Annotated in this window: 47 protein-coding genes; 21 read left to right on the top strand and 26 right to left on the bottom strand. The window is 70.5% G+C overall.

Going from position 1 to position 57671, the window contains the following annotated elements; genetic code table 11:
- Positions 1 to 225 precede the first annotated feature (225 nt).
- Both AB0B96_RS36580 and AB0B96_RS36575 read right to left on the bottom strand, forming a co-directional pair.
- Entirely contained in the window at positions 226 to 405 is a 180-nt protein-coding gene (locus AB0B96_RS36580) for a zf-HC2 domain-containing protein (RefSeq protein WP_362906301.1), read from the bottom strand.
- A gap of 23 nt (positions 406 to 428) precedes the next feature.
- The gene (locus AB0B96_RS36575; protein WP_362906299.1) at positions 429 to 974 is read right to left on the bottom strand and encodes a sigma-70 family RNA polymerase sigma factor; all 546 of its coding nucleotides are present in this window, start codon (positions 972 to 974) and stop codon (positions 429 to 431) included.
- 153 nt (positions 975 to 1127) lie between these two features.
- Between AB0B96_RS36575 and AB0B96_RS36570 the strand changes: the two genes are divergently transcribed.
- The 6 genes from AB0B96_RS36570 to AB0B96_RS36545 all read left to right on the top strand — a co-directional run bounded on the left by AB0B96_RS36570 (position 1128) and on the right by AB0B96_RS36545 (position 7516).
- Positions 1128 to 1259, top strand: a complete 132-nt coding sequence (locus tag AB0B96_RS36570; RefSeq protein ID WP_350946524.1) for a hypothetical protein — start codon at positions 1128 to 1130, stop codon at positions 1257 to 1259.
- A 15-nt stretch (positions 1260 to 1274) separates the two neighbouring features.
- Positions 1275 to 1946, top strand: a complete 672-nt coding sequence (locus AB0B96_RS36565; RefSeq protein WP_350946523.1) for a DUF4142 domain-containing protein — start codon at positions 1275 to 1277, stop codon at positions 1944 to 1946.
- Positions 1947 to 1951: 5 nt separating this feature from the next.
- Complete coding sequence (locus tag AB0B96_RS36560; protein ID WP_362906316.1) at positions 1952 to 3457, top strand: DUF1996 domain-containing protein; 1506 nt, start codon at positions 1952 to 1954, stop codon at positions 3455 to 3457.
- Between the two features lie 144 nt (positions 3458 to 3601).
- Positions 3602 to 4465: a hypothetical protein gene (locus tag AB0B96_RS36555; protein ID WP_362906296.1), complete on the top strand. Its 864-nt coding sequence runs from the start codon at positions 3602 to 3604 to the stop codon at positions 4463 to 4465.
- Positions 4462 to 5919, top strand: coding sequence for an NADH-ubiquinone oxidoreductase-F iron-sulfur binding region domain-containing protein (locus AB0B96_RS36550; protein WP_362906295.1), 1458 nt, complete (start codon positions 4462 to 4464; stop codon positions 5917 to 5919). Before AB0B96_RS36555 ends, AB0B96_RS36550 begins: the two co-directional genes overlap by 4 nt.
- Positions 5920 to 5995: 76 nt before the next feature.
- Positions 5996 to 7516 (top strand): FAD-binding oxidoreductase, encoded by a 1521-nt coding sequence (locus AB0B96_RS36545; RefSeq protein WP_362906293.1) that lies wholly within the window; start codon positions 5996 to 5998, stop codon positions 7514 to 7516.
- Positions 7517 to 7843: 327 nt separating this feature from the next.
- Here the strand turns inward: AB0B96_RS36545 and AB0B96_RS36540 are convergent, their stop codons facing one another.
- From AB0B96_RS36540 to AB0B96_RS36515, 6 genes are all read right to left on the bottom strand, one after another.
- Complete coding sequence (locus tag AB0B96_RS36540; RefSeq protein WP_362906291.1) at positions 7844 to 9823, bottom strand: acetoacetate--CoA ligase; 1980 nt, start codon at positions 9821 to 9823, stop codon at positions 7844 to 7846.
- 259 nt (positions 9824 to 10082) lie between these two features.
- Complete coding sequence (locus AB0B96_RS36535; protein WP_362906314.1) at positions 10083 to 10817, bottom strand: haloacid dehalogenase-like hydrolase; 735 nt, start codon at positions 10815 to 10817, stop codon at positions 10083 to 10085.
- A gap of 166 nt (positions 10818 to 10983) precedes the next feature.
- A complete protein-coding gene (locus AB0B96_RS36530) occupies positions 10984 to 11613 on the bottom strand; it encodes an HAD hydrolase-like protein (protein ID WP_362906289.1) in 630 nt (209 codons plus the stop codon).
- Positions 11614 to 11972: 359 nt separating this feature from the next.
- Complete coding sequence (locus tag AB0B96_RS36525) at positions 11973 to 12479, bottom strand: hypothetical protein (protein ID WP_362906312.1); 507 nt, start codon at positions 12477 to 12479, stop codon at positions 11973 to 11975.
- 193 nt (positions 12480 to 12672) lie between these two features.
- A complete protein-coding gene (locus tag AB0B96_RS36520) occupies positions 12673 to 13317 on the bottom strand; it encodes an HAD family phosphatase (protein ID WP_362906287.1) in 645 nt (214 codons plus the stop codon).
- 713 nt (positions 13318 to 14030) lie between these two features.
- Positions 14031 to 15107 carry a hypothetical protein gene (locus tag AB0B96_RS36515; RefSeq protein WP_362906285.1) on the bottom strand — a complete coding sequence of 359 codons (1077 nt, stop codon included), beginning with the start codon at positions 15105 to 15107 and terminating at the stop codon, positions 14031 to 14033.
- Positions 15108 to 15189: 82 nt separating this feature from the next.
- On the opposite strand from AB0B96_RS36515, the gene AB0B96_RS36510 reads away from it, so the two are divergent.
- A complete protein-coding gene (locus tag AB0B96_RS36510) occupies positions 15190 to 19830 on the top strand; it encodes an HAD-IC family P-type ATPase (protein ID WP_362906283.1) in 4641 nt (1546 codons plus the stop codon).
- A 66-nt stretch (positions 19831 to 19896) separates the two neighbouring features.
- The gene (locus tag AB0B96_RS36505) at positions 19897 to 20022 is read left to right on the top strand and encodes a hypothetical protein (protein WP_350946514.1); all 126 of its coding nucleotides are present in this window, start codon (positions 19897 to 19899) and stop codon (positions 20020 to 20022) included.
- 35 nt (positions 20023 to 20057) lie between these two features.
- On the opposite strand, the gene AB0B96_RS36500 is transcribed toward AB0B96_RS36505, so the two are convergent.
- The 7 genes from AB0B96_RS36500 to AB0B96_RS36470 all read right to left on the bottom strand — a co-directional run bounded on the left by AB0B96_RS36500 (position 20058) and on the right by AB0B96_RS36470 (position 26249).
- On the bottom strand, positions 20058 to 21452 hold the full coding sequence (locus tag AB0B96_RS36500; protein ID WP_362906281.1) for a glycoside hydrolase family 3 protein: 1395 nt from the start codon (positions 21450 to 21452) through the stop codon (positions 20058 to 20060).
- A gap of 115 nt (positions 21453 to 21567) precedes the next feature.
- Positions 21568 to 23259 carry a phosphoenolpyruvate--protein phosphotransferase gene (ptsP, locus tag AB0B96_RS36495; RefSeq protein WP_362906279.1) on the bottom strand — a complete coding sequence of 564 codons (1692 nt, stop codon included), beginning with the start codon at positions 23257 to 23259 and terminating at the stop codon, positions 21568 to 21570.
- Positions 23256 to 23513: an HPr family phosphocarrier protein gene (locus AB0B96_RS36490; protein ID WP_350946511.1), complete on the bottom strand. Its 258-nt coding sequence runs from the start codon at positions 23511 to 23513 to the stop codon at positions 23256 to 23258. Before AB0B96_RS36490 ends, ptsP begins: the two co-directional genes overlap by 4 nt.
- A 28-nt stretch (positions 23514 to 23541) precedes the next feature.
- A complete protein-coding gene (locus AB0B96_RS36485; RefSeq protein WP_350946510.1) occupies positions 23542 to 24189 on the bottom strand; it encodes an HAD family phosphatase in 648 nt (215 codons plus the stop codon).
- Between the two features lie 93 nt (positions 24190 to 24282).
- On the bottom strand, positions 24283 to 24738 hold the full coding sequence (locus AB0B96_RS36480; RefSeq protein ID WP_362906277.1) for a PTS glucose transporter subunit IIA: 456 nt from the start codon (positions 24736 to 24738) through the stop codon (positions 24283 to 24285).
- Positions 24739 to 24914: 176 nt separating this feature from the next.
- The gene (locus AB0B96_RS36475; RefSeq protein WP_350946508.1) at positions 24915 to 25151 is read right to left on the bottom strand and encodes a glucose PTS transporter subunit EIIB; all 237 of its coding nucleotides are present in this window, start codon (positions 25149 to 25151) and stop codon (positions 24915 to 24917) included.
- Positions 25152 to 25214: 63 nt separating this feature from the next.
- The gene (locus AB0B96_RS36470) at positions 25215 to 26249 is read right to left on the bottom strand and encodes an SIS domain-containing protein (protein WP_362906275.1); all 1035 of its coding nucleotides are present in this window, start codon (positions 26247 to 26249) and stop codon (positions 25215 to 25217) included.
- Between the two features lie 159 nt (positions 26250 to 26408).
- On the opposite strand from AB0B96_RS36470, the gene AB0B96_RS36465 reads away from it, so the two are divergent.
- The 3 genes from AB0B96_RS36465 (at position 26409) to AB0B96_RS36455 (ending at position 29664) form a co-directional block, all read left to right on the top strand.
- Complete coding sequence (locus AB0B96_RS36465; protein WP_362906273.1) at positions 26409 to 27149, top strand: GntR family transcriptional regulator; 741 nt, start codon at positions 26409 to 26411, stop codon at positions 27147 to 27149.
- A 216-nt stretch (positions 27150 to 27365) separates the two neighbouring features.
- The gene (locus tag AB0B96_RS36460) at positions 27366 to 28859 is read left to right on the top strand and encodes a PTS transporter subunit EIIC (protein ID WP_362906271.1); all 1494 of its coding nucleotides are present in this window, start codon (positions 27366 to 27368) and stop codon (positions 28857 to 28859) included.
- Positions 28860 to 29082: 223 nt separating this feature from the next.
- Positions 29083 to 29664: an Rv3235 family protein gene (locus AB0B96_RS36455; protein WP_362906269.1), complete on the top strand. Its 582-nt coding sequence runs from the start codon at positions 29083 to 29085 to the stop codon at positions 29662 to 29664.
- Between the two features lie 247 nt (positions 29665 to 29911).
- Here the strand turns inward: AB0B96_RS36455 and secA are convergent, their stop codons facing one another.
- A complete protein-coding gene (gene secA, locus AB0B96_RS36450; protein ID WP_350946503.1) occupies positions 29912 to 32725 on the bottom strand; it encodes a preprotein translocase subunit SecA in 2814 nt (937 codons plus the stop codon).
- A gap of 263 nt (positions 32726 to 32988) precedes the next feature.
- Here secA and AB0B96_RS36445 point away from each other — a divergent pair, with 263 nt between their 5' ends.
- Together AB0B96_RS36445 and AB0B96_RS36440 are read left to right on the top strand one after the other, a co-directional pair.
- Positions 32989 to 33303: an HGxxPAAW family protein gene (locus tag AB0B96_RS36445; RefSeq protein WP_362906266.1), complete on the top strand. Its 315-nt coding sequence runs from the start codon at positions 32989 to 32991 to the stop codon at positions 33301 to 33303.
- Between the two features lie 183 nt (positions 33304 to 33486).
- Positions 33487 to 34680, top strand: a complete 1194-nt coding sequence (locus AB0B96_RS36440) for a crosslink repair DNA glycosylase YcaQ family protein (RefSeq protein ID WP_362906264.1) — start codon at positions 33487 to 33489, stop codon at positions 34678 to 34680.
- 87 nt (positions 34681 to 34767) lie between these two features.
- Here the strand turns inward: AB0B96_RS36440 and AB0B96_RS36435 are convergent, their stop codons facing one another.
- The 6 genes from AB0B96_RS36435 to mtrA form a co-directional block, all read right to left on the bottom strand.
- Complete coding sequence (locus tag AB0B96_RS36435; RefSeq protein WP_350946500.1) at positions 34768 to 35472, bottom strand: response regulator transcription factor; 705 nt, start codon at positions 35470 to 35472, stop codon at positions 34768 to 34770.
- Positions 35473 to 35566: 94 nt separating this feature from the next.
- Positions 35567 to 36232, bottom strand: coding sequence for a ribosome-associated translation inhibitor RaiA (gene raiA, locus AB0B96_RS36430; protein ID WP_350946499.1), 666 nt, complete (start codon positions 36230 to 36232; stop codon positions 35567 to 35569).
- Positions 36233 to 36769: 537 nt separating this feature from the next.
- Positions 36770 to 37474: a phosphoribosyltransferase family protein gene (locus tag AB0B96_RS36425; RefSeq protein WP_362906261.1), complete on the bottom strand. Its 705-nt coding sequence runs from the start codon at positions 37472 to 37474 to the stop codon at positions 36770 to 36772.
- 99 nt (positions 37475 to 37573) lie between these two features.
- The gene (locus AB0B96_RS36420; RefSeq protein WP_362906259.1) at positions 37574 to 39451 is read right to left on the bottom strand and encodes an LpqB family beta-propeller domain-containing protein; all 1878 of its coding nucleotides are present in this window, start codon (positions 39449 to 39451) and stop codon (positions 37574 to 37576) included.
- Positions 39452 to 39491: 40 nt separating this feature from the next.
- The gene (gene mtrB / locus AB0B96_RS36415; protein ID WP_362906257.1) at positions 39492 to 41213 is read right to left on the bottom strand and encodes an MtrAB system histidine kinase MtrB; all 1722 of its coding nucleotides are present in this window, start codon (positions 41211 to 41213) and stop codon (positions 39492 to 39494) included.
- A gap of 25 nt (positions 41214 to 41238) precedes the next feature.
- A complete protein-coding gene (mtrA, locus tag AB0B96_RS36410; protein ID WP_030907316.1) occupies positions 41239 to 41916 on the bottom strand; it encodes an MtrAB system response regulator MtrA in 678 nt (225 codons plus the stop codon).
- A 342-nt stretch (positions 41917 to 42258) separates the two neighbouring features.
- Here mtrA and AB0B96_RS36405 point away from each other — a divergent pair, with 342 nt between their 5' ends.
- The 5 genes from AB0B96_RS36405 (at position 42259) to AB0B96_RS36385 (ending at position 47858) form a co-directional block, all read left to right on the top strand.
- A complete protein-coding gene (locus AB0B96_RS36405) occupies positions 42259 to 43566 on the top strand; it encodes a hypothetical protein (protein WP_362906255.1) in 1308 nt (435 codons plus the stop codon).
- Positions 43551 to 44192 (top strand): DUF4129 domain-containing protein, encoded by a 642-nt coding sequence (locus tag AB0B96_RS36400; protein ID WP_350946494.1) that lies wholly within the window; start codon positions 43551 to 43553, stop codon positions 44190 to 44192. The genes AB0B96_RS36405 and AB0B96_RS36400 overlap by 16 nt, the downstream gene beginning before the upstream one ends.
- A complete protein-coding gene (locus AB0B96_RS36395) occupies positions 44189 to 45457 on the top strand; it encodes a DUF4350 domain-containing protein (protein WP_362906253.1) in 1269 nt (422 codons plus the stop codon). The genes AB0B96_RS36400 and AB0B96_RS36395 overlap by 4 nt, the downstream gene beginning before the upstream one ends.
- A 110-nt stretch (positions 45458 to 45567) precedes the next feature.
- Positions 45568 to 46491 (top strand): MoxR family ATPase, encoded by a 924-nt coding sequence (locus tag AB0B96_RS36390; protein WP_350946616.1) that lies wholly within the window; start codon positions 45568 to 45570, stop codon positions 46489 to 46491.
- Positions 46492 to 46493: 2 nt separating this feature from the next.
- Positions 46494 to 47858 carry a DUF58 domain-containing protein gene (locus tag AB0B96_RS36385; RefSeq protein WP_362906251.1) on the top strand — a complete coding sequence of 455 codons (1365 nt, stop codon included), beginning with the start codon at positions 46494 to 46496 and terminating at the stop codon, positions 47856 to 47858.
- Between the two features lie 172 nt (positions 47859 to 48030).
- Here the strand turns inward: AB0B96_RS36385 and AB0B96_RS36380 are convergent, their stop codons facing one another.
- The gene (locus AB0B96_RS36380) at positions 48031 to 49026 is read right to left on the bottom strand and encodes a stage II sporulation protein M (RefSeq protein WP_350946491.1); all 996 of its coding nucleotides are present in this window, start codon (positions 49024 to 49026) and stop codon (positions 48031 to 48033) included.
- A gap of 37 nt (positions 49027 to 49063) precedes the next feature.
- On the opposite strand from AB0B96_RS36380, the gene AB0B96_RS36375 reads away from it, so the two are divergent.
- Entirely contained in the window at positions 49064 to 50059 is a 996-nt protein-coding gene (locus AB0B96_RS36375; protein WP_362906249.1) for an RDD family protein, read from the top strand.
- 172 nt (positions 50060 to 50231) lie between these two features.
- On the opposite strand, the gene AB0B96_RS36370 is transcribed toward AB0B96_RS36375, so the two are convergent.
- Together AB0B96_RS36370 and AB0B96_RS36365 are read right to left on the bottom strand one after the other, a co-directional pair.
- Entirely contained in the window at positions 50232 to 51563 is a 1332-nt protein-coding gene (locus AB0B96_RS36370; RefSeq protein WP_362906309.1) for a hypothetical protein, read from the bottom strand.
- A 289-nt stretch (positions 51564 to 51852) separates the two neighbouring features.
- The gene (locus AB0B96_RS36365; protein ID WP_362906247.1) at positions 51853 to 53268 is read right to left on the bottom strand and encodes a hypothetical protein; all 1416 of its coding nucleotides are present in this window, start codon (positions 53266 to 53268) and stop codon (positions 51853 to 51855) included.
- A 396-nt stretch (positions 53269 to 53664) separates the two neighbouring features.
- Here AB0B96_RS36365 and AB0B96_RS36360 point away from each other — a divergent pair, with 396 nt between their 5' ends.
- Complete coding sequence (locus tag AB0B96_RS36360; RefSeq protein WP_362906245.1) at positions 53665 to 54327, top strand: DUF305 domain-containing protein; 663 nt, start codon at positions 53665 to 53667, stop codon at positions 54325 to 54327.
- A gap of 467 nt (positions 54328 to 54794) precedes the next feature.
- Here the strand turns inward: AB0B96_RS36360 and AB0B96_RS36355 are convergent, their stop codons facing one another.
- On the bottom strand, positions 54795 to 55436 hold the full coding sequence (locus AB0B96_RS36355) for a DUF305 domain-containing protein (protein WP_362906243.1): 642 nt from the start codon (positions 55434 to 55436) through the stop codon (positions 54795 to 54797).
- A gap of 305 nt (positions 55437 to 55741) precedes the next feature.
- On the opposite strand from AB0B96_RS36355, the gene AB0B96_RS36350 reads away from it, so the two are divergent.
- Complete coding sequence (locus AB0B96_RS36350) at positions 55742 to 57529, top strand: hypothetical protein (RefSeq protein ID WP_362906241.1); 1788 nt, start codon at positions 55742 to 55744, stop codon at positions 57527 to 57529.
- Positions 57530 to 57671: the final 142 nt, after the last annotated feature.

The following is a 57671-nucleotide window of genomic DNA, read 5'->3' as shown; positions in this document are numbered from 1 at the left end:
GGCGGTGGGGCAATCATTCCACAGGGTCGCCTCGGAACGGCTACGGCGCAGCCGGGCGAGTCTGGCCTCGCCCCGGACGCCTCGCCCGGCGATCGGGGTCGACCGACCCGCGCTCCGCCCATCGGGCATGGCCCGCGGCACGACACCTCCAGTGGCCGTCTGTCCCGATCCTCGTTGACCGGGACGTACCACCGTTCCTGATATCACCCCAAAAGCAGCTAAACGTCAATGTGGCGTGCGGTCATCGTCCAGGGAATTGGAGCGGTCCCGCTTCACCGCATCGAGAAGTCCGGGAACCTCGGTGAGTTCCCGGAGCTCGACCTGGCACTCCTCGCAGGTCATGAGATGGCGTTGGAACGTCTCGTGATCCTCTTCGTCGAGCACCCCGAGCGCGTACGCCGCCACGTCATGATGCGGGGAGGGCAACATCAGCTCGCGACACCTCTCTCCTTCAAGACCTTTCGGAGAGCCCGGATCCCGTAGTAGAGCCGGGACTTGACCGTACCCGGCGGTATCCCGAGGATTTCCGCCGCCTCGTTAATCGTACGGTCCCGCAGGTAAGTGTGCTCGATGACTTCGCGGTGTTCTGGGGACAGTTCTCGCAGCGCCTCGGCGACGACCATCGCCTCCAGCGCGCGATCGGCCCCGTCGGGAACGGGCACGGCGTTCGCGTCGGCGGGTTCGACCTCCTGTGGTCGGGTGCCTCGTCTACGGCGCCCGTCGATGACGATACGACGGGCGACGGTCAGGAGCCAGGCCCACAGAAGACCGGGCTCTCGTTGCAACCTTCCTGCGTTACGCCAGGCACGGACGAGCGTCTCCTGGACGACGTCCTCTGCCCACTGCAGATCGTTACCGGTGGCCTTACGCACATGGCGGAGCAGGGGTACACCGAACTCCCGGTACAGATCTTCTACCAGGAGGACATCGGTGTCCGCGCTCTCGAACCGACTGTCGAGTTGACGCACGGGCACATCTTTACACCTTCGTTATCCGTCCCGTCTGCATCTCTGGCAACTCCAGTCATTTCTAACTATCTCATCACTTCTGCTGAACCACCCCGGGCAGCGCCGCGTACCTCCCACCAAGTGCGCCCGCATCGGCGGGCCCCGGGGAAAGGAAACGACATGGCGGTGCGGCACATCCCGTGGCCGGTCGGAACTGTCCTCCTCCTCACGCACCCGGCCCCTCACGGGCCGGGCGGCACGTTCGTCACCGCGCCGGGCGCCGAGAAGGCCCCGGTGGCGGCCGGTATCTGAGAGCGGGGCCGGGCCATGTTCAGATCACTGTTCCGCCGCTTCAAGAACGGCGAACCCCTGCTGTTCGGGGTCTTCATCGCGGTCGCCGCCGTGGCGGTCGTCCTGATCACCCCTCCCGGCGGCGGTGCACTCGCCGATCAGAGCTGGGTCCAGACCCCTCAGGGCCCTCTGGGTCCGGCCGATCGCGACCTGCTGGTCAAGGTCCGCCTGGCCGGGCTCTGGGAGATTCCCAGCGGCCAGCAGGCCCAGCAGCGGGCGGCGAGCAAGCGGGTGAAGGAGGTCGGCATGCATCTGATGACCGACCACCTCAAGCTCGACGAGGAGGTCCGCGCCCTCGCGGCCAAACTGAACGTGCCGCTGCCCGACCAGGCCAACGCCGACCAGCAGTCCTGGATGGCGCAGCTGACGGCGGTGAAGGCGGGCGCCGAGTACGACCTCCTGTTCGCCCGGCTGCTGCGGCAGGCCCACGGAAAGGTCTTCGGGGTGGTCGCCGGCGTACGAGCCGGCACCCGCAACGACCTGGTCAGGACATTCGCCCAGCGGGCGGTCGAGGTGGTCATGAAGCACATGACCCTGCTGGAGAGCACCGGGCTGGTCGACTACTCGGACCTGCCCGAGCCTCCGATGCCCGCACCGCCGCCGCCCGCCTCCGCTCTCGACACACCTGTGAGGAGAGAAATCGCTTGAAGATCATGAAACGCTCGATGGCCTCCCTGTCGGCGCTGGTACTGGCCGCCGGCACGCTCACCACCGTCACGTTCACGGTGGCGGTCACGACCCCCGCCTACGGTGATCACTGCGACCCCGCCGAGCAACAGAACCAGAACCAGCAGAACCAGCGAAGTCAGCAGGACCAGGGGCAGCAGAACCAGAACCAGAACCAACAGGATCAGGGCCAGAACCAGAACCAGCCCGCGCAGGACGCTCCTCCGCAGGACCAGCCGGCCCAGGACCAACTTCCACAGGACGCTCCACCCCAGGACCAGCCCGCTCAGAACCAGCCCGCTCAAGACCAGCCGGCCCAGAACCAGCCCGCTCAGGATCAGCTCCCTCAGGACCAGCCCGCCGACGCGCCTCCCGCGGGTGGAAGCCTCATCCCGGCCTCCCCCACCGACCCCGCCACCCCCGACGAGTTCGCCGACCAGGAGGCACAGACCCTGGGCGGCGACGGTAACGACGGCAGCGACGCCAATGCCCGCCGCCGGCCGAACCAGGCGCCCACGCAGAACCCCGCCCAGCCCCCCGTCGACACTCCGCCGACCGACGCCCCGCCCGCGAACCCGGCACCCGATGAGACCTCCGCTCCCCCGCCCGGCGGCGAGGAGGCCGAGTGCGCCGACCTCGGGCCGTTCCCCGAGGACTTCATCGACATCCGGCGAGTCCCGCGCAACTTCCAGGACGTCCGGACCCGGCGCGGCGGCTCCGGCGGCGTCTTCACCTCCCGGTGCGGCACGAACAGGAACGGCCACCACAACTCCGACAACTTCATCGTGGCCCCCGGCGTGTCCAACGGCGCCCACCACATCCACGACTACGTCGGCAACCTGTCGACCGACGCCTTCTCCACGGACCAGTCACTGGCCGCCGCGGGCACCACGTGCGCGTTCAACGACCGCTCGACCTACTTCTGGCCGGTCCTTCGCGACCGTACGAGCGACGCCAACGCGAACGACCCGGACGGCAACGTCGGCACCATCATGCGGGCCCGCCAGGTGAGCCTGCAGTTCCGCGGGAACCCGGTCTCCAGGGTGAGCCCGATGCCGCGCTTCATCAGGATGCTCACCGGCGACGCCAAGGCCGCCACCAACGGCGGCGCGAACGCCCTCGCCAAGTGGACCTGCACCGGGTTCACCAACCGGATCACCACCAAGTACCCGCTCTGCCCGCGCGGCAGCCTGCTCGTCCGGATCCTGGACTTCCCCAGCTGCTGGGACGGCCAGAACAACGACAGCGCCAACCACCGCACGCACGTGGTGTTCCCCGACGCGAACGGCGCCTGCCCGTCCGGCACCAGGGCGATCCCGCAGCTGCGGATGAGCCTGTTCTACGCCACACCGCGCACCGCGTCCTTCGCGCTGGACGCCTTCCCCGAGCAACGGCACAACCCCGTCACCGACCACGCCGACTTCGCCAACGTGATGCCCGACCGGCTGATGAGGTTCGCGGTCGACTGCATCAACAGGAACCGTCGCTGCTGACGGAACCCCTCCCGGGACCGCCGCTCCCCGTCTCCGCGCCTCTTCCACACCCCGCGGAGACGGGGGGCGGCATCTCGCGATATCAGAGTCCATCCCCCTCGGACGCAGCCGTCGTCCGAGCCGCTTCGCAGACAGGAGCAACAGGTGGGTAACAGACGGACTCCGAGGCACACCCGGTCCGAGGCCGGGATCAGCCTCGACCAGAGGCCCGCCAGGATCGGCCTCGGTGTCACGATCACGGTCTCCGTGGTCGGCCTCCTGATGCTCGGGCGTACGGCGCCCGGCATGGAGGTGGCCGCCGCCGTCCGCGGCGTCTTCTCGTTCTTCTCCGGCGTGATCGCCCTCGTGTCGCTCACCGTGACCGTGGCGCTCGGCCTGCTCTCCGCCGACCGGATCGTGCTGCCCGTCCTGGGCAGGATCCGGTCGCAGCTCGCCCACCGGGCCACCGCCATGGCCGGCATGGGCTTCCTCGCCATCCACGTCACGATGAAGATCATCGAAAGCAGGACATCTCTTCCCTCCGTCGTGATCCCGCTCTCGGCGAGCGGCCAGGGCCTGTACGTCGGCTTCGGCGCCATCGCCTCCGACCTGATGATCCTCGTCTTCCTCACCGGGGTGGCCCGTGCCAGGTTCGCGGAGAACAGCAGGCCGTGGCTCTGGCGCATGCTGCACGGCTCCGCCTACCTGGCGTGGCCGATGGCGGTCCTGCACGGGCTGACCGCGGGCCGCGCGCCCGCCGAGTGGGTGACCTGGAGCTACGTGGTCTGCCTGGTCGCGGTGGGAGCCGCCCTGCTGATCCGGGTGATCTCCGAACTGCAGCCCAAGCCGATCTTCGTACCCGAGGAGGCACCGGTGGCGGTGCCCGCCGCGGTGCCGGCCGCAGCGCCGGTCGGGATGGAGACGACCTCGCCCACCAGCCTCACCCCGCCCACGAGCATCGTCGGCCGCATCCCGCGCATCGTCCGTGAGGAGCAGCCGGAGCTTCGCCGTATCGGAGATGTCGGATGATTCCCTACCGTGTCCCACCCGTTCGCCGGCTGGGGCCGGCCAGGCTGACCGCCGGACTCGACGACTGCCGCAGGATGGACCTCGCGGAACACCGCGACATGCACGGCACCGCGCCGAGCATGTCCGGTGAGGAGCTCGCGGCGCTCGCCGACGAGGTGGACATGCGCGGGCGCGGCGGGGCCGCGTTCCCCTTCGCCCGCAAGGTCCGCGCGGTTATGGACAAGAAGGCCGACAAGATCGTCCTGGTCAACGCGGCCGAGGGCGAGCCCGCGAGCAGCAAGGACACGATGCTGCTCACCAGGACCCCCCACCTGGTCATCGAGGGCGCGCTCCTCGCGGCGGACGCGATCGGCGCCAAGCAGGTCGTGATCGCGACCGTCGAGGGCGGCATGGGCCAGTCGTCCGTGGCCGCCGCGGTCGAGGAGCGGGGCATCAGTGACCGGGTCCGGGTGGTCGGCATCGTCGAGAGGTTCATCTCCGGCGAGGGCGGCGCCCTGGTCCGTTCGGTGAACGGCCAGGTCGGCGAGCCGCCCGGCCGCAAGGTGCGGGCCGTGGAGAGCGGCGTGAACGGGCTGCCCACCCTGCTGTCCAACGCCGAGACGTACGCCCAGCTCGCGGTCCTCGCCACCCTGGGCGCGGAACGGTACGCCGACGTCGGCACGGCACGCGAGCCGGGGACGGTCCTGCTCACCGTGGGCGGCTCGGCCAAGGCCCCCGCCGTGGTCGAGGTCGCGACCGGCACCCCGCTGTACGCGGTCCTGGACGCCTGCCAGGCCTCGACCGGCGACGGGGTGCTGGTCGGCGGCTACCACGGCGCGTGGCTGCACGCGGACGCCGCGGCCGTGGCGACCGTCTCCCGTCAGGGCATCGCGGAGGCGGGCGGCCAACTCGGCGCCGGGATCATCGTGCCGCTCGGCGGGGAGACCTGCCCGCTGGGCGAGACGGTCAGGGTCGCGAGATACCTCGCCGCCCAGTCGTCGGGGCAGTGCGGCCCCTGCCGCCTCGGCCTCCCGGACGTCGCGCAGTCGATGGCCGAGCTCGTGAACGGCTCCGCCTCCGCCCTGGACGAGTTGCGGAGCAGGTCCGCGAGCGTGAAGGGCAGGGGAGCGTGCTTCCACCCCGACGGAACGTCCAGGTTCGTACTGTCGGCGCTGGACGCCTTCCCCGAGGACATCGAGGAGCACCTGCTGCGCGGCGGCTGCGGGCGCCCGGTGCACGGTGTGCTCCCCCTGCCCCCGCAGGAGAACGAGCCGGAGGTGAAGCTCACCGTGGACTGGACCCGCTGCCAGGGCCACAGCCTGTGCGCGCAACTCGCCCCCGACCTCGTCCGCCTCGACGAGCACGGCTACCCGGTGTTCAGCCGCGACACCGTACCCGCCCAGTTCCGGCGGATGGCCCGCAGGGCCGTCGAGATGTGCCCGGCCCTCGCACTGCGCGTGGTTCAGGGGACGTGATGCGAACGTGATCAACCTGAAGGGCGGTGTGGCCGTCCTTATCAGGCAGGTGACACCGATTCTCGGGAGTAAGAACATGCCGACCCCCCCGGACAGGCGGGCATTCCTTCGAACCGGCGGCCTCGCCGCCCTCACGCTGGGCGCTCAGGGCTTATCCCCCCTGGGCGCCGTCGGCATGAACGGCGCCCAGGCCGACACCACCGCCAGGGGCGCCGCGGGCGCGCCACGGCCCGCCGACTGGCGGGCGCTCGCCGAAGGGCTGGACGGCAAGCTCATCCGGCCCGGCGACGCCGCGTACCCCGGCGCCAGGAAGCTGTTCAACCCCACCTTCGACGCGATCCGGCCCGCGGGGGTGGCCCTCTGCGCCAACCCCTCCGACGTCGCCGAGTGCGTCGGCTTCGCGCGCCGGTTGAAACTGCCGCTCGCCGTACGCTCCGGCGGCCACTCCTACGCGGGCTGGTCCACCGGGAACGGTCTCGTCCTCGACGTGTCCCGGATGAACAAGGTCGCCCACTCCTCGGGGCGCGCGACCGTCGGGGCGGGTGCCAAGCTGATCGACCTCTACGACAAGCTGGCCGCGAGCGGGGTCAGCGTCCCCGCGGGCACCTGCGCGACGGTCGGGGTGAGCGGGCTGACCCTGGGCGGCGGCATCGGCGTGGTCTCCAGGAAGTACGGGCTGACCTGCGACGTGATGGAGTCGGTCCAGATCGTCACGGCCGACGGACGGCTGCTGACCTGCGACGCGAACCACAACGCCGACCTGTACTGGGCCTCGCGGGGCGGCGGCGGGGGCAACCTCGGCGTGGCGGTCTCCTTCGAGTTCCGCACCCACCCGACCCGCGAGGTCACGGTGTTCTTCCTGCACTGGCCGTGGTCGAAGGCGGTGAAGGCCCTGCGCGCCTGGCAGGCGTGGGCTCCCTCGGCTCCCGACGCCATGTGGTCGGGGATGCACCTGAGCCGCAACGGCGGGACGGACGTGGAGGTCGTCGGGCTCTACCTCGGCGGCAAGGCCGGCTGCGAACGGCTGCTCGACCGGCTCGCCGGCGCGGCCGGGTCGCCGTCGTCGAGTTCCGTCACCCAGACCTCCTACCGCCAGGCGATGCTCATCATGGCGGGCTGCGCCTCGCGTTCGGTCGCCGAGTGCCGCCTGCCCGCCACCCTGCCCGGACAGGCCCGGGGCGGGCGGCTGTCCAGGGGCAACTTCACCGCCAAGTCGCACATGGCCTACCGCCCGCTCTCCGAGGCCGGGGCCAAGGCCCTCGTCGCCCAGGTCGCCCGCCCCGGCGAGCACACCGTGCTGCTGGACGCCCTCGGCGGCGCCGTCGCCAGGGTCCGCCCCGACGCCACGGCCTTCCCGCACCGGACCGCCCTCTACAGCGTGCAGTACTACGCCCACCGTCTCGGCGCGAGGGTCTGGACCAGGACCGCACGCGCGGCGATGCGGCCCCACTTCGGCGACCACGCGTACGTCAACTACGTCGACCCTGAGCTCGGCGGCTGGCGCGCCGCCTACTACGGGGGCAACGCCACCAGGCTCGCCCAGGTCAAGGCCGCCCGTGACCCGGGCCGCCTGTTCCGCCTTCCCCAGGGGATCTGACCCCCGAAGGCCGCGTGACACCGCTCCCGAGGGGCGGCCGCCGTCGTGCGACGCCGCTCCCCGGGAAGCGGTGCCGCGCGACACCGCTTCCCGGGGGCCAGAGCGGCTTCCTGGGAGCCAGAGCGGCGTGACACCGCTCCTCGGGAGGCCAGAGCGGCGTGACGCCACTCCCGGGGGACGGCCGGTGCCGGGTGACACCGCTCCCGGGAGGCCGGTGCCGGGAGGCCGCTCCCGGGAGGCCGGTGCCGCGTGGCACCGGTCCCCGAACGGTCGACGCCGCGTGGCTCCGGGGGCGGTCGGCGCCGCGTGCCCGCGATTCCTGGGAGGTCAGTGCCGGGTGATGTCGGCTCCCGGTACGAAGTGGGACAGGACCTCGGGGTTGGCCATCGCGTCGAGGTTGGCGGCCTGCTCCGGCGCCGCGCCGAGGAGGATCTTACGGATGGGGACCTCCAGCTTCTTACCGCTGAGGGTACGGGGGATGCCGGGAACCTCGATGATCTCGTTCGGCACGTGGCGCGGTGAGAGACCTTCCCTCAGCTCCCTGCGCAGGCGCCCGACCAGATCGTCGTCCAGGGGTGCCCCCTCGGCCATGGTGACGTACAGCAGCAGGCGACCCTCCTGACCGAGCTGGCCGGTGTCGATCACCAGGCTGTCGGTGATCTCCTCGAAGCGCTCCACCACGCGGTAGAACTCGCTGGTGCCCATCCGGACACCGCCCCGGTTCAGGGTCGAGTCGGAGCGGCCGTAGATCACGCAGCCGCCATCGGGAAGGATCTTGATCCAGTCGCCGTGCCGCCAGACGCCCGGATACTCGGAGAAGTAGCTGTCGCGGTAGCGGGACCCGTCGGGGTCGTTCCAGAACATCACCGGCATCGACGGCATCGGCAGGGTCAGCACCAGCTCGCCCACCTCGCCGACCACCGACGCGCCCGACGGGTCGAAGGACTCGACCCTCGCCCCCAGGCAGCGGCACGGGATCACCCCCGCGCGGACCGGGAGCAGCGGTACGGCGCCCACGAAACCGGTGCACACGTCGGTGCCGCCGGAGAACGAGCCGAGCTGGACCTCCGGCATCACGTCGTGCGCCCAGGCGAACCCCTCGGGCGGCAGCGGCGAGCCGGTGGAGCCGAGGCCACGCAGCCGGTCGAGACCGGACGGCTCCAGGCCGGCCTTCATGGACGCGATCACGTACGGAGCCCCCGTACCGAAGTAGGTGACCCCCTCCTCCGCGGCGAGCCGCCAGAGCGCGCCGGTCTCCGGGTAGGTCGCCGCCCCGTCGTAGAGCACCACCGCCGAACCGACCAGCAGGCCGCCGACGAGGTAGTTCCACATCATCCAGCCGGTCGTGGTGTACCAGAAGAAGACGTCGCCCTCGCCCAGGTCCTGGTGGAAGGAGAGCGCCTTGAGGTGCTCGAGCACCACGCCGCCGTGACCGTGCACGATCGGCTTGGGCAACCCGGTGGTGCCCGAGGAGTAGACGATCCAGAGCGGATGCCCGAACGGCACCGGCTCGAAGTCGAGCGGTCCCGCGACGGCGCGTACCTCCGCCCAGCTCACCGTACGGACGCCGTCACCGGTCACGGCCGCCTGCTGTGCCGTACCGGAGGTGTCGGCGCCGAGCGCGTCCTGGGCCGGGACGCGCACCCGCGCCACCAGGGTCGGCAGCTTGGCGGCGATGTCCTGGACGACCGCGCTCCGGTCGAAGCGCCTGCCGTTGTAGTCGTAGCCGTCCACCGCGATGAGCACCTTCGGCTCGATCTGGGTGAAACGGTCGATCACGCTGGGCGCGCCGAAGTCGGGCGAGCAGGAGGACCAGACGGCGCCCAGGGAGACGGTCGCGAGGAAGGCGATCAGCGCCTCGGGGACGTTCGGCAGGTAGGCCGCCACCCGGTCACCGCGCCCGACACCCAGCGCGGCGAGCCCCGTACGGACCCGCGCCACCTCCTCGGCGAGTTCTCCCAGGGTGAGCGCCCGGCGTCCGCCCGCCTCGTCGCGGGAGACCACCGCGAGCCGCCCGGGGTCGGACGCGGCCCCGCGCAGCGCGTTCGCCGCGTAGTTCAGCGTCGACCCGGCGAACCACTCGGTGCCGGGCATCTCCCCCGACATGACGGGCCCGTCGCCGCGCTCCCCCACCACCCCGAAGTAGTCCCAGATCGACGTCCAGAACTCCTCAGGCGCGTCGACCGACCACCGCCACAGGGACTCGTAGTCACCGGACCGGCCCAGCCATTCCGCGTAGCGGGTGACCTTGGCGTTTCTCACGATCTCCGGGGACGGCTCCCAGAGCGGCGCACCTTCCTCAACCATGACTCCATCCTCTCGGTGCCCCACCCGAATGTCATCCCCCGGGACCACACACCCTCCGGCCCCCCGGTGTGGGACACCCACGTACGGACCTTCCGAAGGGAACGAGCGGCATCGGGCCGGGGACATGGATCGCCGCCGGGCATGTGGGGCCGACCGGTGACAAAGGGCAGCTCCGGACAGCTCCGGACAGCGACGGACAGCGACGGACTCCGTGTGATTCGCCCTCGTACGGCCGTTGGCCGCCGCCGGGAGCCGGAGGTCAGCGGTCCGCGGGGAAGTGGCCGGCACGCCGGGCCGGAGAGGTGAGACCGGCGACGGCGGCGACGACCTCGGAGGGGTTGGAGAGGTCGGGCAGGACCACGTCGGCTCCCGCCTCGTGCAGTTCGGCCGGGAGGGAACGCCCCGAGGCGACCCCGATCATCGCGGCCCCGGCGATCCTGGCGGCCTGGACATCCCTGGCCGAGTCGCCGACCAGCACCGTGTTACGCCCGTCGAAGGTCGCCCCGTACTTCCGCTTGGCCCGTCCCTGCGCGACCTGCAGGAGGGTCGCCTTGGGATATACCTCCTCACCGTAACCGCCGATCTCGAAGTCGATGTGCCTGTCGAGGCCGAACGCGGTCAGCTTGTGCGCCGCGTTGCTCTTGATCGTGCCGGTGAGCACCGACTGGACCACGCCGTCGAGCCTCGCCACGGCCTTCAGCGCGTCGCGGGCGCCCGACATCATCCTGCCCTCCTTGGCCAGGCGCCTGCGCCGGGCTCCGAAGGAGTCGGCGAGCGCGTCGAGGAACCGGGGGAGGTGGTCGTCCTCGGCGACGATCCCGTTGATGGCGAGCATCTCGAACACGATCTCCGAGTCGGGACGCCCGTTGGCCTGGGTCAGTTTGACCAGGGGCCTTCCGGTGACGGCGCGGAACGCCTCCGCGTATGCCTCACGGGTGACGATCGACACGTCGACCAGCGTGAGGTCGATGTTCCAGAGAACGAGGCGGTTGATCGGGGGCCTCCCGGAATGGGGGTGGATGCCCAGGGTAAGGCCCCGGACGTGCGGTGACCGCCTTCGATACCGAAAGGATCCGTTCGCCGGTTCTCGTGAGGTCGTGTCAGCGCCCTCAGCGTCCGTGTCGGTGCCCTCGGTGCCCGTGTCGGCGCCCTCACTGCCCTCAGGCGTGGTCGAGCGCGTTCTCCAGGGTGTCGACGACCGGGACGCCGAAGGCCATCAGATCGGCCCGGCTGGTCATGCCACCGGTGTAGAGGACCGCGCGTGCCCCGACGTGCTGAGCGGCGTGCGCGTCGTCCAGGCTGTCGCCGATGACGAGGACATCGGCCGGGTCGACGCCGAGGGCGGCGAGGTGGGCCACCATGGATTCGGCCTTGTGCCCGCCGGGGACACCGCGCAGGCCGTCGATCCGGGTGAAGTGGTGGTCGATCCCGAACTCCGCGATCTTGGGAACCAGCCGTTCGTGCGCCCACATGGACAGCAGAGACTGCTTGCCCCCCGCGCGCTCCCAGCTCCGCAGGGTGGAGAGGGCGTCGGCGGCGAGCCCGCACTCCAGCATCAGCCTGTGGTAGTTCTCGTGGAAGCCGAGGTCGAGCCTCTCCCACTCGCCGTCCTCAAGGGCACGGCCGAGCATGCGCTCGTAGGCGGTCCAGATCGGGCGCGTGTAGACCGCGCGGAAGCTGTCGGCATCGTAGGAACGCCCGTAGGGCTCGAACACCGCGTTCGTCGCACCGACGACGGCGTCGATGTCGTGAAACAGCGTGCCGTTCCAATCCCAAACAATGTGTCTCATATTGCCCTCCAGGATAGCGAAATTTCCCGTCGGATCGGCGCCGCGGCAGGGGATACGGCCCTCTCGGCGCCCCGGTCCGAGGCCCGGTCCGAGGTGCTCACGACAGGGCCGGCCGAGGGAATCTCCTCCGCGCTCGGCCCGCGGGAGGAGAGGACACGAGACTCCGGACGCCACGCTGCCGGACCGGTCTCGCGCCACCAGGTCGGGCACGACATCCATCAGTGATCAAGGCCCCTGACCACCGGCGAGGGCACGGTCCGACCTCAGGACTCGAACATCGGTCCAGCCGAAGAGGGTGCTCACCCACCGGCGGCTGTCAGGCACCGAATCCGCCCGATCAGCCGACCCGGTGGCTCCCATCAGCCGACCAGGTCGGGGATCTCCTGGGTGGCGTACCACAGGAGTTCGTTCGCCTCGGCGCCGTCCACGGTGAAGCGGGCGTCGTCGTCGCCGCGATCGGCCGCGGGCAGCGCGGCGAGAGCGGCCTCGACGTCCTTCACCGCGGGCAGGTCGTCCACGTGGACCGCGGCGACCAGCTTCAGCGGGACCACGGCGGCGAGCCGCACCCGGGCGCGCTCCTCCAGGTCGGTGCTCGCGCTCACGTCGCCCTCCGGCACGTCGACGGCGACGACCACCCGCCGCGCGGCGACCTCCACCCCGTCGGCGCGGTCGGCGGCGAGCATCCGCAGGGAATGCCTGGCCGCCTCGGTCAGGGCGACGTACTCGAGTTCCTCGGTGTCACCCGAGGCGTACCACTCGGTCAACGCGGGGGTCACCGCGTAGCCGGTCAGCGGGGCCGGACCCAACTCCCCCACGGTGACCACGCGGGCCAGCGCCGGAAGCGTACACGGCAGATAGACGCGCATCCATGCCTCGATCTGTCTCTCCGACATCGGCACCGTTCGGCGCCGATTCACGCATCGAGTGTGCCAGCATCGGCGCCCCCCGGTGTTACCACCCGCGCGGAGCGGCACGATCCGGGGGCGGCGACCGACGGCCCGGCATCGGGCACGGTGACAGGGTGACAGGGTGAACAGGGTGAGAGGTGAGCGGGACAGGTCAGCGCAGCGAGACCTGGAACAGGGTCTCCAACTCGGCGATGGTCACCTCGGGGTCGCGGTGGTGCACGCCGACGATGCCGAGCCGCCGGGCGGCCTCGATGTTGGCCTTGACGTCGTCGACGAACACACACTCCTCCCCGGCCAGGCCGATCCTGCCGAGCGCGTGCTCGAAGATCCTGGGCTCGGGCTTGCGCATGCCGATCTCCCCCGAGATGACGACCTCGTCGAAGAAGTCGTCCCAGCCCTCGCGGGGATACTCGTTCGCCCAGGAGTTGGAGAGCAGGCAGGTGCGCAGCCCCGCCGCGCGGGCCTCACGGAGCATCTCGTACATCGGCTCGACCCGGTGGAAGCGGGAGAACATCCTGTTCAGCAACCCCTCGGCGGCCGGCGGCACGCCGTCCGTCGTGATCAGTCTGGCCGCCAGGTCACGTTCGAAGTCCAGGCCGGAGATCTCTCCGCGCTCCAGGGCGTGGATGGTGTTCTCGCCGTTCTCCGTGTTCTCGTACGCGTGGACGATGAGTTCACGCATCACCTCGCGGTAGTGGGCCTCGTCGAGTCTCTCCGCGACGATCCACTCGGCGACCGCCTCGGTGAGATCGACGGTGAGCACACCGCCCCAGTCGATCAGCACGCCCTTCAGCATCTTTCCTCCTTGCCGGAACGGTTTCCAGGTTAGGCGCGGACCGGTGGACACGGGCGGCCGCCTCTGTCGAGGTCGTCGCTCCGAGGAGGGCGCGCGAGGCCGTCGACCGCGCCGTCCGGGTCCGTGGTGGCACGGGATCGTCCGACGACGTCTCGCTCTCGGCGGTGTACGGGTGGGTCCACGCGACGCGCGTCTTCGGCGATCCGCCCGTGGTTCACGAACCGTGGCCTGCCGCGAGCCCGGGTCGCATACCTCCCAAAACATCCCTAAACAGACAGGGCGCGACCCGACGGTCCGGAGATTCCTCCCCTAACATCCGATTCAACGACCGTTACGCGTTTCACGGTCTCAATACGAGGAAGATTACGAGAATGGCACTCAGGCCATATAACCGCACGTAGAAGGCATGATCGACCTCCTGCGGGCTCCATTTGCAGCTTCCCTCGGTTCCCATGAGGAGGGATCATGGCAGTAGCTCAGGCGAGCCGGTCGCGCGCCCGTACGGCACAGCGACCGACCACATCCGCGCCGTCCACCACGCATGCCAAGGCAGGCGGGAAACAGGACGGCAAATCGTTAACGCTCAAACTTCCGATGATGACCGTGCAGCTGCGGCCTCCGCATGTTCACTTGCCGCATGTCAGCAGGCAGGAGGCGGGACAGGCCGTGGACACGGCCAAGTCCTTCCTCCCGCCGGCCGAGCGCATCGCCTACTACGGAGGGCTCGGCGCGCTCGCGGTGGCTGGATTGCTCGAATGGCCGGTAGCGGCGGCCATCGGGGTCGGAACGCTGATCGCGCAACGTGCACGCAGGAAGAACGGGGCGCCGAGCCCGGTCTCCAGACCCTCGACATCCGCCGCCTCGCCCGGCGGCGCCACGTCCCCGACGACGAGGGCGACATCCCGGACCCGGACCACCGGTGCCACATCCCGTTCTCGCACGGGAGGCACCACGTCCCGGACACGGGCCGGCACGTCCACCTCACGTTCACGGACCGCGAAGCCCACGGCACGGACCACGCCCTCCCGTACGGCGGCGTCCGCGTCACGCACCGCCTCCAAGACCGCGAGCACCGTCTCCCGAGCCGCGGGCACCGCCGCGTCGCGCACCGCGAGCGCCGCGTCCCGGGCAGCCGGTACCGCGACCCGCGCGGCGGGCACCGCCGCCTCACGCGCGACCCGCACCGCCTCACGGGCGACCGGCGCCGCCTCACGCGCGGCGGGCGCCGCGTCCCGGGCCACGAGCCCCACCTCACGGACCCGCACCACCGCGAGCCGTACAGGGGGCACCGCCTCACGGGCCACGAAACCCACATCCCGTGCGAAAAGCACCACCTCACGCGCGGCGGGCGCCGCGACCCGCGCGACCGGCGCCGCCGCCTCACGGGCGACCGGTGCCGCCTCACGCGCGGCGGGCGCCGCCTCACGCGCGACCGGCGCCGCGTCCCGGGCCACGAGCCCCACCTCACGGACCCGCACCACCGCGAGCCGTGCGGGAAGCACCACCTCACGAACCACGAGCGGCGCTTCCCGGGCCGGCACGTCCACCTCGCGCTCACGGACCGCGAAGCCCGCGTCCCGGGCCGCGAAACCCGCGGCACGGACCACCAAGCCGGCGTCGCGGACCACCAAGCCGGCGTCGCGGACCACGAAGTCCACGTCGCGACGGGCCGCGACGCCCACTTCGCGGGCTCGCGCGTCGGCGTCCACCTCTCGCACCGCGAGCTCCGCGTCCCGGGCGACGCCGTCCGCCTCTCGCTCGAAAGGGTCGACCTCCGGGAAGTCGTCCAAGTAGTCGCAGCGATGGGGCCGATCAGGCCACGCGTCAACAAAGGCCTGATCGGCCCCGTCATCTTGTCTGCTGGAGATCTGAATGTTCGTGCCCCGCCTGCTGTCCGTTCCCGCGGAAACCCTCTGGAGCGTCGTGCCCGGTGCGATCAAGGTCGTACCCGGCGCGGTCAGAAACGCCCTGCCACATTCGCGTGGGAGGCGTGTCTGTTCCGGAGGGCTCCATGTCGATCTGCGTGTGATCGGCGCTCCGGGGAGCGACTCCAAGGCCCGGCGGCTGGAGAAGGCCCTGCTGAAGCTGGAGGGGGTCGAGCGAGCGGAGGTCAACGGTGTCCTCGGCTCCGTCTTCGTGGGGTGTGACACGGGCCTGGTCGACCTGGAGAGGCTGATGGCGATCATCGACGCCCTCGACGACGAGGGTGCGGGCGACGATCTGACCGACGACCTGGAAGAGGAAGCCGAAGAAGCCGAAGAGGAAGAGGAGGAAGCCGAAGAGGAGGAAGAGGACACCGAGTCCGGCGAGACCTCGTCTCCGGCGCTGAAATTCGTCGCCTCCAGGCTGGTGGAGCACCATACCGCCAGGCTGGTGGAGCGGCACACCCGGGCCGGCATCCGGCTCGGCGCGAACCTGATCGGGGCGGGTGTGGCGTTCGCCGGGCAGGCGGTGCGCGCACCGTCGATCCCGCCGATCTTTCCCGCCCTGCTGGGTCTGGCCGAGTCCACCCCGAGAGTCCGCCACGAGGTGGAACGCCGCATCGGCGGTCCGGCCACCGTCAACCTGTTCGCGACGGCGAACATCGTCACCCACACCCTGGCGCTGCGCCGGGTGGAGATGCTCGTCCAGTCGATCACCGCCGCGGGCCGCTACGCCGAGGCGCGCGACACGCGGCGGGCCTGGGAGGCGCGCCAGCACGAACTGGCGTCGAGAAAGGGCTCCTACCGCCACATCCGCACCGCGAGGAGGCGGCGTCCCGCGCCCATGGCCCACAGCCCGGTGGATCGGTTCGAACGCGTCGGAAGCCCGGTGGCGGCCGGCGCCTCCGGGCTGACGTACCTTCTCGGCGACGGCCACGCGCGTGCCGTCGCCATGCTCACCGCGACGACGCCCAAGGCCGCGAAACTGGGCCGCGAGTTCTTCGCGGTCGCGATCGGGCGCGCCCTGGCGAGACGCGGCGCGGTCGTCCTCCACAATCGCGCCCTGCGCCGCATGGACGGCATCGACACGGTCATCCTCGACGCCGACGTGCTCGGCACCGGTTCGTGGGAGATCGACCGCATCATCCCCCTCGGTGACGCGGACTCCGCGAACGGCGAAGGGCTCGACGTGCTGCGTGCGCGGCTGCTCACCCTGATCGACGTCGACGACCCCGGCGCGCGGAGGGAGCGCGACACGTGGAAGGCCGAACCCCTCGAGGGTCCCGCCGGGCTCGTCACGGAGGAGGCCAGGGACTGGGAGGTCCGGGGGATCCGGGCCGTTCACGTGACGAGGAAGGGCGTTCCCGTCGCCCTTGTCGGCATGGCGCCGCGGGTCGACCCGCTCGCCGACGCGATCGTCGCCGCGGCCGGGGGTGCGTGCGCCGTGGCGCTCGCGGGAGACGACACGGAACTCGGCCTGCGGCTCGGCATCGACGAGATCGTGCCGGGCGGTCCCCGGCTCGCCCGGTCGGTCCGCGCCCTCCAGGCGGCGGGTCACGGGGTCGCCGTGGTGTCGGAGCGCCGCATGGCCGCGCTCGCCCAGGCCGACCTGGGGATCGGTGTGCTGCGCCGCTCGGGCCGGGTGCCCTGGGACGCGGACGTGATCGCCGAGCTTGAGGAGGTTCACCTGCTCCTGAGTTGCCTGGGGCCCGCGAGGAGGACGAGCGAACGCTGCGTGTGGCTCACCACCGCGGGAACCGTCGCCGGAGGCGTGCTGACGACCCTCGGACCGGCGGAGAACTCCCAGAGCAAGGCGCAGTTCGCGAGCAGTTGCACGTCAATGGCCGCCCTCGTCGCGGGCGGGTGGGCGGGCTGGCAGGCCGGACGGGAGAAGCCGCCGGTCCTGATCGACACGACCCCCTGGCACGCGATGCCCGCCAAGGAGGTCCTGGCCCTGCTGGGCTCGTCGGCCGAGGGGATCAGTGAGGCCGAGGCCAGGCGGCGCAGGTCGACCACCGGATCGGGAGAGCCGAAGGGCCCCGATTCGCTGCTCCACGTGTCCGCCGAGGAGCTGGCCAACCCGCTCACCCCCGTCCTGGCGGCCGGGGCGGGCCTGTCGGCCATGGTCGGCTCGGTCTCCGACTCGGTGATGATCGGCACGGTCGTGCTCGCCAACGCTCTCATCGGAGGGAGCCAGCGATACAGGGCCGACCGGGCACTGCACCGCCTGACCGAGACGGTGGCGATTCCCGTACGGCTGCGCCGCCCCCAGGATCAGGCGAACGTGACCGCCAAGGACCTCACACCGGGCAAGCGGGCGAGATCGGCTCCACCTTCCGATCCCGGCCCTCAGGAGAAGGCGAGCGCCGCTCGCTCCCACGAGCGGGTGAAGGCGACCGTCGAGGACCTCGTACCCGGCGATGTGGTCGAGCTGCGCGCGGGTGACACCGTGCCGGCCGACTGCCGCGTACTCAAGGCGGTGGGCCTGGAGATCGACGAGGCCGCCCTGACCGGCGAGTCGCAGCTCGTCACCAAGTCACCGGAGCCCGTCAACGCGCCCGCCGTCGCCGACCGGACCTCGATGGTCTACCAGGGGACGACGGTGGCGGCCGGAAGCGGGCTCGCCGTGGTGGTCGCCGCGGGTGAGTCGACCGAGGCGGCGAGGACCGCCAGGCTCGCCGCGGAGCAGCCCCCGGCCTCGGGCGTGCGGTTGCGGCTGCGGGAGCTGAGCCGGCGGGTCCTTCCCGTCGCGGTCGGATCCGGCGTCGTCCTGCTCGCCACCGACCTGTTGCGCGGCAGCCCCATGGCGCAGGCGCTCGCGCCGGCGGTGAGCCTCGCCGTCGCCGCCGTACCCGAAGGGCTGCCGTTCGTCGCCTCGGTCGCGGAGCTCGCCTCCGCGCGGCGGCTGTCGACCCGCAGGACCCTGGTGCCCAATCCCTCCACGATCGAGGCCCTCGGCCGGGTGAACGTCCTGTGTTTCGACAAGACGGGAACCCTCACCGAGGGGCGCATCAGCCTGCGGTGCGTCTCCGACCTGCAGGAGGCACGCACTCTGGAGGACCTGACGCCCGAGCTGAGGTACGTCGTGACCGCGGGGGTACGCGCCTGCCCCAAGCATGGCGAGGGGCGTTCCGTCGCGCATCCCACCGACCGTGCCGTGTTCAAGGGGGCCGAGCAGCTGGGCGTGACCGAGAAGGGGGCCGGGAGCTGGGAGCGGATCGACGAGATCCCCTTCGAGCCGGGGCGCGGCTACCACGCCGTACTCGGCAAGGGTGACTCCGGCCCGCTGCTGAGCGTCAAGGGCGCTCCGGAGATCATGATCACCCGGTGCACCTCCATACTTCGTGACGGCCAGGTGGTCCCCCTCGCGGACCATCTCGTGGCGGAGATCGAAAAAGAGCTCGACCAGCTCGCCCGGCAGGGCTATCGGGTGCTCGCGGTCGCGGAGCGCCCCGCCTCCAGCCGTCGTGATCTCGACGAGTCCCGCATCCAGGAGCTGTGCTTTCTCGGGTTCCTCGGCCTCGCCGACCCCGTGCGGCCCACGGCCGCGGAGAGCGTCGGCCGCCTCACCCGGGCGGGCGTACGCGTTGTCATGATCACGGGCGATCATCCGAGCACGGCCGAGGCGATCGGCGTCGAGCTGAACGTGCTGAACGGCGGGCAGGTGATGACGGGGCCCGAGCTGGACGAGATGGACGACGACGCCCTGGTGGAGGCGCTGCCCGAGGTGACGGTCTTCGCCAGGACCACTCCGGCGCACAAGGCGCGGATCGTCGGCTGCCTGCGCCGGACCGGCAAGGTGGTCGCGGTCACCGGCGACGGCGCCAACGACGCCCCCGCGATCCGGGTCGCGGACGTGGGGATCGCCCTCGGCTCCCGCGCCACCCCGGCGGCGCGGGCGGCGGCCGACATCGTGGTGACCGACGACCGCATCGAGACGATCGTCGACGCGATCATCGAGGGCAGGGCGATGTGGAGCTCGGTCCGCGACGCCCTGAGCATCCTGCTCGGCGGCAACATCGGCGAGATCGTCTTCGCGGTCGGGTCCAGCCTGGTCAGCGGCGGAAACGTGCTGAACGCCCGGCAGCTGCTGCTGGTCAACCTGCTCACCGACATGCTGCCCGCGATGGCGGTGGCCTCCAGGCCGCCGACGGCCACCAGCCCGGAGAAGCTGCTCGACGAGGGGCCCGAGGCCTCGCTGGGGGCCTCCCTGACCCGCGACATCTACCTGCGTGCCGCCACCACGGCGAGCGCGGCGGGTCTGGCCTGGGCGATCGGCAGGGTGACCGGTACGCGCGGGCGGGCGAACTCGATGGGGCTGGTCGCGCTCGTGGCGTCGCAGCTGCTGCAGACCCTGGCGATGGGCAGCCGGGATCGCATGGTCGTTCTCGCCTCGCTGCTCTCCCTCGGCGTTCTGGGGGCGTCGGTCTCGCTCCCGTGGCTCTGCCGGTTCTTCGACTGCCGCTACCTGGGGCCGGTGGGGTGGACGGTCGCCCTGGGGAGCGCGGCCGCCACGACGGCGGCCGGGGTGGCCTTCCAGGCGTCGAGGCGGGGTTCGTCACCGAACGTTCACCAAACGGTAACCTCGTGACTGGTGACTTAGACTCCTTTGGTATGAATTATCGCCTTAAGACCCCTTTCTCCCTGTGAGGTTACTATGTCCGGATTCATCTCCACCGTGATCGCGAAGGCCGCCGTCATGCTGATCGAGGCCCTGCTCACGCGCATCATCCAGTCGCTCGTCGTCTCGCTGGCCAGGACCGGCAACCTTCAGGTCGCCTGATCCACCCCTGACGGCACGGAGCCCCGGGGTCCCGCTCAGCGGCCCCGTGAGGCGATGAGCCGGGCGACCTTGAGATGCTCGGCCGAGCGAAGCACCCGCTCGGCCTTGGCGGGGTCGGCGACCGGCGCCTTGTTCAGCAGGCCGCGAGCGGCCTTCAGCTTCAGCAGTCGCCGGACGGACTGGTCGAGCCGCGCCTCGGAGATCTTTCCGGACGCCACGGCCGCGAGCAGCGCCCGATGGGCCTCGCGGTAGTCCGGCGGCATGAGCAGCAGGTCCACCCCCGCCTGGATCGCCCGTACCGCGACATCCCCGTCGCGGTACTTCTTGCGTACCCCCGCCATGTCCAGCGCGTCGGTCGAGACGACCCCGTCGAAGCCGAGCTTCTCGCGGAGCAGCCCGGTCAGGATCGGCTTGGAGAGGGTGGCGGGGTCCCCCGAGGGGTCGAGCTTCGGCATCACGACGTGCGCGCTCATGATCGCGTCGACGTCCTTGCCGATCGCCGCGGCGAACGGCGGAGCGTCCAGTCTGTTCCACTGGGACCGGGAGTGCTTGATCACCGGCAGCCCGGTGTGGCTGTCGACGGCGGTGTCACCGTGACCGGGAAAGTGCTTCGCCGTCGCCCCGATTCCCGCGTCGTGGAAGCCCTGTACGGCGGCGGCGACCATCGGCGCCACCTTCTTCGGGTCGGAGCCGTACGCGCGCGGGCCGATCACCGGGTTGCGCGGGTTGAGGTTGACGTCGGCGACGGGCGCGAAGTCGAGGTTCACGCCCAGGGCGCGCAGTTCGGTGCCCGTCACCTTGGCGGCCCGGCGGGCCAGCGAGACGTCGCCGGTCGCGCCGATGACCGAGGCCCCGGGCAGGGGGGTGACCAGGGGGGCGAGGCGGGATACCTTGCCGTTCTCCTGGTCGATGCCGATCAGGAGCGGGATCTCGGGGGACGCCTTCTGCAGCCCGTTGGTCAACGCCACGACCTGCCGCACATTCTTCACGTTGCCCGCCCAGGGAAAGAGGATCACCCCGCCGGGGCGATAGCGGGCGACCATCTTCGCCGGGGTGTCCACGCCGAACCTCGCCTGGTTCTCCCCCGACGCCGTGTCGGCCGACGGGCCGTAGAGCACGGGCATGAACAGCTGGCCGACCTTCTCCTCCACGCTCATCGCGGCGAGCACGCCCTCCACGCCCGGCGCCTCCGCCGTCGCGGAGGCCGCGGGGGGAGCGGAGGGATCTGGGGTACCGGGGGTCTCAGGGGTCACAGCGGCCCCGGGGGTCACAGCGGTCGTGCCGGTGGGTGCCGCCGCGTCGGCGTTCGCGGGGGTCTCGTCCGCCCGGGTGGCACCCGAGGTGGGCGGAGCGGCCATCCCCGCCTCGGCGCATCCCGCCATCATCGTCGCGATCACTGCGATACCCGCCACACGTGTCCACCGAGCCATGCCGCTTACGCTATCCGGGCTCGCGCACCACTGCCTCCGCATCCACCCGGTCACCACCGGCCCCACGCCCCTCACCCGCCGGGTCCTCGCCACCTGTGAAGGGGATCCACCCACGTCAGAGGCCGAGATCGGCGAGGCCGGGCAGGTGCGAGCGCGCCTCGGCGCGCGCCTCGCCCGCGGAGGAGGCGGCCCGCGCCGCGACGGCGGCGAGGTGGCACTGTTGCCGCGTGTGGCGCGCCAGAGCGGCCCGCACGGCGGGCAGCGACGGGGCGGACATCGACAGCGAGGTCACCCCGAGCCCGACGAAGACACAGGCGAGGGCGGGATCGGCCGCGGCCTCACCGCAGACCCCGCACGGCCTCCCGCGCTCGGCGGCACCCGCCGCGGCGAGGGCGACCAGGTCGAGCAGCGCGGGCTGCCATGCCTCCTGGAGCCCGGCCAGCGCGCCCAGCTGCCGATCGGCGGCGAGGGCGTACTGGGCGAGGTCGTTGGTGCCGATGGAGAAGAAAGCAGCACGGACCGCCAGGTCGGCGGCGCGCAGGGCCGCCGACGGGATCTCGATCATCACGCCCGCCGACGGCAGCCCCGCCGCGTCGCAGGCGTCGGCGAACCAGGCGGCCTCCTCGGCGGTGGCCACCATCGGCGCCATCACCTGGAGCCTCGCCGACGAACGGGAGGCCGCCGCGGCCAGCGCGGCGAGCTGGGTGTCCATGATCTCCGGGTGCGTCCTGAACAGCCGCACCCCGCGCTCCCCCAGCGCCGGGTTGGGCTCGTGCGCTCCCGGTGGCAGGAAGGCGAGAGGCTTGTCGGCTCCCGCGTCGAGGGTCCGCACGACCACCCCGCCGCCGGGGAAGGCGTCCAGCACCTCCAGGTAGGCGGCCTCCTGCTCCTGCTCTGAGGGCGCCTCGGCCCGGTCGAGGAAGAGGAACTCGGTCCGGTACAGTCCGACCCCCTCGGCCCCGTGCTCCAGCGCGGCGGCCACGTCGCGCGGCCCGCCGATGTTGGCGAGCAGCGGCACGGCGTGCCCGTCGGCGGTCCTGCCCGGCCCCTTGGCGGACGCCTGTCCCGCCTTCCGCGCGGCGGCGGCCTCGCGCGCCCGGAGGACCTCGTCGTCGGAGGGCTCGGGCCGTACGAGGCCCGAGGCACCGTCGACCAGCAGCGGCGTCCCCGGAACGATCGAGGTCACCCCCTGGCAGGCCACCACGGCCGGCACCCCCAGGGCGCGGGCGAGGATCGCGGTGTGGCCGGTGGGTCCGCCCTGCTCGGTGACGAAGGCCGCCACCACGTCGGGAGACAGCAGCGCCGTGTCGGCGGGCGCCAGGTCACGGGCGACGAGGACGTACGGCTGCCCGGTGCCGGTGGGCACGCCGGGCATCGACCTGCCCTCGATCACCGCGACGACACGGTCCCTGATGTCGTCCAGGTCCGCGACGCGCGCGCCGAGGTATCCCCCGGCCGCGGCGAGCAGGTCGCGGTAGTGGCCGAACGCCTCGTAGACCGCGCGGGCCGCGGAGGTACCCGCCTCGACCAGCCTCGCCACCCCGTCGGCCAGGCCGGGGTCGCGCGCCATCATGGCCTGCGCCTGGAGGATCTCCCTCGCCTCGCCTCCGACGCGGACCCCCCGCTCCTCCAGGTCGGCGGCGACCCGCTCCAGCGCCCGCCCGGCCCTGGCCAGCTCCGCCTCGGCGTCCCCGGCGTCCCCGCCGTGCCGGGAGTCAGGGGCGGGGACGGTCGCCTCGTACGCGAGCACGTGGGCGGGGCCGACACCGACCCCGGGGCTGACCCCCACCCCGGTGAGTGTGCTCACGGCGCCGACGCGATGTCGGCCAGCCGGTCGACGAGCTCGTCGGCCCCCTCACCCTCCGCCCTGATCACCACGGTGTCGCCCTCCCTCACATCGAGCGAGAGGACCCCCAGGATGCTCTTCGCGTTCACCGGCTCGCCGCCCCCCTTGGCGACGGTGACGTCCAGGGACGCCTTGGCGGCCGTCTGGACGAACGTCGCGGCGGGTCTGGCGTGCAGGCCGACCTCCGACTTGACGATGACTTGGCGCTCGGCCACGTGTTCCTCCCGAGAGTCCTCTCGCGGTCTAGACCGCGAGATCGTTGGGCGACAGGGGCCAGGCGACCCCCGTCAGGTCGGTGACCACGAGATCGGCCCCGGCCAGCTCGGTGCCCGCGTGCGTGGTCGCTATGCCCACGCACGCCATGCCCGCCGCCTTCGCCGCCGTGATCCCGGCAATGGAATCCTCGAACGCCACACAGTGTGCCGGATCGACCGACAGGCGTGCGGCGGCCAGGAGGAATCCCTCGGGGTCGGGCTTGCCCACGATCACGTCGTGGGCGGACACGATCGTCTCCAGCAGGTCGCGGACACCGACCTGCGCGAGCCGTTCCTCCGCCCAGTCACGGTCGGCGGAGGTGACGACCGCGACCGGCGAACCGTGCGCCGCGACCCTGCGGACCAGTTCGGCGGCGCCGGGCACCGGCACGATGCCGGGCAGGCCGGGATGGTCCTGGAAGGAGAAGACCTCCTCGATCAGGTCGTCGATCCGCTTACCGGGGAAGAGATGGGCGCGCTCCGTCAGGACGTCGCGCCCACGCCGTCCCATGAATCCGCGCAGCACGATCTCGTCGTGGACCACCCCGTGGCTGTCGAGCAGCATCGACCACATCGCCATGCTCCGCCGCTCGGTGTTGATCAGCGTTCCGTCGAGATCGAAGAGTGCCGCCTTCACGGGCGGTCTCGCTGTCGTCGCCACTTCTCGTCCCCACTCTCGGCTTCGCCCGGTGTCGCACGGCCAGTGTCTCGTGGTCGCTTCCGCGAGCTCTCAGACCGGATCGTCCCACTCGAAAAGGTCGTCCCCGGCGTCGACGGCCCCCGTGACGAGGCCGGTGACGGCACTCGCGGCGGCGTCGAGCGCCACGACCGGGCAGATCGGGCAGCGCCCGCCGGCCTCGATCCCGGCCGGATCCCACGCCACCACCGGCTGCCCCGCGCTCACCCGGTCACCCTCGGCGGCCAGTGTCTCGAAGCCCTCGCCCCTGAGTTCGACCGTGTCGATGCCGAGGTGGACGAGGACCCCCCGGCCGTCGTCGCCGACGACCACGAACGCGTGCGGGTGCAGCTTGACGATGGTGCCCGCGATGGGAGAGAGCACCCTGCCGGGCACCCTGTCCGGCTCGATCGCCACACCGGGCCCGACCAGTCCTTCGGAGAAAACCGGGTCGGGCACCGAGCCGAGCCGCACGGCCACCCCCGCGACCGGTGCCAGAACTGTGGTCACCGTTCCCCCCTCGGCCTGCCGCCGCCCGCGAGGGCGGCCCATCCCTGACCCTGCCGCCCCTGCCACCCGCGTCGCCCGTACCACTCGGGCCGTTCGGGCCGTTCGGGCACACCCCCGCCGTGAGAGCGTCCTCCCCTGCCCTGATCGGCTCGTGCCCATGTCCATGTCGGTCGTGTTCAGCCGATGATGTCCTCGATGTCGCTGGCGATCGTGTCGGCCTCGGGGCCCACCACCACCTGGACGACGTTGCCCGCCGCCATCACACCGTGCACGCCGGCCGCCCGCAGGGCGGCCTGGTCGACCCTGGAGGCGTCGCGCACCTCGGTGCGGAGCCGGGTGATGCACGGTTCGATCTCGATGATGTTGTCCGCCCCACCGAGTCCAGCGATGATCGCGTCGGCGTCGGCCGCCATGTCGCCTCCAGATGTGATCACCCTGTCCCCAAGGCTATGACCAGGCTAAAGGACATGTCACGATCAGTCGGTCTGGGTCACCTTGTTGAGACCTCGGGGGGAGTCGGGGTCGATCCCCAGCCTGCGCGCGAGCGCCTCGGTGAGCAGCTGACCTGGGACGATGAGGCCCAGCGGCGCGACCCACTCGGGAAGGTCGGGGCCGTTCAGCGCGGCGGTGGCGACCGAGGAGAGCGCATTGCCGCCGCCGACCGTGTACGCCGAGGCGCCCGCGCCGGTCACCCTCTCCGCGAGCGCCACGGTGCCCGCCAGGGTCGGGCCCTCGCCCGCCGCGACCAGGATGGCCGGGGTGTCGGAGTCGACCACGGCGATCGGGCCGTGCAGAAGGTCGGCGTACGACAGGCCCATCGCGTGCAGGTAGCAGGCCTCCTTGAGCTTGAGCGCCACCTCCAGCGCGGTGGAGAAGGCCAGACCCCGGCCGGAGACCACGACACCCGGCTTGTCTGCCAGGCCCTCGACGATCGCCTCCAGGTCGCCCGGGTCACCGATCAGCTTCTCGACCGCGTCCGGAACCCGCCGCAGATCGGCGGCGTCGACGTCCGCGCCGAGCCCGAGGGCGAGCACGGCGAGCGCGGCGAGCGCGGTGGTGTAGGTCTTGGTGGCGGGGACGGCCTTCTCCTCGCCCGCGACCGTGCACAGGGCGAGGTCGGCGGCCTGCGCGAGGGGGGTCTGCTCGCCACCATTGGTGATGGCCACGGTCCTGGCACCGCAGTCCTTCGCCCAGGCGAGGGTCTCGACGATCTCCTCGGTCCTGCCCGACTGGGAGAGGGCGACGGCCAGCACACCGTCGAGGTCCAGCCTGCGCCGGTAGGTCGTGGCGATCGAGGGAGCGGCGAGCGTGGAGAGCCTGCCCGTGTGCGTCTCGGCGAGATAGCGGCCGTAGACCGCGGCGTTGTCGGAGGTGCCGCGGGCGATGAACAGCAGCTGGCGGGTCTGCCCGGCGAGCCGCTCCACCTCCCCGACCCTGGGGAGAAGTGCGTCGAGCGTGGCTCGCAGCGCGGCGGGCTGCTCGGCGATCTCGCTGCGCATCTTGGTCGTCATCTCGCGCTCATCCTTCGGTTCGGACGGACGAGACCGGGCCGTTACCGATCCGTCTCCGGTCCGTACGTTGACACCCTTTTCCGGCCTGTGGTCTAGTCCGGACTAGACCAGTACGAACCATAACTCATGAGGCATCTCAGATCGAGGGGGGAGGATCCTGTGGCCCGGATCGATCCGGACAGCCCGGTGCCCAAATACTTCCAGCTCCGGGAGATCCTGCTCGATCTCATCGAGAACAACGAGCTGGCGATCGGCACGGCGATCCCGTCGGAACGCGAGCTCTGCCAGCGCTTCGGACTGTCCCGCATGACCGTGCGGCAGGCCGTGGACCACCTCGTCTCCGAGGGCAGGCTGCAGCGGGTGGCGGGCAAGGGCACCTTCGTGGCCCGCCCCAAGATCGAGATGTCCCTGCGGCTCACCTCCTTCAGCGACGAGATGCGCGCCAGGGGCATGGAACCCGGCTCCCGCGACCTGGACCGGCGGGTGGTCAGGGCGAGCGCGCACCTGGCGCGGGAACTCGGCATCCAGCCGGGCGACGAGGTTCACTTCATCGAACGGCTGCGGACCGCGGCCGACGAGCCCATGTGCATCGAGCGGGCCCACATTCCCGTCTCCCTCGCGCCCGACCTCGACACCCACGACCTGACGGGCCGCTCCCTCTACGCCCTTCTGGAGACCCGCTACGGCCTGGTGCTCGACGCCGGAGAGCTCACCATCGACGGCGGCATCGCCGATCCCGGTGACGCCGACCTGCTGAAGCTGCCGCGCGGCGGGGCCGTGCTGCTACTCCAGCGACGCTCCTTCGCGGGAGGTGTCTGCGCGGAACTCGGGGTGTCCACCTATCGCGCCGACCGCTACCAGCTCCGTACGATCCTGGAGATACCGACCCGCCGCAGCTGACCACGCTTCTCGGCCACAGCCGAGACCCGCCACCGATCCCGCTTCTCGGCCACATCCGAGACCGGTTACCGGCCTCGACTTCCCGCGCACGTCCCGTCCACCGCCGACCTCGCCCTCCGACAACGTCCCATCCGCCGTGCCCGTACCGCCACCGTCACCCCCCGCCCACCGCCCCTTCGCCGCCCTCCTCCCTTCCAGCCTCTGGAGGAAAGCCCGATGAGCCCTCTCCCGGCGGACGCGGGTCCGCCCGCCGCCCACCCGCGCGGGTCCGCGGCGATGAGCGTGCTCCAGCGCCTGGGACGGTCCCTGATGCTGCCGATCGCGGTCCTGCCGGCCGCGGGTCTGCTGTTCAGGCTCGGGCAGGACGACCTCCTCGGCCGGACCGACAGCGCGCTGCTCGACGACGTGGCCCGGGTCGTCGGCACCGCGGGCGGCGCCCTGTTCGACAACCTGCCCATCCTGTTCGCGATCGGCGTCGCCATCGGGTTCGCCCGCAAGGCCGACGGCTCCACCGCCCTGGCGGCACTCGTCGGCTACCTGGTCTTCCACGCCGTGAGCATGAACATGTTCTTCATCCTCTTCGACGCCGATCTGCGGGGGCCCATCACCACGGAGGTGTTCGACAGGAGCGACCCCGGCGTCCCCGACACGGTGCTGAACCTCGGCGCGCAGAACCCGACCCGGGTGCTCGGGGGGATCGTGATGGGCCTGGTCTCGGCCCTGCTCTGGCAGCGCTACTACCGCACCAAGCTGCCGACCTGGCTCGCCTTCTTCGGCGGGCGTCGCCTGGTGCCGATCCTCACCGCCTTCGCCGGGCTCGTGATCGGCGTGCTCTTCGGCTTCGTCTGGCCGTTGCTGGGCGGCTGGGTCCGCGCCTCGGGGGCCTGGCTCGCCTCCAACAGCGAGCTCGGCGCCGGGATCTACGGCATGATCAACCGCGCCCTGCTCCCCCTCGGCATGCACCACATCGTCAACAACGTGATCTGGACCCAGGTGCCCGAGTGCGTGGTCGACGGCAAGAAGCTCGCCGGGGACCTGATCTGCTTCAACAACGGCGCCGTCGGCTACGGCGGCTTCGAGGCCGGCTTCTACCCGGTCCTCATGTTCGGCCTGCCCGCCGCCGCGATCGCCATCTGGCGGGCCGCGCCACCGCACCGCCGCACCGCGGTCGGCTCGATCATGATCTCCGCGGCGCTCACCGCGTTCCTCACCGGGATCACCGAACCGATCGAGTTCGCCTTCATCTTCGTGGCGCCGGTCCTGTTCGTGATCCATATCGTGCTCACCGGCATCTCCATGGCCGTCGCCTCCGCCCTGGGCGCCAAACTCGCCTTCAGCTTCTCCTCCGGATTGATCGACCTCGGTCTGTACGGGACCGCGCCCAACGCCCGGGGGATACCGATCATCATCGTGATGGGGCTGTTCTACGCGGTGATCTACTACACCGTTTTCACCTTCCTGATCAGAAGACTGAACATCATGACCCCCGGCCGCGAGCCCGAACCCGACGTCGACTCCGGGGAGTCCTCCGCCCCGGTGCGGGGAGGCGCGGACGGTGGCCGGACACTGGGAGACACGAACACCGGCCGGGCGCGAAGCCGGGCGGATGACGATCCGGCACGGGAAAACGCGGACACCGACCGGGCTCAGGAAAACACGAACACCGGCCGGGCCCGGGGAGACGCGGAGAGCGGACCGCCCCTCTCCTGAGAGGTGCGCCGAGTGGTTTCGGCCGTCCGTCAGCGATCACGGCTCTGGCCACAACCCGCCTCAACCGGAAACGACCGCTCCAACCTGAGGCGACCTTCTCCGCCCAACAGGACGAAGCGACCGCGATTTCCGGGAAGTTGGCGGGCCGCGTATCTGCACAGCGGGCCGAAAACTCCCTGATGTGTTGATTTCCCCGCCCCCGGACCAGCACATCGGAGCCCTCATGCCGCCCCCACGACGCCCGGCAGCACTCCCCAGAATCGCCCCCTCCCCCGCCGCGGAACCGCCCTACGACGACGACCGCCCCACCGGGAACGCCCCGGCCGTACCGCCGTACGTGCAGGGCACTCTCGCTCTCGCCCTCGATCCCCGAGAGCCTGGCTCCTCGGCCGGGAAACCGCTGGTCTGGGGCCCGCCCGGCGCGGTCCCCGACGAGCGGAGACTGCGGGCCCTCGCGCAGGCCGTCGCCGAGATCCTGTCCGGAAGGCGCCCTCCGGCGAGCGTCTCCTGTCACCTGACCGGCAGGGTCCAGGCCGAGCTGGCCAGGAGTGGGAAGGTCATCGACAGTGCGCGCCCGCCCCGGGTCGGCAGGGTCCACGTCTCCCAGCCCGAGGACGGGATCGTGGAGATGTGCGTCGTGGTCGACTGCGGCGACCGCTCGCGCGTCCTGGCGTTGCGGCTGGAACGCAGGGGCGTGCGCTGGCTGTGCACCGAGTTCGAGACGGCCCCCGACCGCGTCCCGCGCCGAGGGCCCGCGACGCCCAGGCCCACCGCCGCGTCCGCAGCTCGTCCCCAAAGGCCGTGAAGACCGTGAAGCCGACGACCCCCTGACCGGCCCGCTCGCGACAGAGTCCGCCGCACGCGTCGCTCGTTCCAGGAAATCGTGGCCGGCCGCTCCCACGCGGAGCCCGCCACGCCCGTGACCGCTCGTTGCCGGAATCCGTGCGGCCACCGCCCCCGGCCCGCCGCGCTCCGCCCAGAGCGCCGGAACGGAGGAGATCCGGACGCGCCGGAGGGCCCGCACCGTGGTGGTGCGGGCCCTCCGGCGACGGTCAGACCTCGACGTTCTTGGGGTCTCCGTGACAGCGCTTGTACTTCTTGCCGGAGCCGCAGGGGCACGGGGCGTTGCGCTCCACGTTGCCGTACGCGTCGCGCTGTGCCTTGGTGCTGACCCGGGTGTGCTCCACCTCGCCGCTCTCGCCGGGAGCCGTGTACTCCAGCTCGGCGGGACGCTGCGGGCCGCGCAGGCCACGGGCGATGATCGAGCGGGTCTCCGCGAGCGCGGCGTCCTCGGAGTGGTCGTGCTCCTCGACGATCGGGTTGCTCTGGACCTCGACCTCAAGGTTGAACAGGTAGCCGACCGACTCCTCCTTGATGCCCTCAAGCATCTGGGAGAACATCTCGAAGCCCTCACGCTGATACTCGATCAGCGGGTCGCGCTGGGCCATCGCCCGCAGGCCGATGCCCTCCTGGAGATAGTCCATCTCGTAGAGGTGCTCGCGCCACTTGCGGTCGAGGACCGACAGGATGACGCGGCGCTCCAGCACCCGCATCGCCTCCGGGTCCATGGCCTGGGCGTTGATCTCCTCTTCGCGACGGTCGTAGGCGGCCATCGCGTCGGCCTTGATCCGCTCGTCGAGGAACTGGGCGGTCAGCTCCTCGCGTCCCCCGGCCTCCTCGATGAGCTGCTCGGCGGTGATGCTGATGGGGTACAGCTGGCCGAGGGCCTTCCACAGCTTGTCGAGGTCCCACTCCTCGGCGAAGCCCTCGGCGGTGGCGCCCGCGATGTACTCGTCGATCACGTCGTTGACGAAGCCGCGGATCTGCTCGTGCAGGTCCGCGCCCTCCAGCACCCGGTGACGCTCGGCGTAGATCACCTTGCGCTGCCGGTTCATGACCTCGTCGTACTTCAGAACGTTCTTACGGATCTCGAAGTTCTGCTGCTCGACCTGGTGCTGGGCGGAGGCGATGGCCTTGGAGACGATGCCGGACTCGATCGGGACGTCGTCGGGGATGTTGAGACGCGTCATGATCATCTCGACCCTCGCCGAGTTGAACAGGCGCATGAGGTCGTCTTCGAGCGAGAGGTAGAAACGCGACTCGCCCGGGTCGCCCTGACGGCCGGAACGGCCGCGGAGCTGGTTGTCGATGCGCCGCGACTCGTGCCGCTCGGTGCCCAGGACGTAGAGGCCGCCGAGCTCGGTGACCTCGTCGTGCTCGGCCTGCACGGCCGCCTTGGCCTTCTCCAGCGCCTCGCCCCAGGCCTTGTCGTACTCCTCCGGGGTCTCGACCGGGTCGAGACCCCGGCTGCGCAGCTCCAGGTCGGCGCGGAAGTCGGGGTTGCCGCCGAGCATGATGTCGGTGCCTCGACCGGCCATGTTGGTCGCCACGGTGACGGCGTGCTTGCGGCCCGCCTCGGCGATGATGGCCGCCTCACGGGCGTGGTTCTTGGCGTTGAGGACCTCGTGCTTGACGCCCTTGCGCTTGAGCTCCTTGGCGAGGCGCTCGGACTTGGCGACGCTCGTGGTGCCGACCAGCACCGGCTGGCCCCGCTCGTAGCGCTCCTTGATGTCCTCGACGCTCGCCAGGAACTTGGCGTCCTCGGTCTTGTAGACCACGTCGGCCTGGTCCTTGCGGATCATCGGCCGGTTCGTCGGGATCGGGACGACGCCGAGCTTGTAGGTCTGGTGGAACTCGTTGGCCTCGGTCGCCGCGGTGCCGGTCATGCCGGAGAGGGTCTCGTAGAGGCGGAAGTAGTTCTGCAGCGTGATCGTGGCGAGAGTCTGGTTCTCGTCCTTGATCTTGACGCCTTCCTTCGCCTCGATGGCCTGGTGCATGCCCTCGTTGTAGCGGCGTCCGTGCAGGACTCGACCGGTGAACTCGTCGACGATCAGGACCTCGCCGTCGACGACGATGTAGTCCTTGTCCTTCTTGTAGAGCTCCTTGGCCTTCAACGCGTTGTTGAGGAAGCCGACCAGGTGGGTGTGCTCGGGCTTGTAGAGGTTTTCGATGCCGAGCCAGTCTTCGACCTTCTCCACGCCGGACTCGAAGATGCCGACCGTGCGCTTCTTCTCGTCGACGGCGTAGTCGCCGGTGTTCTCCTCGCCGTCCTTGCCCTCGGTGCCCCTGCGGAGCCGGGGGACGATCTTGGCGAACTCGGCGTACCACTTGCCGGACTGCTCGCCGGGGCCGGAGATGATCAGCGGCGTCCTGGCCTCGTCGATGAGGATGGAGTCGACCTCGTCGACGACGGCGAAGTGGTGGCCGCGCTGGACGCACTCCTCGAGCGACCACGCCATGTTGTCGCGCAGGTAGTCGAAGCCGAACTCGTTGTTCGTGCCGTACGTGATGTCGGCGTTGTACTGCTTGCGACGCTCGTCGGCCGGCATGTTGGCCAGGATCACGCCGACTTCGAGGCCGAGGAAGCGGTGGATACGGCCCATCTCGTCGCCGTCACGCTTGGCCAGGTAGTCGTTGACCGTGATGACGTGGACGCCCTTGCCCGAGATGGCGTTGAGGTAGGTGGGCAGCGTACAGGTGAGGGTCTTGCCCTCACCGGTGCGCATCTCCGAGATGTTGCCCATGTGCAGGTTGGCCCCGCCCATGATCTGCACGTCGAAGTGACGCTTGCCCAGAACCCGCCTGGACGCCTCACGAACGGTGGCGAACGCCTCGGGAAGCAGGTCGTCAAGGGATTCACCCTCGGCGTAACGCTGCTTGTAGTCGTCGGTGAGCGCGCGCAATTCGGCGTCGGTCAAGCTCGTGAAGTCGTCTTCGATGGAGTTGACCTGGTCGGCGATCCGCTTGAGCTTACGCAGAAGCTTGCCTTCGCCGGCGCGAAGAATTCTATCGAGAAAGGCTGGCACTTTAGGTAAAGCTCCTCGCAGGTCTTCCGCGGCCGGACCGGCCCGGCTGAGGACGAGACATGGTTCTCCGCTGCCATCGTAGGCGGTTCCGCCACCAGACACAGCCACCCTCAAAGACGCTCTTGTGGCCCTGGGAGTTCCTTGCCCGCTTCTTTGAGAGAGTACGACCAGCTTCATAGGGTATGTCGCTCTTTGCCGCGTCCGCGAGGGATTCGCGCGGGCGCGTCGCCATGCCTGGTCACTGCCTGGGAGGAGGAGTCGTGATGGCGGAGGACACACGTCCGGCAGGTGGCGGGACCCACGAGGGTCAGGGGGGCGACGGCGGTCCCGCGCTCCACAAGGGCTCGGGGGGCCACGGGGGAAGGGCGTCGTCCTGGCTCGCGGTGACCGTGATCCTGCTGGGCTTCACCGTCGCGGGGGTCGCTCTCTGTCTGGGCCCCAACTGGTTCGTCTTCTGGATGGGTGCGGCGGTCTGCGCCATGGGCGGCGTTCTCATTTTGGTCTTCCGCGTCTTCCAGGACATCGTCGTCGAGGCTCCTCGCAGGATGAGCGGAACCGGCCGGAGCGTCCTGGACTGACCGCCCGGCGCGGCGGGGTTCGCCCCGGTTCATCCCCGGACGCGGCGGGCGCGCGCTCATCCCCGCCCGCCCCGGGGTTCACCCCGCCCGCTCCGGACGCGCCCCCTGACACCGGCGTGGCCGCGTTGTCGGTGTCAGGCGCTAGCCTCGGCCCACGACGTGTTGTCTCCCCCTGGGGCGGTCATGCAGCTCTCCCTTTCCTCCGACGAGGCCCGCCGCGTCATCCTGCGCGCCCAGGGGTTCCTGGGCGCCGAGTCCCGGCGAGGCGGCGCCCCCGCGACCCTGCGCCGTCTGGGCGCCGTCCAGCTCGACACGATCTCCGTGCTGGCCCGCTCCCACGAGCTGGTCGCGTACGCCCGCCTCGGCGCCGTCGGCAGGCAGGAGGTCGAGCGGGCCTACTGGGACGAGCCCGCGCGGGCCTTCGAATACTGGTGCCACGCCGCCTGCATCCTGCCGATCGGCGACTGGGCGCTGTACGCCTTCAGACGGAGATACTTCCGTGCGAGGAAGTTCCGCTGGCACGAGGTCCCCGACAGCGTCGACAAGGTGCTGAACCTGGTCCGTGAGAGCGGCTCGGTCACCACCGCCGACATCGGCGGCGCCAAGAAGGGCGGACCGTGGTGGGACTGGTCGGACTCCAAGATCGCCATTGAGTGGCTGCTCGACACCGGCGAGGTCGTCTGCACGCGCAGGGTGGGCTGGCGCCGCGTCTACGACCTGGCGGAGCGCGCGGTCCCCGCGGACCTGCTGGCCGAGGAGTTGTCCGACGCCGAGTGCGTCACCCGCCTCGCCGGGATGGCCGGGGCCGCGCTCGGCGTGGCCACCCGTGCCGACCTCGTCGACTTCCTGCGGCTGAAGGCCCCGGAGGCACGGCTGCTCGACGCGTGCCTGCTCGACGGCTCCACCGGGCTGGTCCCCGTCCGCGTCGCCGGGTGGCCCGAGCGGTCCGCCGACGCCTGGGCCGACCCGGCCGCGCTGGAGACCGAGCCCAGGGGCCGTCACCGCACGACCCCGCTCTCCCCGTTCGACTCCCTGGTCTGGGATCGCGCCCGCACCGCCCGCGTGTTCGGCTTCAACCACCGCCTTGAGGCGTACGTGCCCAAGGAGAAGCGCGTCCACGGTTACTTCACGATGCCGGTCCTCGCCGGGGGCCGGCTGATCGGGCGGATCGACCCGGCCCGGGAGGGGTCCACGCTGGTGGCCCGTCAGGTGAGCCTCGAAGGCGATGTCACACCGGCCAGGGGCGCCGCCTCGCTGGCCGGAGCGCTCTGGGAGGCCGCGAGCTGGGTCGGCTGCGAGGCCGTCCGGGTCGAGCGCGTCGATCCTCTCCTGGCCGGCCCCCTGCAGGACGCCCTGAAGGACGGCGCCCAGGGCTGAGCGCGGTGACCTCGCGGCCCGGCCCGCGAACGTGACGCCCGGGGCCGGGCGCGGTGACCGCCGGGCGGTCACCGCACCGGGCACGCGTCAGGTGATCTCAAGCATCCGCTCGCGGACCGCGTAGACCACCGCCTCCATCCTGGAGTGGAGCTGAAGCTTGTCCAGGATGTTTCTGACGTGGTTCTTCACGGTGTTCTCCGAGATGAACAGCTGCTTGGCGATCTCGCGGTTGTTCATGCCCTTCGCGACGAGACGGAGCACCTCCATCTCCCGGTCGGTCAGGCGCGGAACGGGGAGTTGCGGGGGGCGCTCGGCCTCCTTACGGCTCATGTTGGCGAACTCGCTGATGAGTTTGGCGGCCATCGCCGGATTGATCAGCGACTGTCCCTCGTGGACGCCGCGGACGGCCTCCGGGACCTCGTCGAGTTGGACGTTCTTCAGCAGATAGCCGGTGGCACCCGCCTTGATCGCCTCGAAGAGATCCTCCTCCTCGTCACTCACCGTCAACATGATGATCCGTGTGCTCGGCACCGAGGCCTTGATCTCACGAGTGGCCTCGATACCGCTCCTCCGTGGCATCCGGACGTCCATGAGCATGACATCCGGGGTGAGGCGGTCGGCGAGTTCGACCGCCTCCTGCCCGTCGCTCGCCTCGCCGACAACCTCGATGTCCGTCTCCGCGGCCAGCGCCATCTCCAGACTGCGGCGGATCAACGCGTGATCGTCAACGATCAGCACGCGGATCGGTTCGCCGTGTCCGGACGGGCCGGTTGCGTCGTCGGGTTCCGTCACGCCTCCTCCTCGGGGGGCCAGAGCCGGTGGACCGCCATGATTACACGGGTTTCATGGTCCTCGGTTGGTCGGAGAGGATCTTCGAACGCGTTCTTCAGGGCTCAACGAGCCGCAGCACGCCGTAGTTGTACCCCTGTCGGAGGTATACGACGCTTGGCTGCCCGCTCTCCTTGTCACGGAAGAGGTAGAAATCGTGTCCCACGAGTTCCATCTCAAGAAGGGCCTGATCGACGGTCATCGGATCGGCCTCGTGGAACTTCTCCCTGACCATCAGCGGACCGTCCCCGTCCATCTGGATCGGGATGATGCTCTTGTCCTCCGTGACGTCGGCGTCGGCCTCGCTCTTGGACGCGGCCGGCGACTGCTCGGTGAACAGATGAGCCGGGGCGGTGTCGAAGGATTCGGCGAGCGCGGTGGCCGTCAGTTCGGCGACCGAGGGCGGGCAGTGGTTGCCGTGATGGATCTTCCTGCGGTCGGCGAGCCGCCGCAGCCGTCCTTCGAGCTTGCCGAGTGCGATGTCAAGGGCGGCGAATCGGTCGTCGGCCGAAGCCTCCGCCCGGATCGCGGGACCACGTGAATGAATGGTGAGCTCGACGCGCTCTCGCTGGTCGACGATACGCGGATTACTTTCCTTGGACACCTCCACGTCAACGCGGATGAGCTTGTGGTCCAAACGCTCGATCCTGGCCAGCTTGGTATTCACCTGGTCTCGGAATCGGTCACTCACTCCGGTGTGCCGACCCTTGACGATGATCTCCATGCACAGCCCCCCTTCGAACCTCGACGGTGGTATTGCGACACCCGCTCGGCCGACCTGGTCTTCGTCCCCACATCCGCCTGCTGAGGGTTTCGCAGCTCTTTGCCACTACATGCCCTTCTCTTCTGGCAAGGAACATCTGGCTCCCTGGGAAGGCAGGACTTACCTCTAAGCCGCACCGTGATCGATCGACGAGAAGTCGTCTTACGTGGACCGTTTCGCCTGCGGCTGGCATCGGCTAGCCGGGCCGGCCTCCTCGCGGAGGTCGGTCCGGTGCAACCACGGACCCGAGCGGGTGCCATGGCTCAGACGCTATCCGCATCCCGGCCGAATGTCAGCCTGACCGTGGGCCAAAGGATCACTTTGCGTAATCCAGGACCGGGCGACCGGCTCCGGGGCTCCCGCTCCTGGAAGGCGACGGCGGGAGCGGCGAGGGCTTCTCACGTTCTTGAGCAGCCATGAGGGCATCGTCGAGACGGTCAGGACAGTGAGGTGTGGCGTCGAGGTGACCCCACAATCGGGTCACCACCTCACCCTGCGTCACGATCCGTCGCGATCACCGGTTTTCGATCTCCGGCGTGTCGCGGCGACCGTGGCGGCGAGGGAGGGCGTGAGCCCCGCCTCGCGCATCGCCCTCGCCGCCTCCGCGAGCGTCGCACCGGTGGTGACGACGTCGTCGACCAGCACAATCGCCTCCGTACCGCCCCAGGAGCGCGGCACAGGCTCGTTGCGGCCGATCGTGACCGTAAAGGCGGAGGAGAGATTGGCGGCCCGCTGGAGGGAACTCAGCCCCGCCTGGTCGGCGACGCGGCGGCGCTGGGCGAGCACCCGTGCCACGCTCGCGGGCCAGCCAGCCTCGCGGAGGTAACCGGCCGCCAGCGTCGCGAGCCGGGTCACCGGGTCGTGCCCGCGGCGCCTCAGGGCCGGGCGGGCGCTGGGCACCGGCACCAGCAGCACCGGCCGCTCGCCGGCCGCCGTCGCCACCGCGAGGGCGAGGGCCCCGGCCAGCGGAGGGGCGAGGGCCGTGCGACCGCGCTCCTTGTAGGCGATGATCGCTCGCCGCACGGCGGGGGTGTATTCGGCCGCCGACCAGCACTCGGGCAGGCCTGGCGGAACGGGGTCCGGCATCCGGAGGGCGGGTGCCCCGTGCAGCTCCTTCGCGCAACGGGGGCAGACGAGGGCGCCCAGCGCGTCGCATCCGGCGCAGCGGGGCGGCAGGATCAGGTCGAGCATGGCGGTCGTCACGGATCCAAGGTTGCATACGGCACCGACAAAAAAGCCCAGCCCAGGGTACCGGAGGGGGGTTCGGTCCCCCGCCGGAGGCGATGGAAGGAGTCGCTCGACTCAGCTCAGGGGGAAGGCCGGGAAGGCGGGACCGTCCTCCGTGAAGTCCGTGGTCCCGGTCTCGTTCTTGACCAGCGACTCCCACCTGGTGGAGTTCCAGAACAGGACCTGCCGGGCCCCCTGCTCGTCCCTGGCTCCGGCGAGCAGGGTGCCGTCCAGGGCGGTGATGCTCTCGATCCGGGAGTCGAAGGGCAGCGACTTGGGCTCGGCGGAGACCGAGGCCTCGAGCAGTTCCGACTTGCCGGTGAGCGCGTACAGGGTCTTGCCGTCCTTCCAGGCGATGTCCTTGATCGTCCGGTTGCCGTCGGCGTTGACCACGGTCTGGAGGTTGGTGACGCGGGTGTTCTCCCGCTCTCCGATGACGGTGCCGACCTGGACCTGCTCGCCCAGCCCGTCCTTGACGATCACGGCGACGTGCACGCCGTCCCGCGCGACCTTGAGCGACTTGACGTACAACGTCTCCAGGTCCGGGGCCGACACCCGGTACCGGTGTTTGTTGTCGCCGTCGTGCCGGGTGATGACCGAGGCGTGGTCGTTGGGCCGGTCGACCGTCCAGAGCGTGTGATAGCGGTCCCAGGCGGGCGGGGCGAGGGAGACCCCCGTGCTCCAGTCGCGCCACTCACCGCCCGCGGCGAGCGGCGCGACGGAGACGCTCCTGCCGTCTCCCGAGAGCACCGCCACCTGCTGTACGGGCTGGCCACTGATCGCGGGGTGGGTCCCCACCCCCTTCTGACCGGCCCTTCCGGGCACGGGCCGCCCGACGTTCTCCTTGTCCAGCAGCCGCAGCGCGCCACCCGCGAGATAGAACGGGTAGACGGCGTCGGGGGTCGTCCAGGGGTCGAAGTTCGAATGCTCCTGAGCGTCGATCTGGAGGGACGCGTCGGGATAGTACGACTCGCCGTTCACGGTGACCTCGAAGCCCCAGCCGCCCTTGGTGAGCGCGGCGAGCGTCGCGGCGAGCTGGGCCGACATCGGGTCGATCAGGTCGGAGTCCACCCGCCTGGTGAGGTCGACGACGACCCGGTTGTTCTCGATGGTGACGTCGATGAGCTCGGTGCCGGTGAAGGCGGTGCGCACCGCGTCCTTGAGGGAACTGCTCGGCCCCCTGATCAGCCGCTCGACCGTCGTCTTGGCGAAGTTGGCGGCCGGGTCGATCGGCACCCGCACCTGGTCGACGACCAGGCCCTTCCACTGGGAGTCGAGGAAGTACAGGTCGACGGGCAGGTAGCCGCGGGCGACGTCGGCCTCGGACAACAGGAGCCCGTCGGGGGCCGCGCTGATGCGCCACTCGCCGTTCGCGTCCTTGGCGAGGGTGAACGCCTGGTTCAGCGTGCCGCCGCTCGGGCGATATCGGCCGTCCTGGTCGATGATCGCGGTTTTGCTGCCCTTGAGCGTCACCTGGGCTTGCTTGTCCTCGTCGCGGAGGGGCGCGAACTTCTCGTACGTGCCCTGCCGGTAGACCGTGACGCCGCTGCGCGGGTTCCACTTGGTGGCGAAGTCGCCGGTGAGGTATTCGCGGGCGACCTGGAAGGCGGGGTCGTCGAGGCTCGCCATCGCCGCGCGGAAGCCGGTGACGACATCCTCCGGCGACCAGCCGACCTTCGGCGGCATCGCGATGACCCGGGCGTACGGGTCGCCCAGCGGGTTGCCCTTGCGCTCGTTGTCGACGGCGACGACGGACTTGCCTCCGGTGGGGATGACCGAACAGGCGCTCACCGCGTAGACGAGGGCGATCGCGAGGATCACCGTCCCCGCGTTCCGCGCGCCTCCCCTCAGCGCCGCGTACCGCCCCCCGCGGACACCGGTCCGCGCGGCGCCACCGACCGGCTCGGGCCGTCGCCGCGCCCTTCCGCCGACGGCCCGCGTCGCGCTCCCCACAGGCTCCGGCCGGCGTCGCGCGCCTCCCGTCCTGCCCGTCCTAGTCCGCATCGCGCCCCCCGTCGGCCGCCGCCGGCGACAGCACCGGCGTCATGTGCCCTCGCCAGGTGCGCCGCATCTCCACCTCCGGGGGTACGAGCGGCAACGGCGAGCCCCGCAGCACCGCCCCCGCCACCCTGGGCAGCGAGAGCCGGAACTGCGAGCCCTCCCCGTGCGAGCCCCACGCCTGCAGCCAGCCGCCGTGCAGGATGGCGTCCTCGCGGGAGATGGCGAGCCCCAGGCCCGTACCGCCGATCGTGCGCGCCCGGGACGGGTCCGCCCGCCAGAAACGGTCGAAGACCAGGTTCTCCTCGCCGGCTCTCAGTCCCACCCCGTGGTCGCGTACGGCCACCGCCACCGCGTCCCTGTCGGCGGCGACCGAGACGACGATGTCGCGGCCCTCTCCGTGCTCGATCGCGTTGAACAGCAGGTTGCGCAGGATGCGCTCGACCCTGCGGCTGTCCATCTCCGCCATGCACGGCTCGCCGGGAAGGCGCAGGTCGAAGCGGGTGGAGTGGCGCTCGGCCAGCGCCTCGGAGTCGGCGACGGCGCGCAGCACCACGTCCCTGACGTCCACGGAGTCGACGTCGAGGTCGGCCGCGCCCGCGTCGTAGCGGCTGATCTCCAAAAGGTCGGCGAGCATCGCCTCGAACCGGTTGAGCTGGTTCTGCATCAGCTCCGCCGACCTGGCGGCCATCGGATCGAAGTCCTCGCGGGCGTCGAAGAGCAGGTCGGCGGCCATCCGCACGGTGGTGAGCGGGGTGCGCAGCTCGTGCGAGACGTCCGAGACGAACTGGCGCTGGACCTGGGAGAGCTCCTCCAGCTGGTGGATCTTCAGCGCCAGGTTGGCGGCCATCTCGTTGAAGGAGGCGGCCAGCCGGGCGAGGTCGTCCTCGCCGCGCACCTTCAGCCGCTCGTCCAGGCGCCCGGCGGCCAGCCGCTCGGCGGCCTGCCTGGCCAGCCGCACCGGCGTGACGACCTGGCGGGTGACCAGGGAGGAGATCACGGCCAGCAGCAGCACGAGGCCGGCGCCGACAAGGATGATCATCTGCTGCACCGAGGCGAGGGTCTGCTCCTCCTTGTCCAGCGGGATGAGGTGGTAGATCTCGTACGACGAGTCGAGGCGGGTGCCGATGATCATGCCGGGCACGGGCTGCTCCGGCTGTCCCTTGTAGTACAGCGGGGTGTACCAGGTGCTGTCCTCGCCGGCCTCCTTCTTGAACAGCTCCTCACGCTGCCTGGGCGGGATGCTGACGGGGTCGATGTCCGTGGTTCCGTAGAACGCCCCCGGCAGCGTCTCGTTACGGATGATCACCGAGTAGCGGCTGGCCGAGCCCGCGCGCCGCGCGAGCGCCTCCGTGGCCTGGCTGAGCGGGCTGCTTCCCGGCGGCTGCAGCGCCTGGCCCGGCTCCGCGGCCTGCTTGGCGGCCTCGGCCGCCGGCTGGCTGAGATAGCCGAGCACCGCGTTCCTGTCGGCCTGCGCCTCGCTCTTGGCCGCGCTCTCCCTGGTCTCCAGGGTGGTCCTGATGATCTGCTGCATCAGGAAGACGCCGAGCACGGCGACGACCACGATGGAGATGACCATCGTGCTGGTGACCACGCGCAGCTGGAGCGAGCGCCAGAAGACGCGTCGCGCCCGGCCGGCGACGCGCCGGACACGACGCCGGACACCCCGCAGCAGCTGGCGCGGGGTGCGACGGCGTTTTTTCGGTGCGGGAGGCATCTCGGGGGTCCGGGGAAGAGGTCGGCTAGGCCGGTCCGGCCTTGTACCCGACCCCGCGGACCGTCACGACGATCTCGGGGTGCTCGGGATCCTTCTCGATCTTCGCCCGGAGCCGCTGGACGTGTACGTTGACCAGACGGGTGTCGGCCGCGTGGCGGTAGCCCCAGACCTGTTCGAGCAGGACCTCGCGGGTGAAGACCTGGCGAGGCTTCCTGGCGAGGGCGACCAGCAGGTCGAACTCCAGCGGGGTGAGGTTGATGGTCTCCTCCTCCCGCTTCACCGAGTGCCCGGCGACGTCGATCGTGATGTCGCCGATCTGCAGGATCTCCGGCGTCGGCTCGTCGGTGCGGCGCAGCCGGGCGCGGACCCTGGCGACGAGCTCCTTGGGCTTGAAGGGCTTGACGATGTAGTCGTCGGCCCCCGACTCCAGCCCGAGCACCACGTCGATGGTGTCGCTCTTGGCGGTCAGCATGACGATCGGCACCCCGGACTCGGCCCTGATGCGGCGGCAGACGTCGATCCCGTCGGCCCCCGGCAGCATCAGGTCGAGCAGGACCAGGTCCGGCCGGGTGTCGCGGAACGCGTCGAGTGCCTTGTCGCCGTCGGAGACGAAGGAGGGTTCGAAGCCCTCTCCGCGCAGCACGATACCGAGCATCTCGGCGAGAGCCGCGTCGTCGTCGACGACCAGCACGCGTCCTTTCATGGCCCCTCATTCGGTTTACGCAGTTCGGGAGTTATCGTGATAAATCGGTCGATCATCGAAGATTACCCTCGTCCGCCTACTGGATGACACCGGCCAACGACGGGGCGTCCAACTGACGAATTTTAGGCGTACTCAACGTAAAACGCGCAGTTACGCCCCCCACGGCCGCCGCCGACCCGGTGACTGCGGGCACCGGGCGGTGATGACCACGTTCACAGTCTGCGGTAAACCACGGTGTCTCGGCCATCCCTCCGGCATCTCCACCCTTCCTTCAGGGGGACGAAACGTTCGTGTGATCACCCGATCACCACGGATGGTGTGTCCACATGCCAGGATTGGGATATGTCAGACGGTCACGGCTCCAGTCCCGGCGATCCCGGCACGCCCACGGGCTGGGCGTCCAACCAACCCCCGCCGTACGGCAACGCCCAGGGATCCCCGTGGACCGCCCCCGGCCCCGCGCCCGATCCTCCCGCGCCGCCGCAGGGGCCCCCTCAGGGACCCTGGCAGCCCCACGGCCAGGCACCATACGGGCAGCCGCCGCACCAGCAGCCGTACCAGCAGGGCCCCTACGGGCCGCCGCCGTACGGCGCGCACATGCCGCCTCCCGCGATGCGCCCCGGCATCATCCCGCTGCGGCCGCTCGGCGTGGGCGACATCCTCGACGGGGCGATCAAGCTGATGCGCTCCAACCCCAAGAGCGTCCTGGGCCTGTCGGCGATCGCCGCCGCGCTGGGCGCGATCCCCCTCGCGATCGGGCAGGTGATCGCGCTCGAATCCATCACCCCGCTCCTGGAGAACCCGAACGCGGCCCCCGACGAGGGGAGTTTCCTCTCCCAGTACGGCGGCAGCCTGCTCTCCTACGCGATCCAGTTCGTCGCCGTGACGCTGCTCACCGGCGTGATCACCCGCATCCTGGGCCGCGCGGTCTTCGGCGGCAAGATGACGGCCGGCGAGGCATGGACGCTGACCCGGAGCCGGGTGCCCACGCTGTTCGGGCTCGTCGTCGTCAACCTCGTGATCCTGCTCGTCCCGATGGCCATGATCATCGGTGTGTTCTTCGCGCTCGGCTCGGCGGGGGCCGGTGTCGGGGTGATCGCGATCGTGGGCGTGGTGGCGATATTGGCCTACGTGGCCTACGCCTTCTTCGTCAGCACCCGGCTGGTGCTCGCCCCCGCGGCCGCGGTGCTGGAGCGGCGCGGCGTCGTCGACTCGTTGCTCAGGTCCTGGCACCTCGTCTCCGGCGGCTTCTGGCGAACGCTCGGCATCGTGATCCTCACCCAGATCATCGCGTTCCTCGTCGGCCAGCTGCTCTCCTTCCCCTTCGTCCTGGGCGGGAGTTTCCTCGTCCTCCTCGGCGAGAGCTCGGACGGCGCGCGGATCGCCGCGGCGATCCTCATCGCGGTGGGCGTCACCCTCGGCTCGATGATCACCTATCCCCTCCAGGCAGGGGTGAACGGCCTGCTCTACGCCGACCGGCGGATGCGCTCCGAGGCGTTCGACCTGGTGCTCCAGACCGCGGCGATCGAGCAGCGGCGACAGGGCTGGGTCCACGCGTCGGCCGACGATCTGTGGGACCCCTCCATCACACCCGCGGGCCCCGCGCGGCACGAGCCCCCCGGCCAGGGAGCCCCGTGGCCCCATTCCTGACGTCCCCCGTCGACATCGGGCGCGAAGAGGCGCGGCGCCAGGCGATCCAGGAGCTGCTCAGATCCGAGTACGCCAAGGAGTCCCTGCTCGACCGCGTCTGGCGCAACATCAACCAGTTTCTCGGCGACCTGCTCGACCAGGAGTCCATGGGCACCGTCGGCAGCCTGGCGGCACGGGCGGCCCTGCTCGTGATCGTGATCGGGATCGTCGTCGCGCTGCTCCTGGTCGCCCGCAGGACCGCCGGGGGCGGCGGCACCCGCGAGGGCGGGATCTTCGGCGACCGCCGCCTCAGCGCCGCCGAGCACCGCGAGGCCGCCGAGCGGCTGGCGGCGGAGGCCCGATGGGCCGAGGCGGTCCGCGAACGGCTCCGTGCCGTCGCCCGTGATCTGGAGGACCGCGTGATCATCGACCACACCCCCGGTCGCACCGCCGACGAGCTCGCCGTGGAGGCGGGCCGAGCCCTGCCCGCGCTCGCCTCCGAACTCGCCGCGGCGGCGCGGGTGTTCGACGACGTGACCTACGGCGAGGTGCCCGGCACGCCCGAGGCGTACGGGATCATGCGCGACCTCGACGAGCACCTGCGCACGGCCCGCCCCGCGCCCGTCGTACGGGCGGACGCGCCATGAGCCTCGCCCCGCCGGGAAGGACGGGATCGGCCTCCGCCGAGGACGCTGGGAACCCTGGGAACCCAGGGAACTCAGGGAACGCTGGGAACCCAGGGAACGCGACGCGGGCCTCCGCGACGACCTCCACCTCGCCGACCGCGGGCGGCCTCTGGCGCGGCGGCAGGGGCATCCTGCTGGTGGCGCTCCTCGTGGTCGCCGTCGCCGTCGCCGGCGTGCTGCTCGGAGGCTCCGGCGGACCGGAAAGACCCCTCGACCCCGCCGACACCTCGCTCTCGGGAGGCAAGGGCCTGGCCCGGCTGCTGCAGGCGAACGGGGTGCGGGTCACCCGGGTCACCTCGGCCGAGGAGGCCGCGTCGCTGGCCGAGCAGGCGGGCCCCGAGGGCAGCACCCTTCTGGTGGGCCGGACCTTCCCGCTCGACGAGGACGAGGCGGAGCTGCTCGCCGCCGCCCCCTCGGACCTGCTGGTGGTGGGCGTACCCGAGCACCTGGACCTGCTCGCGCCCGGGGTGGCCCCGGTGGGTGAGGCGCGGGCGCGCTCCCGCGAGCCCCGGTGCGCGCTGCCGGCCGCGACGAGGGCGGGCAGCGCCTACAGCGGCGGCGTGACCCTCACCCTGCCCGCCGGGGCGATCGGCTGCTACCCGGCGGGCGGGAAGCCCACCCTGGTCTCCCACAGCGTGGGGGACCGGACGGTCACCGTCGCGGGCGACGCGCAGTTCATGACCAACCTGCGGCTCGCCGAGGACGGCAACGCCGCGCTGGCGACGAACCTCGCCGGCGGGCGGCCCACCCTGCTCTGGCTCACGCCTCCCGAGGCCACCCCCCAGGCGGGCGACCGCAGGGAGGGTTTCTACGACCTGGTCCCCCCAGGGGTCAAGTGGGCCGTGGTCCAGGTGTTCCTCGCGGTGCTGCTGCTCGCGCTCTGGCGGGGCCGCAGGCTCGGTCCCGTGGTGGCCGAGCGGCTGCCCGTCGTCGTGCGGGCGGCCGAGACCGTCGAGGGACGTGCCAGGCTCTACCGGGCACGGCGGGCCCGCGACCGGGCCGCCGCGGCCCTGCGCGCGGGCTTCACCGACCGGGTCACCCCCCGCCTCGGGCTGCCACCGGGGACCGGCCCCGACGCGCTGGTGAACGCGATCGCCGAGCGGACCGGCCAGGCGGCGTCGCACGTCGGCGCCGCCCTGTACGGACCTCCGCCGGTCGACGAGGCGGGGCTGGTAGCCCTTGCCGAATACATGGACATCTTGGAAAGGCAGGTCGGAAAGTCGTGACCACACCACCGGGGAACGACGGTCTCACCGAGGCGGCCTCCGTCGCGAGGACCGCGCCCGGCGCATCCGCCGTACCCGCCGCGCAGAGCGCGGACCAGGCCAGGGAGGCGCTGGGAGCCCTGCGCGCCGAGGTCTCCAAGGCGGTCGTCGGCCAGGACGCCGTGGTCACCGGGCTGGTGATCGCGCTGCTCTGCCGGGGCCACGTGCTGCTCGAAGGCGTGCCCGGCGTCGCCAAGACCCTGCTCGTCAGGACACTGTCGGCGGCGCTCTCACTCGACTTCAAGCGGGTGCAGTTCACCCCCGACCTCATGCCGGGCGACATCACCGGCTCGCTGATCTACGACGCGAAGACGTCGGAGTTCGAGTTCCGAGAGGGGCCGGTCTTCACGAACCTCCTGCTCGCCGACGAGGTGAACCGCACGCCGCCGAAGACGCAGGCCGCGCTGCTCGAGGCGATGGAGGAGCGTCAGATCAGCGTGGAGGGGGCGGCGCGCGCGCTGCCCGACCCGTTCATCGTGGCCGCCACCCAGAACCCCGTCGAGTACGAGGGCACCTACCAGCTGCCCGAGGCGCAGCTCGACCGGTTCCTGCTCAAGCTGACCGTCCCGCTGCCGCCTCGCGACCAGGAGATCGCGGTGCTGGAGCGGCACGCGCTCGGCTTCGACCCGCGCGACCTCTCGCACGTCAAGGCCGTGGCAGGCGCCGCCGACCTCGCCGCGGGACGCGCGGCGGTCGGCAAGGTCCACGTGGGCCCCGAGGTGCTCGGCTACATCGTGGACATCGCGCGGGCGACCCGCCAGTCGCCCTCGCTCCAGCTCGGTGTCTCCCCGCGCGGCGCCACCGCGCTGCTCGCCGGGGCGCGGGCCTGGGCGTGGCTGTCCGGCCGCACCTACGTGACGCCCGACGACGTCAAGGCGCTGGCCAGGCCCGCGATGCGGCACCGGATCCAGATACGTCCCGAGGCCGAGCTGGAGGGCGCGACCGCCGACGGCCTCATCGACGCCATCCTCGCCTCCGTCCCCGTCCCCCGCTGACCATGGCGCTGACAGGACGGGCCGCGCTGCTGGCGCTGCTGGGCACCCTGGCCGTGCTGTTCGCCCCCCGGCCCGGGCTCGCCGTGGCCGGGGTGGCGCTGCTGATCGTGGCGCTGGTCGCGGTCGACCTGCTGCTGGCCGGGAGCGTGCGCCCGCTGCGCTTCACCCGCTCGGGCGAGCGGCTGGTACGGCTCGGCGAGTCGGTCACGGTCGAGCTGATCGTGGAGAACCCCGGCCCACGCAGGGTGCGCGGCGTGCTCAGGGACGCCTGGCCGCCCTCCGCGGGCGCCACGCCCCGGCACCTGCCGCTGGACGTTCCCCCCGGCGAGCGCCGCCGGCTGGTCACGACGCTCACCCCCACCCGCAGGGGCGACCGCGAGGCGGTCACGGTGACGGTGCGGACGCTGGGCCCGCTGGGTGTGGCGGCCCGCCAGGGCTCACACCGGGTGCCCTGGTCGGTCAGGGTGCTGCCGCCGTTCCTCAGCCGCAAGCACCTGCCCGCCAAGCTGTCCAGGCTCAGGGAGCTGGAGGGCCGGCACCCGTCGATGATCCGGGGGCAGGGCACCGAGTTCGACTCGCTGCGGGAGTACGTGGTCGGCGACGACGTCCGCTCGATCGACTGGCGGGCCACCGCGCGCCGCGACGACGTCGTGGTCCGCACCTGGCGGCCCGAGCGCGACCGCCGGGTGCTGATCGTGCTCGACACCGGCCGTACCTCGGCCGGACGGGTGGGCACCGCCCCGATCCCGTTGGCCGGGGAGGTGCCGAGGACCGGCGCCGGGAGCGGGTCGCGGGTCGTGCCCGGCTGGCCCCGCCTCGACTGGTCGATGGACGCGGCGCTGCTGCTGGCCGCCCTCGCCTCCCGGGCGGGCGACCGGGTCGACTTCATGGCCCACGACCGGGGGGTGCGCGCCTGGGTGTCCGGCACCGGCCGTACGGAGCTGCTGTCGTCCCTGGTCAACACCATGGCCCCGATCGAGGCCGAACTGGTCGAGGCCGACTCCGCGGGGATGGTCGCGGCCGTCATGGCGCGGGCCAGGCGACGTTGCCTGGTCGTCGTGCTGACCGACCTCAACCCGGCGGCGCTGGAGGAGGGGCTGCTGCCCGTCCTTCCCCGCCTCTCCTCGCGGCACCTGGTGCTCCTGGCCGCCGTCTCCGACCCCCAGGTGGCCGAGATGGCCGCCGGGCGCGGCACCTCCGAGCTGGTCTACGGCGCGGCGGCGGCCGAGCATCTGCGCGCGGGACGGCGCAGGATCACCACCCTGCTGCGCCGTCAGGGGGTGGAGGTCGTGGACACCGCCCCCGACCAGATCGCCCCGGCCCTCGCCGACGCCTACCTGGCGCTGAAGGCGGCCGGGCGGCTCTGAGCCGCCCCGGCACGCACCGGTGCCCAGTCGGCCGCCCGGAGCCTCGGGGGTTCGACGCCCGGGGCCGCGTGGCGCTCACGCGGCACTCCGAGCCACCGGAGTCCGGCCTGGGCCGGGCACTCCGCCGGGGCCGAACGCTCAGCCGGCGCGCTCAGCCGGGGCCGCGGAACGCTCAGCCGGCGCTCGGAGCCAGGTCGGGGGCACGTTCGATGTCCCCGCTCTCGCCCGCGGCCACGGCGCGGCGGCCGAAGAAGATCACGTAGGCGAGGAACGCGACCTCCGCGACCACCCCGATGCCGATCCGCGCCCAGGTGGGCAACCCCGAGGGCGTGACCAGGCCCTCGATCAGCCCGGAGACGAACAGCACCACGACCAGGCCGAGGGCCACGCTCATCACGGCTCTGCCCTGCTCGGCCAGAGCCTCCGTGCGCCTGCGCGGACCGGGGTCGACGACCGTCCAGCCGAGGCGCATGCCGACGGCAGCGGCGAGGAACACCGCGGTCAGCTCCAGCAGGCCGTGCGGGGTGATCAGCCCGAAGAAGATGTCGAGCTTGCCGCGCGAGGCCATCAGCCCGGCGGAGACGGCCACGTTGAGCGCGTTCTCCCACAGGACGTACGGGATCGGCAGGCCGAGCAGGACGGACATCATGATGACCTGCATCGAGACCCAGGCGTTGTTGACCCAGACCTGTCCGGCGAACGAGGTCGCCGGGTTCTCCGAGTAGTAGTCGGCGAAGTCGTGCTCGACGAGTTGGGTGATCTCCTCGGGGGTGGCGATCGCCGCCTGGACCCCGGGGTTCTCCCCCACCCAGACCGCGACGACCGTGGAGACCAGCAGGAACGCGACGCCCGTGGCCAGCCACCAGCGACGGGCCCGGTAGGCGACCACCGGGAAGGAGACGGTGAAGAAGCGGACGAACTCCCGCCAGGCCGGGGTGTGCGCCCCGGTCACCGCGGAGCGGGCTCGGGCGACGAGCGCCGACAGGCGGCCCACCAGGATGGGATCGGCGGAGGCCGAGCGGACGAGGGACAGGTGCGTGGCCACCCGCTGGTAGAGGTCGACCAGCTCGTCGACCTCGGCGCCGTCCAGCGAGCCGCGACGCCGGACCAGATCCTCGAGACGATCCCAGGCGGGCCGGTGCGCGGTGACAAAGGCGTCGATGTCCACGCGATCAGCCTATCCAGTCGAAGGTAGGGTGCTGGTTGTGTCCGATGTCGTAACCGGCGAGGCCGTGGTCGTCGAGGTCCGCGTGGCCCAGCTCCCGAGCAGGGCCGCGGCACTGCTGATCGACATGGCGATCCAGATCGTGACCCTGCTGGGGGCCTCCCTCCTCGTCGGCAACCTGGGATTCCTGGACGATCCGGCGCTGACGACGATGGTCTACATCGTGCTCACCGTGCTCGTGGTCGTCGGCTACCCGGTGACCTTCGAGACGCTCACGCGTGGGCGCAGCCTGGGCAAGCTCGCGCTGGGGCTGCGGGTCGTCAGCGACGACGGCGGTCCCGAGCGGTTCCGGCAGGCCCTGTTCCGCGGGCTGGCGGGGGTCCTGGAGTTCTGGATGCTCAGCGGTGCCCCCGCGCTGATCAGCTCGCTGATCTCGGAGAAGGGCAAGCGGCTCGGCGACGTCTTCTCCGGCACCATCGTGATCTCCGAGCGCGTCCCGCGGCAGTACGGGCCGCCGCTGGACATGCCGCCGATGCTCGCCTCGTGGGCGGCGACGCTGGAGCTGTCGCGGCTGCCCGAGCAGGTGGCGGCCACCGCACGGCAGTACCTCATGCGCTGGCACGACCTCGCCCCGGCCGTCCAGCACGAGATGGGCGTGCGCATCGCCACCGAGATGTCGGCCTTCGTCTCCCCGCCCGCCCCGCCGGGTGTGCCGCCGTTCGCCTACCTGACCGCCGTCCTGGCCGAACGCCGTCGCCGCGAGCAGGCGCGCCTGGCTCGGCGAACCGGCGGGCACCGGCCGGAGCGGCAGTGGACAGGTCAGCCGCACCCTCCCGCCCCGTACGCCGCTCCGTACGTCCCTGCTCCTTACGCGCCTCCCGGATCGGCGCCTCAGCCCGATCACCGGCCGTCGCAGCCGCGGATCCCCCTGCCGCCTCCGGCGGGGTCGCCCCACCCGGCCCCTCCCCCGCCCACGTCCCCGCCTCCCGCGCGGCGGCCCGACTCCACGCCCGGCGGCTTCGTCCCCCCCGCCTGACCTGACGGCTTCCGCACCCCCGCCTCCCCGCAGGCGGGCACTCACGCCGGTGAAGAGCGTCGTGCCGGATCACAGGATCCGGAGCACGGAAAAGGGGCGGCGGGAAGGCCCACCGCCCCTCACGTACGCCTCGCGGGCGACCGCGTCCCCTCGGGGGCGGCCGCTCGGACGGTCAGTGGTGGCCGTGCTCTCCGTAGGAGGCCTGGGTCTGCACGTTCAGCCGGTCCATCCGGACGTTCTTGGCCGGGTCGGTGCGACGGTCGTCGATCCTGAGGACGTCCAGCCCTCGGTAGAAGTCGCTGGCGTAGACATAGCCGTTGTAGTAGTACGCCGACCAGATGCCGCCGCCTCCGCCGTCGGGCTCGGGGCCGCGCTCGAAGTAGCCGATCTCCTTCGGACGGGCCGGGTCGCTGAGGTCCACGAAGGAGACGCCGCCCTGGTACCAGGCCTGGACCATGATGTCCTTGCCCTTGACCGGGATGAGCGAGCCGTTGTGCGCGACGCAGTTCTCGCTGTCGGCCTGGTGGCGAGCGATCTTGAAGTAGCTCTTGAAGACCAGCTTGCCGCGCTTGATCTCGTAGATGGCGTCGGCGCCGCGGTTCGGGCCGATCGCCTCGTTGCAGGTCGCCGCGCCGCCACCGCCGAGCTCGTCGGTGAAGATGACCTTGTCGCCCCTGTTGTTGAACGTCGCCGAGTGCCAGAACGCGAAGTTCGGGTCGGTGGTCCGCGCGGTGATCACCGGGTTCTCCCGGTCGGAGATGTCGAACAGGACGCCGTCACCCATGCAGGCCCCGGCCGCGATGTTCTTCTCCGCGTAGACGGTGATGTCGTGGCAGCCGCTGGTCGGCAACAGCAGGCCCGGCTGCGTCTCGTTGCCCCCGTCGGGGAAGATGACCGGCGTCTTGACCACGGCGGCGGCGGTCGGGTTGCGCAGCGGCACCTTGATGATCGAGATCTTGTCGTGCGGCGGCAGGCAGTCGGGGAACGTGTCGCTCGGGTTGTAGGAGGAGACGTAGAGGTAGACGTTCTTGCGGTCCCCGGTTTTACCGGGAACAAGGGTCAGGGTGTGGGAGCCGCAATTGGTCTCGACCGACTTGATGTACTTGGGGTTTTTCTTGTCCTTGATGTCGAAGATCCGGACACCCTCCCACGACTCCTTGACGCTGGCCGGTTGGCCGACGCTGTTACAGGAGTCGTCGCTGCGGGAGTTGTCGACCGCGGCGAACAGCAGGTCGTCGTAGACCGACACGTCCATCTGGGAGCCGGGGCACAGGACGCCGCTGACCAGCTTGGCGCGCTTCGGGTTGCTGATGTCGTAGATCGAGAAACCGCCGTAGTTGCCGACGTAGGCGTAGTTGCCCTGGAAGGCGATGTCGCTGTTGACGGTGGTCTCAAGGCCGGGAAGCTTGGGCAGGGTGCCGACGTGTGTCACGTTGGGGCTGGTGACGACCTCGCCGGGTGGAGGGATGTCGGCGGCCTGGGCCGAGACCGTGGACGTCAGCATCGCGGCGGCCGTGGCCACCACCGCCAACGTCCGGGCGACCCTTCGGGGAGCGAACACTGCGGGTGCCTCCTTGAAGCGGACATAAGGCATGCATAAATTAGCAAACCGTCCACCTTGACGCCCGAGTCAACATCACGTGACTTTGTCACAATAAAATTTAATTCAACCTCTTTACTTACGCTCCAGAAAAGTTTATGGTCTTACCCCTTTTGTGGCCCACCGCCGGGTTCCGGCGCGAGCGACGGTCGCCGGGCGCCCGTCCGGCGCCCGGCGACCGTCACATCAGAGGTCAGTGCCCCTTGTTGTCGGGCTGGTAGGAGTCCTGAGTCTGCGGGTTCAGGTCCTTGAACTTGACCTTGTCCGCCTTGTCGAGGCGAGCGTCATTGATCTTCAGAACGTCAAGACCAAGGTTGAAGTCGCTGCCGTAGACGTGGCCGTTGTAGTAGTACGCCGACCAGAAGCCACCGCTGAGCCGGTGGGCACTGTCGGGGCCGCGCTCGAAGAAGGCGATCTCCTGCGCGTTGGCCGAGTCGGTGAAGTCGACGACCGAGATGCCACCCTGGTACCAGGCCTGGACCATGATGTCCTTGCCCTTGACCGGGATGAGCGAGCCGTTGTGCGCGACACAGTTCTCGGTGTCGTCCTGGTGGCGGGGGATCTTGAAGTAACCCTTGAAGGCGAACTGGCCGTCCTCGATGTCGTAGTAGGCGTTGGCGCCGCGGTTCGGGCCGATCGCCTCGTTGCAGGTGGCCGCGCTGCCGCCGCCGAGCTCGTCGGTGAAGACGACCTTGGTGCCCTTGTTGTTGAACGTCGCCGAGTGCCAGAACGCGAAGTTCTCGTCGTCACGGACCGTGGCGGTGACCTTCGGGTCGACCGGGTTGGAGATGTCCATCAGGATGCCCTCGCCCATGCAGGCGCCGGCCGCGATGTTCTTCTCCGCGTAGACGGTGATGTCGTGGCAGCCGCTCGTCGCCGAGGTGCGGTAGGGGTACGGCAGGCTCTCGCCCGGGTTACCGCCGTCCGGGAACAGAACCGGCGTGGCGACGACCTCGGCGGCCGTCGGGTTCTTCACCGGCACCTTGATGATCGAGATCTTGTCGTGCGGCGGCTGGCAGTCGGGGAACGACGCGTTCGGGCTGTAGGAGGAGACGTAGACGTAGACGTTCTTCTTGTCACTGCCCTTGCCGGGGACGAGAGTCAGGGTGTGCGAGCCACAGTTGGTCTCGACCGCCTTGACGTACTTGGGGTTCTTCTTGTCGCTGACGTCGAAGATCCGGACGCCCTCCCACGACTCCTTGATCGCGGCGCTCTGGCCGACGCTGTTACAGGAGTCGTTGTTGCGCGAGGAGTCGACCGCGGCGAAGAGCAGGTCACCATGGACGGACAGGTCCATCTGGCCGCCGGGGCAGACCACCGAGCTGACCACCGAGGTCTTCTTCGGGTTCTTGATGTCGTAGATCGAGAAGCCGCTGTAGTTGCCGACGAAGGCGTAGTCGCCCTGGAACGCCATGTCGGTGTTGATGTCTGTCAGGTTGGCCGGCTTGGGCACGTTGGTGACGTGCTCGACGTTCTCGCTCTTGGCGATCTCGCCCGGCGCCGGAATGTCAGCGGCCTGCGCGGGTACCGCGGCCAGAACCGTGGCGACGGCGACCCCGGCCACGAACAGGAAACGGCTGGTCAAGCCCTTCCCAGGGGGGGTGGACACTATGTACCTCCTTGATCCATGCACTGATAAAGCGTGCATAAATGTCTGAATCGTCCATCCTGTACGGCCAGTCACGCAAGCTGTCACAGTGTCAGCAACTGTTTTCGACATGCGGCCTTTACGGACAGCACCCGGAGGGGTTACGGTCTTGCGGCACTGGACATACGGCCCGAAACATCCCGTATCTCCCGCATGGGCCCCTCTCCTCGCGTCGGCCGACCCGTTAGGGTTGGGGTGTTCCGCGGCGGCCACGGTGGACGTGGCGTTCCAGACGGGACGGGGCATGCCGTGTGTGCGTGGAGCTGCGGAGCTTTGGACGTGCCCGACCCGCGGATCGACAGATCCCACCGGGGCCGGAAGCCGATATCCCCGGCTCTCGGGCCGCGGAAGGACGTAATGGACATTCACGAAGGAGGCCGGGTGCGCGTCGCGCTCATCGCCGTAGTCGCCGCCCTGTCTCTCAGCGCGTGCACCTCGGAGCCCGAGGCCCCCGCGACCCCCGAGGCCGCCCAGGCCTCGGCGCCGGTGATCGTCCCGGGCAGGCCCGGTGAGGCCGCCAGGACCGTCGACCCGAGCGAGGCCGCCACGCTCGTGCCCTCGCCCACCATGAACGCGGCCGACGTGAAGTACCTCCAGGACATGATCGTTCACCACCGCCAGGCCCTCGACATGGCCACCCTCGCCCCGACCAGGGCCGAGCACACCAGGCTCAAGGGCCTCGCCTCCCGCATCAAGGACGCGCAGGGGCCGGAGATCCAGTTCATGACCACCTGGCTCCAGCAGCAGGGGCAGCGGGTTCCCGAACACCATGCCGGACACGGCGACATGCCCGGCATGGCCACGCCGGAGCAGATGGAGGCGCTCAAGGCCGCCTCGGGCAAGGACTTCGACCGGCTCTTCCTCCAGCTCATGATCGCGCATCACCAGGGCGCCCTCGCGATGTCCGAGCAGGTCCTGACCTCCGGCTCACACGTGCGGGTCGAGGAGCTGGCCAACGACATCTCGGTCACCCAGACCGCCGAGATCCGCAGGATGCGGGAGATGCAGGCCGAGCTCTGACTCGCCCCCTTCGTGGACGGCTCGCGAGGATCGCACCGCGCTTCGCCTCCGCCGGACGCTCATCCCTGAGCACGCACCCGGCGCGGACCGCCGTCGCCTTGACCGTACGTCGTAGCCCCACGGCAGGGCGTCCAGCGCCTCGACCGGATCGACTCCGGCCATAGAACGGCCATAGAACGAACACGGAATGGACACGGAACAGGCACGAATCGGCGAATCAGCGAGTCGTCCGCCCCGACAATTCGGCCGACAAATCATGACTTTGCCGGAACAAAATTTGATTCACCCCTTTACTTGATCCTCAGAAAAATTTACAGGCCACCTTCTTTCCTGTTCGCCCCCTCTTGGGCGACGGCCAATATCAAAGATCGGTGACCATTGTCCTCGTCGCCGGAACAGCCGCCCGCCCGCGCCTTTCCCGCCCCCTCCCCGGGCGAACGCGCCCCGGCCGGGAGGGGGAACGACGATCAGCCTGAAGCGGGACCGCCCAGCTGGGCGAGGAGCTTCTGCATGCGGTCGATCTCGATGCGCTGGTCGGCGTCGACGTGGGAGGCGTAGGTGAAGATCTCCGTTTCCTGGCCGCCACCGTCGGCGAACAGCTTCTCGACCATCTGGAGCGCGCCCGTGTGGTGGATGATCATGTATTGCACGAAGAGCCGGTCGAAGTCCTTGCCCGTGGCCTTCTTCAGCTCGGCGAACTGCTCCTCGTTCAGCATCCCGGGCATGAGCTCCCCACCTGCGCCGGAGTGATCGTGGTTCGCGTCCGGCACCTTCTGGTCGCGGTCCTGGAGCCAGCGTCGCATCAGCGCGACCTCGTCCTCCTGGGACGCCTGCATCCGCTGGGCGATCAAAGTGATGTCCCGGTTCTTGCTGCGGGAGGGCACCAGGTCGGTCATCCGCAGCGCCTGGGCGTGGTGCGGGATCATCCCCTGCATGAAGAGCACGTCGGCGGCGGTGAACAGGGTGTCCGCGACCGTTGGCATCGAGGAGGCGGCGAGCGTCTGTCCGCGATCTCCCGGGGCTCCCGGCTGAACGATCACCGGAGCGGCCGACGCCTTGGGCGACTCCGTGGTGCATCCGGCGAGCATGCCGACCGCGATCACGAACATACTTACATTTCGCCATTTGGGCAGTGAAGTCATTATGTGAACCTCTTGCACCCTTCTAGGTAGCGGCCATCCGGAACAGTAGATATGTCAGGGTATAGAACATCAAGGCCGCTTCCGTTACAGTTCGGCGTGTAACACCAAAGTGGATCTCCCCCCCAGCTGGCGTCACAAAGAGGCACCGGCAGATCCCGGGTCGCCCTTCGCGATAGATCACCTAGGGAGGGGATGCCCGAAAGAAAGGGAAGCGGCCCGTGAGAGGTAGCCGTTCGGCGCGTGGGGGACGTGCCAGACTACAAAAGCTCGGGATGATCGCGATAGGTGCGGTGTTGGCAGGACTCCTGCCGGCCACGGCCTCCGCGGCGGCCGACGTCGACCCCCGCATCGGTCTTGGTGCCGGATGGTTGGACGCCCAGGAAGCCATCAGCAACCTGGAGAAGACCGCGCACCTGGACAGGCCGGAGGGCTTCTACAACCCCTCCAGCCCAGGTAGCGGCTCGTACCTCAACTCCGACCTGGCGTTCAGTGGGAACTACGCGTTCTCCGGTAACTACAACGGTTTCAACATCTACGACATCTCCACGGGCAGCACGCCCGTTCTGAAGACGTCGGTGGTCTGCCCCGGTGGGCAGGGCGACCTGTCGGTGCAGGGGAACCTGCTCTTCATGTCGGTCGAGGAGACCCGCGGTCGGATCGACTGCGGCACCCAGGGGGCCACCGGAACCGTCAACCCCGACCGGTTCCGCGGCGTCCGTATCTTCGACATCAGCGACATCGAGCACCCGACGCAGGTGGCGGCGGTGCAGACCTGCCGTGGTTCGCACACGCACTCGCTGGTGACGAGCAAGAACGAGCCGGAGAACCTGTACGTCTACGTCTCCGGAACCTCCAGCGTGCGCTCCGGCCAGGAGCTCGCGGGCTGCGCCAACACGGCGGCGACCGACCCGGCCACCTCGCTGTGGCGGATCGACGTCATCCGGGTTCCGCTCGCCGCTCCGCAGAACGCCGCGGTCGTGAGCAACCCCCGGCTCTTCACCAACGAGGAGACCGGCGCGATCAACGGGCTGCAGAACACGCCGCCCACCCCGCAGCACCCGGCCGGCACCAACTGGTCGCCGTCACCGGTCACCAACCAGTGCCACGACATCACGTCGTACCCGGAGATCGGTCTCGCCGCCGGCGCCTGTGCGGGTAACGGCATCCTGATCGACATCTCGGACCCGACGAACCCGAAGCGGATCGACGCGGTCTCCGACCCCAACTACGCGTACTGGCACTCGGCCACCTTCAACAACGACGGCACGAAGGTCGTCTTCACCGACGAGTGGGGCGGCGGCTCCGGTGCGCGCTGCCGGACCACCGACCTGCCGTCGTGGGGTGCGAACTCGATCTACGACATCGTCGACGGCAAGCTCGTCTTCAGGAGCTACTACAAGCTCCCGGTGCCGCAGACGACGGCGGAGAACTGTGTCGCGCACAACGGGTCGCTCATCCCGGTCCCCGGTCGTGACGTCATGGTCCAGGCCTGGTACCAGGGTGGCCTGTCGGTGTTCGACTTCACCGACTCCGCCAACCCCAAGGAGATCGCGTTCTTCGACCGCGGCCCGGTCAACGCGTCCTCGCTGGTCACCGGCGGCTTCTGGTCCGCCTACTGGTACAACGGCCACATCTACGGTAACGAGATCGTGCGCGGTTTCGACACCTTCAAGCTGAAGCCGAGCGAGTCCCTCACCCAGGCCGAGATCAACGCCGCGGCGGCCGTGAAGACCGACAGGATCAACCCGCAGAACCAGACGAAGTTCACCTCCGGTCTCTCGGTGGCCCTCACCGCGCAGGCTCGTTGCGTGGGTACCACGGCGCACCTGGCGGTCACGGCCGTCAACAACGGCACCGTGCCCGCCGACATCGCCCTGTCCACCCCCTACGGTTCCAAGACGTTCGCCAACGTGGCCCCGGGCAAGCAGGCCTACCAGTCCTTCAACACCCGGACCGCGCAGCTCGCCGCCGGCACCGCGACCGCCACGGGCGCCGCGACCATCGGCGGCCAGGCGGTAACCGCCGACCACAACGCCGCCTACAACACGCTCAGCTGCTGACCCGACCTCAACGGCGACACAGCACACACCCTTGAACGTCGCCACTTTCAACCGGGGCCGGCCGACAGACCGGCCGGCCCCGCCCCCCATAAACGGAGCAAGCCCATGAAAACCACCCGCACCACCCGGGTCATCGCCGCGT

This window comes from Streptosporangium sp. NPDC049046 (genome assembly GCF_040649155.1).
Taxonomy (GTDB): Bacteria; Actinomycetota; Actinomycetes; order Streptosporangiales; family Streptosporangiaceae; genus Streptosporangium.
The sequence above is the reverse complement of the archived record's forward strand: the minus strand, read 5'-3'. Positions and strand labels throughout refer to the sequence as shown.

Bases quoted from the DNA above. Each gene is read 5' to 3' on its own strand.
- AB0B96_RS36385 (WP_362906251.1), top strand. From the start codon at position 46,494: ATGGCGCTGACAGGACGGGCCGCGCTGCTGGCGCTGCTGGGCACCCTG.
- AB0B96_RS36350 (WP_362906241.1), top strand. From the start codon at position 55,742: ATGATCGCGATAGGTGCGGTGTTGGCAGGACTCCTGCCGGCCACGGCC.
- AB0B96_RS36530 (WP_362906289.1), bottom strand. From the start codon at position 11,613: ATGAGACACATTGTTTGGGATTGGAACGGCACGCTGTTTCACGACATC.
- mtrA (WP_030907316.1), bottom strand. From the start codon at position 41,916: ATGAAAGGACGCGTGCTGGTCGTCGACGACGACGCGGCTCTCGCCGAG.
- AB0B96_RS36455 (WP_362906269.1), top strand. From the start codon at position 29,083: ATGCCGCCCCCACGACGCCCGGCAGCACTCCCCAGAATCGCCCCCTCC.
- AB0B96_RS36570 (WP_350946524.1), top strand. From the start codon at position 1,128: ATGGCGGTGCGGCACATCCCGTGGCCGGTCGGAACTGTCCTCCTCCTC.
- AB0B96_RS36475 (WP_350946508.1), bottom strand. From the start codon at position 25,151: ATGGCGGCCGACGCCGACGCGATCATCGCTGGACTCGGTGGGGCGGAC.
- AB0B96_RS36470 (WP_362906275.1), bottom strand. From the start codon at position 26,249: ATGACGACCAAGATGCGCAGCGAGATCGCCGAGCAGCCCGCCGCGCTG.
- AB0B96_RS36565 (WP_350946523.1), top strand. From the start codon at position 1,275: ATGTTCAGATCACTGTTCCGCCGCTTCAAGAACGGCGAACCCCTGCTG.
- AB0B96_RS36355 (WP_362906243.1), bottom strand. From the start codon at position 55,436: ATGTTCGTGATCGCGGTCGGCATGCTCGCCGGATGCACCACGGAGTCG.
- AB0B96_RS36460 (WP_362906271.1), top strand. From the start codon at position 27,366: ATGAGCCCTCTCCCGGCGGACGCGGGTCCGCCCGCCGCCCACCCGCGC.
- AB0B96_RS36360 (WP_362906245.1), top strand. From the start codon at position 53,665: ATGGACATTCACGAAGGAGGCCGGGTGCGCGTCGCGCTCATCGCCGTA.
- AB0B96_RS36550 (WP_362906295.1), top strand. From the start codon at position 4,462: ATGATTCCCTACCGTGTCCCACCCGTTCGCCGGCTGGGGCCGGCCAGG.
- AB0B96_RS36520 (WP_362906287.1), bottom strand. From the start codon at position 13,317: ATGCTGAAGGGCGTGCTGATCGACTGGGGCGGTGTGCTCACCGTCGAT.
- AB0B96_RS36545 (WP_362906293.1), top strand. From the start codon at position 5,996: ATGCCGACCCCCCCGGACAGGCGGGCATTCCTTCGAACCGGCGGCCTC.
- AB0B96_RS36500 (WP_362906281.1), bottom strand. From the start codon at position 21,452: ATGGCTCGGTGGACACGTGTGGCGGGTATCGCAGTGATCGCGACGATG.
- AB0B96_RS36505 (WP_350946514.1), top strand. From the start codon at position 19,897: ATGTCCGGATTCATCTCCACCGTGATCGCGAAGGCCGCCGTCATGCTG.
- AB0B96_RS36440 (WP_362906264.1), top strand. From the start codon at position 33,487: ATGCAGCTCTCCCTTTCCTCCGACGAGGCCCGCCGCGTCATCCTGCGC.
- AB0B96_RS36395 (WP_362906253.1), top strand. From the start codon at position 44,189: ATGAGCCTCGCCCCGCCGGGAAGGACGGGATCGGCCTCCGCCGAGGAC.
- AB0B96_RS36445 (WP_362906266.1), top strand. From the start codon at position 32,989: ATGGCGGAGGACACACGTCCGGCAGGTGGCGGGACCCACGAGGGTCAG.
- AB0B96_RS36540 (WP_362906291.1), bottom strand. From the start codon at position 9,823: ATGGTTGAGGAAGGTGCGCCGCTCTGGGAGCCGTCCCCGGAGATCGTG.
- AB0B96_RS36525 (WP_362906312.1), bottom strand. From the start codon at position 12,479: ATGCGCGTCTATCTGCCGTGTACGCTTCCGGCGCTGGCCCGCGTGGTC.
- raiA (WP_350946499.1), bottom strand. From the start codon at position 36,232: ATGGAGATCATCGTCAAGGGTCGGCACACCGGAGTGAGTGACCGATTC.
- mtrB (WP_362906257.1), bottom strand. From the start codon at position 41,213: ATGCCTCCCGCACCGAAAAAACGCCGTCGCACCCCGCGCCAGCTGCTG.
- AB0B96_RS36370 (WP_362906309.1), bottom strand. From the start codon at position 51,563: ATGCTGACGTCCACGGTCTCGGCCCAGGCCGCCGACATCCCTCCACCC.
- AB0B96_RS36560 (WP_362906316.1), top strand. From the start codon at position 1,952: ATGAAACGCTCGATGGCCTCCCTGTCGGCGCTGGTACTGGCCGCCGGC.
- AB0B96_RS36510 (WP_362906283.1), top strand. From the start codon at position 15,190: ATGTTCGTGCCCCGCCTGCTGTCCGTTCCCGCGGAAACCCTCTGGAGC.
- AB0B96_RS36405 (WP_362906255.1), top strand. From the start codon at position 42,259: ATGTCAGACGGTCACGGCTCCAGTCCCGGCGATCCCGGCACGCCCACG.